This is a genomic window from gamma proteobacterium symbiont of Lampromicra miyakona, assembly GCF_059730895.1.
Genome location: NZ_AP035932.1, coordinates 2,688,984 through 2,745,461 on the forward strand (window position 1 = coordinate 2,688,984; position 56,478 = coordinate 2,745,461).

Below are 56,478 nucleotides of genomic sequence, written 5' to 3' on the forward strand. Positions count from 1 at the left end.
CCGAGCTTAACCAGCAGCAGCGCCAGCAGCGGCGTCAGGTTGCCCTGGCGACGCGCGCCGTTATAGCTGGGGATCACAATGGGCATCGGACGCTGTGCCGGGGCCTGCAGCCGCATCATGCGCTGCTGCATCGCGTGGTAGAAGCCGCGCATCTCTGCTTCCCCTTCGCCTTTGATGCGCAGCGCAATCAGCACGCCACCCAGTTCGAGATCCGGCACCTCGTCCGCCAGCATCGCGCTGTAAAGCGCCACGGCAGTGTCAAAGTCGATATCGCGTGCGTGATTCTTGCCACGGCCAATCTCTTTAATGATCTTATTCAGTTCCATCACACTTTCCCGCTTCCAGGGCGCGCCGTCACCCGGCGGCCAACAATCGTGCATCCGGCTGTTGCCGCATACTCAGGATTTCTTGCTGCGCTTCGCCGGTTTGTCCGCTTCCGGCACCGGCGGTTGTTCAATCGGAAACACCGGCAGCGCGGCCAGCAGGCGGCTGCCGTAGGTTTTGCTCAGCAGCCGGCGATCGTAAATGACGATTTCACCAAAACACTGATGGCTGCGGATCAGACGCCCGACCTGCTGGATCAGCGTAAACGATGCGCTGGGTAAACTTTGTACTTCAAACGGGTAGCGTTTGAGGCTCTTCAGCCACTCCCCTTCGGTCAAAATTACCGGACTGTCCACCGGCGGAAAAGCAATTTTATGGATGTGCACTTGCGACAACAGATCGCCTTTCAAATCGAGCCCTTCGGCAAAAGATTGCAGGCCAACCAGAATGCTGCTTTGTCCGGCGGTCACCCGTTGCCGGTGAAGCTCCACCAGCCGTGAACGCGGCTGATCGCCCTGCACCAGCATCGACAGACGCAGCTCCGGCACCAGGCTGACAAACTGCTGCATCGCCCGTCCGCTGGCAAACAGCACCAGCACGCCTTTATGCTGCTGCGCCTGCATTTGCTGGCGGAAGAAGCGCGCCATCTCAGCGATGTGCTCCGCTTCATTGGCCAGCAGCGGCTCATAGCGCATTTGCGGGATGATCAGCTTGCCCTGATCGACATGATTAAACGGCGAGTCGAGTGCCACAAAGCGGTCGCCGGCCTTTTGGTTCAGGCCGGACATCTCCTGCAGGCGATTAAAGCTGTTCAGCGAACGCAGCGTAGCCGAGGTCACCACCACGTGCGGGATTTTGCGCCACAGCAGCTTTTCCAGCTGGTCGCTGACGCGAATCCCGGCGCAGTGAAACAGCAGATGCGCCTGGCCGTCACGAATTTCACGCGTCACCCATTTCGACACCGGCGCGTTGGACGCTTTTTCCATCGCCGCCAGCCGCCACAGTTTGCTGATGGATTCAAACCAGCCGAAGTGGCGATTGAGCTGCAGGATGGCTTTCTGCAGCCGCATGATATCGGCCTTGCCGGTCTGTTCGCCCAGCTCGTTGAGCAGCCCTTCGCTCAGGCCACGCAGCGCATCACTCAGCTTAAACAGCCGCGCGCACAGGGTCAGCAGTTCTGGCGGCAGCTCACCGAGCACAAAGCGAAACTCGCCAGGCTGATTGTCGCGCGGCAGCAGAGGATTGAGCGCGTTGCACAGCGTCTGCAGCTGTTCGCGCATCTCATCACAGTGTCCTTTCAGGCGCTCGGGATTGCTCAGCGGCGGCGGGGATTTCGGCCGGAACTGCGCCATGATGGTCTCCACCAGCCGCACAAACAGATCGAGCTGCAGGCTGCTCCAGCCCGGCGTAATCTCCGCGCTCATCTCCAGCGCATCCCGCGCCACTTCCGGCAGATGGTGCCCTTCATCCAGCACCAGCATCAGGTGTTTGGCCGGCGGCAGCACTGACTCATTCTCCATCGCCGCCATCACCAGCGCATGGTTCGCCACCACCACATCGGCCTGCTCGATTTCGCGTCGCGCCACAAAGAACGGGCATTCGCGGTACCAGCGGCAGTGGTGTGCCAGGCAGTTCGCTTTATCAGTGGAGAGGCGCTGCCACAGGCTGTCGTCAATCGCCACGTCGCTGTGATCGCGCAGGCCATCCCACTTATAGCTGCTGAGGTCTTTCTCCAGCCGCGCGCAGAATTTCTGCTCCTCTTTCGAACCGGTCACCGCCTGTTCGTCGAGATACAGCAGCAGATCGCCCTGCTGATCGTCCGTGGCTGCCAGCGCGGTCAGGTTGCGCGGACAGACATAGCGTCCGCGACCAAAAGCCGCGGTGAAGGTGAGGTCAGGAATGATTTTCTTTAATAGCGGCAGATCTTTGCTGAAGATCTGATCCTGCAGCGCCACGTTGGCGGTGCTGATGACTAAACGTTTCTCTTCGGCACGGCTGACCGCAATGCCGGGAATCAGGTAGGACAAGGTTTTGCCGACGCCGGTGGGCGCCTCAATGGCCAGATGGCGCCCCTCGTCACCGGCCAGACTCTTCGCCACTTCGGCGATCATCTGGCGCTGCGGCGCGCGCGGGATAAAGTCAGGAACCTGCTGCTGCAGCGCCTTATACCATTGCGCAATCTGGCTTTTTATCGCTGCTGTCAGGGCCATAGTGAATACTGTTTGTTAAACCGGCCTGTATTTTTACACAGTATTGCCGCAGCGTCAGCTTTCGCGCTCAGTTTTTCGCGCTGGATTCAGAATTTCGCGCATCGCGCGGATCAGCGGCTCGCGCGCGCGGCCGCGCCGGAATGCGAACGAAAACGGCGCACGAAAGTGAAAATGGTGGGGCAGCAGGCGCAGCAGCTGGCCCTGCTGCTCGCGACTGCGCGCGTAGTGCTCGGGCAAAAAGCCGATATAGCGCCCGGAGAGAATCAGCGTCAGCTGCGCTTCAATGCTCTCAACCGAGGCGGTGCTGTGGCGGAAACCGCGCTTGTTCAGCTCCTGCTGGTTCCAGTAGCGCCGCGTTACCATGCCGGTCTGCTGCACGCGACGCACATCCGCATCGCCCTGCGCCAGCGCATGTTGCGGACTGCAGTACAGCCACTGCTGCTCCTCGTACAGCGGCAGCGTCACCAGATTGCTGGCGCGCAGCGGAAAGTGCCCGATGGCCAGGTCGAGCCGATCTTCCAGCACCTGCTGCTGCAGTTCGTTGGGCTCGCACACGCTGAGGGTGAGAAACACCGCCGGAAAGCGCTGGTTAAAACGGGCGATAACCGCCGGCAGATCCAGCGTGCTGTCGGTGACGGTGGCGTCGACCACGCCGAGCGCAAACGTGCCGCCCTGCGCGCTTTTCAGCGTCTCCACCTGCGACTGCCAGCCGCTCAGGGTGGCCAGCATTTCCCGGGTATAGGCGTAGAACTGTTCGCCTTTGCTGGTCAGCGCAAAGCCTGCGCGCCCGCGCTGGCACAGGATAAAGCCCAGCTGACTTTCCAGTTCACTCATGTAGGCGCTGATGGCCGGTGTGGTCATGTTCAGCGCCTGCTGCGCACGCGAATAGCCGTGGTTTTCCACCACGCTGGCGAACACCTGCAGCAGTTTCAGATTGGGTAAGGTTGGCACCGCACTTCCTTCAGGGATTGCTGACAATAGTTAACGAATCGCTGAAGTGATTATCGGCTGACAGGGATTTTTTCTGCAAGCCGCTTTGGTGATGATGCAGTCATTCCCTGAAAAAGAGAGCTTTCGCTATGTCGCAACAAAATTTGCTGTTCCCGGCGCGCGTGCTGCGTGGTGCGGGTGTGATTAACCAGCTGGGGGCCATCTGCGCCGGGCTGGGCCAGCGCGCACTGCTGATTGGCGGCCAGCGCGCGATGCAGGCGGTGGCGACGCAGGTGAAGACCCAACTCGACGCCGCTGGCGTCACGCTGCTGGCACCGGTGTGGTTTGGTGGCGAAACCTCGCTTAACCATATCGAACGGCTGGCGGCGTTAGCGATTGAACAACAGGCAGAGGTGCTGATCGGTGCGGGCGGCGGCAAGGCGCTGGACACGGTTAAAGCGGTGGGCGCACAGCTCGGGCTGCCGGTGATAACCGTCCCGACAATTGCCGCCACCTGCGCTGCGGTGACCCCGCTGACCATTCGCTACGACGATAACGGCAACTTCTTTGATATTTTCCCGCTGCCACAGGCGCCGGCGGCGGTGATCATCGACAGTGAACTGCTGGCAGCCGCCCCTGCCCGCTGGCTGGCCGCGGGTCTCGGCGATACGCTGGCTAAATGGTATGAGTTCCGCGCGGTAAGCACGCGCCATCCGGCGCGCACCGGCAATGCGCTGTCATCGCTGGCGCACAGCCAGATCTGCTATGAGGTGATCGCGGAGCACGGTCCGGCGGCTTACGCAGCGGTGCTGCGCGGTGAGAGCGGCACCTCGCTCGATCAGGTGCTGGACGCGATTTTTACCTGGGCCGGTCTGACCTCGCTGATGAGCAATGGCGCCCACGCCGCCGCTGCGCATGCCATTTACGAAGGCTTTACCTTCTGCGACAAAACGCGCGAGTTTGGTCACGGCCTGCTGGTGGGTTACGGCAATTTGTGCCTGCTGGCGCTGGAGGATCGCAGCGACGAAGAGCTGGTGGATGAGATGCGCCTGGCGCGCGACTGCGGCGTACCGTTGACGCTGGCCGAGATTGCCGCGCTGGAGGAGAGCGAGCTGGCGTTGATTATACGTGAGTCTGTCCACGCGCCGGATATGGCGAACATGGCCGAACCGGTCAACGAAGCGCGGTTGCGGGCGGCGATGGCGCGGATTGAAGGGGTGGCGGAACGGGTTTGATTGCGGTCGTAAGGGATGTGATAAATCCCAGGTCACCATGAACGGCAAATCCCAGGTCACCGTAAACGGCGACCCTACGGGCCAGCGCGCGTTTTTGTAGGGTGCGCATTTATGCGCACCGTCATCATCAGGTCGCGCTGGCCTGACCGAGCGGCATTACGCCATGACTGGCGCCCCACTTTTACCGGGTCGCCAGTAACACCGCGACTTGCCGCACATCCGCCACGTTATCCAGCATCAAACACAGCGTTTCCAGCTGCTGCACCTGTGCCGCCGGCAAGACGCGCGCGGCGAGGCTGCGGTATTTGGCGCGCAGCGCCGCGTCGCTCAGCGGATTCGCCGGCGATCCGGACGGCACCGCGACGTGCTGCTGCCACTGCTGGCCCTGCACCGTTTCCAGCCGGACCCACGGCTCATCATCGCGCCCCTGCTGGTGGTCAATCTCCAGCTCAATACGCGCCATCAGCGCGGCAGCTTCCGCACTCAGGCGACGGCTGTCGTCATAACTCGCCAGCTCCGCGGAGCCGAACAGCGCACGCGCCGTCAGCGCATACGGCAGGCTCATTTGCGCGGCGGCGAGGCTGGTGAGCTCACGCGTGCCGCACATCTCCAGCAGGAACGGATTGAGCCCGACCACAATGCGTGCAATATCCCCGGTCGCCACCGCATGCTGCTCAAGCAGCAGACCCAGCGCATCGATCGCCGCATGCGTACCGCGACAGGCGGCGTACGGCTTGATGGAACAGCGCGCCAGTTTCCACACCTCGCCCAGTTGGGCCGTGAGCGCGGCGGGCTGTTGCGTTTCACCGGCCAGCGTTTGCAGAAAGCCGCCCCAGCGCGCCTCAAATACCGCGGCCGGTCCGCTGATGCCGCGCTGTGCCAGCAGCGCCGCCTGTACGCCCCCTTCCGCCGCGCGCGCCGCGTGCAGCTTTTTGGTGTGCGAGCCATCATGAATAAAGCCCCACAGACCGCCACTGAAGCTGGCTGCGATGCCCAGCGCTGAGGCACACTGCGCGGCCGGCAGCCGCAGCAAACAACTGACGGCGGCCGCCGCGCCAAAAACGCCACAGCTGGCAGTTGAGTGCCAGCCCGCACCGTTGTGCGCCGCATACCCCCCGCAGGCTTCCAGCACGCGACGGCCGATGTCATAACCGACGACCATCGCGGTGAGAAATGCCCGTCCGTCGACCGGCTGCGTCGCCAGCGGCAGTGCCGCCAGCAGCGCCGGTAACACCACGGCACCGGAGTGATCGCAGCCGCCGGTGTCGTCCAGTTCATACATGTGCGCCGCCACGCCGTTGAGCCACGCCGCCTGGCGCGGGGAAGCTTGCTGTGCGCACCCCCACAGTTGCGCCACGGCGCTGCCGCCCTCTTCGGCCACCAGCGCCCGGCATTCGCGCCAGATCGGGCTGTCACAGCCCGCCAGCGCCGCGCCGAGCGTATCCAGCAGATGGCGCTTCGCCTGCGCTACCAGCGGTTCCGGCAGCTGGGCAAAGCGGGTGGCCGCGATGAAATCCGCCAGCCGATCAAGCGTGGTGTCCATGTTCGCCTCCGCTGACCCGGGCAAACACCTCTGCCGGATGATCGGCATCGTTATCCGGCTGCGTCTGCCAGTGCGCGGCCACCTGGCCGGCAGTAGCGATCCACACCTCATGCTGCTGCAGCGTCTCCAGCAGCTGACGCAGCAGGCCAATGCGCCCGGCGGTGCCGATAATTTCCGGGTGCAGCCGCAGCAGGTAGCACAGGCCGAAACGGTGAAAACCGTGGAAATCCTGCGTCAGGTTAGCCAGCGTTTCGCCATAGGGCGCGATGCGCGACTGTCCGGGCGGAATCGCCGGGCTGAGGTTGAAGGCAAAATAGGGCGCATCCTCCAGCGTATAGTGCATGGGCAGCTCCACCAGCCGGGTGCCGGGATGAAAATAGGGTAAGTCATCACCGCGCCAGCTGGAGGACCAGCGGATGCCGTGCGTTGCCAGCGCCGCAGCAAGGCCCGGTTTCCACTGGCCGGCCGGCGTGCGAAACCCTGCAATCGGCTGGCCGCTCAGCTGCGCCAGCTGCTCGCAGCCGCGCGTTACGCTGGCAATCTGCTGCGCCAGCGTCAGCGCCGAGAAGTCTTCGTGTCGCTCACCGCTACAGGCGATCTCATGGCCGGCGGCGACAATACGCTGCAGCACCTGCGGCTGCTCTTCGGCGACGATGGCCGGTAAGCACCAGCTGGCCAGCAGCTGTTTTTCCGCCAGCAGATCCAGCAGACGATCAACGCCGCGCAGCGTGCCATAGCGCCACACCGACAGGGTTTTATCGCGCCCGGCGACCGCAGGGGCCTGCGTCAGGATGCCGTGAATATCGTGATAGTCGATGGTAATGATGGCCGCCGATTGTTTGCCCGACGGCCAGCGTGAATGTTCAGTCATGTTGCTGCTCCTGCAAATACCACGCGGCCACCGCATCACAGCGCGCAAACCACACATCGTCGCGCGCCGTCATGTGGGCAAACAGCTGCTCCAGCAACAGCAAACGGCCGGGCTGCCCGGAAATTTTCGGGTGGAACAGCGTGGTCAGGCACAGTCCTTCGGCCATCGCGCCGTCAAATTCGCGCTGCCAGTTGTCACCGGTGTGCGCATAGCTGGCGATGCGGTCGCCGCCCTGTGGAAAATCCGGCTGGCGCGTGTAGGCCAGCGAGGCGTAATCATCCATCTCCCATTTGCCGGGAATCTCCACCAGCGGCGTATGCCCGGCGACGGCAATGCTGTACGGCCGATCGTCACCGCGCATGCTGCTGGAGTAAATCACTCCGGCTTCCCGCAGAATCTGCGGCGTTTCGGCGTGCCAGTCGCCGGAAGGAGTGCGAAAACCACAGGCGCGGATACCAAGATGTTGCTGAAAGATGGCGGCAGAGCGCGCCATCACGGCGCGCTGTTCATCTGGCGTAATCGCCCAGAACGATTCGTGGCGATAACCGTGATAGGCCACTTCGTGGCCCTGTTCGATAATCGCCTGGCACTGCCGCGGCCACTGCTCCACCACCCACGCCGGCACAAAAAACGTGGCCGGCAGTTGGAAGGCGCGCAGCAGATCCAGCAGCCGACCGAGCGCGCGAAACGGCCCGTAGGCGCCAAAGGTGAAATACTCTGGTGTTGACCACAGGCTGCCATTGAGCATGGCATCGCCAGTGGGACCATCAAGATCAAACGCCAGCGCCATACAGCCACGCTTGCCCTGCGGCCAGCGCACTGCGCCCGGTTGTTGCATACGCCCGCTCCTTAGCCCTGATTCACCGTGGCTTCGGCAATGCCGTTGTCGCTCAGGCCCCATTTGCTGAGGATTTTCTGGTAGCTGCCATCGGCAATCATGGCATTGATGGCTGCCTGAATCGCCGTGGTCAGCTCACCGGCATCTTTACCCAGCGCCATGCCGGTGTACTGGAAGGAGAAGGCTTTATCCAGCGGCTTAAAGGTGCCTTTTTCCAGGTTCATGATGTACGGCAGGGTTTCGCTGCCCTGTACCGCGCCATCCAGACGACGCTGACGCAGCTGCGTGCGCGCATCGGCGGTGCCTTCCGCGCCCACCACGATAATCGCGGGTTTACCGGCCGCTTCGCAGTGCGCTTTTGACCAGGTAGCAATCTCCTGCGGGAAAGTGGTGCGGCGGCTGGTACCTACTTTTTTGCCGCACAGATCGGTGGCGCTGTTGATGTCGCTGCGCGCCGCCAGGGTGTAGAACTGCGGACCGGTTTTGAAGTAGTCGATAAAGTTAACCACCTTCTGCCGCTCTTTGGTGTCGGTCATGCCGGACATCACCAGATCGACGCGTTTGGTCACCACCGCGTTGACCATCTGTTCAAAGGCGATCTCCTGCCAGTTAACCTTCACGCCCAGCTTCTCGCCAATTGCCTGGCCCAGCTCATAATCGACGCCGCTCAGCTGATTGGTGGCCGGATCTTTAAAATCCATCGGCGGGTAGTTTGGCATGATGGCGACGGTCAGCCCTTTCTCTTTGATACTGGCCGGTACGGCAATCTCCGCCCAGGCAGAGGATTGCAGCAGCAGCGCGGCACTGATGGCACTCAATAACAATTTTTTCATCTATTCACCCCGGTCACGTTAAAGAAGAATCGCGTTGATAAAGTTTTTCATCCGTGGGTTTTGCGGGCTCAGCAGAATCTCTTCCGGTGCGCCCTGCTCAATAATGCGTCCCTCATCCATAAACACCACCTGGTTGGCGACCTCACGCGCAAAGCCCATTTCGTGAGTCACTACCAGCATGGTGGTGCCTTCTTTTGCCAGCTGGCGCATCACCGCCAGCACTTCACCGACCATCTCCGGATCGAGCGCCGAGGTCGGTTCATCAAACAGCATCAGTTTGGGTTTCATCGCCAGCGCGCGGGCAATCGCCACGCGCTGCTGCTGACCGCCGGAGAGTGACTGCGGATAGTCGTGCGCTTTGTGCGCCAGTCCGACGCGATCCAGCAGCGCCATCGCCTCTTCGCTGGCCTCGCGTTTCGGGCGCAGCAGCACGCGACACGGTCCCTCGATGATGTTCTCCAGCGCGGTCTTGTGCGGAAACAGGTTGAAGCGCTGAAATACCATGCCGGTCTGCAGCCGCTGGCGCGCAATCTGTTTGTCACTCAGCGGATGCAGCTTGTTGCCGGCAATGCGATAGCCCGCCAGTTCGTTGTCGACCCAGATGCCGCCCTGATCCACTTTCTCCAGCTGGTTGATACAGCGCAGAAAGGTGCTCTTACCGGAACCCGACGGGCCGAGAATGCACATCACCTCGCCGTAGTTCACTTCCAGGCTGACGTCCTTCAGCGCGTGGAACTGATCGAAATATTTGTTCACCTTGACGGCGCGCACGATGTTTCTCATCTCTCACTCCCGGTTACTGGCGACGACGATGGCCGCGTGAGAAGTAGCGTTCCAGCTGGCTCTGTCCGAACGACAGCAGCGTCACGATAATCAGGTACCAGATGCCCGCCACAAACAGCAGCTCCATCACGCGCGCGTTGGCGAAGTAGATGGTTTGCGCGTTATACAGCAGCTCGGAGTACTGAATCATGCTGGCCAGACTGGTGGTTTTGATCATGCTGATGAACTCATTGCCGACCGGCGGCAGAATCACCCGCATCGCCTGCGGCAGAATGATGCGCTGCAGCGCCTGCAAACGCGGCATGCCGATGGCTTTGGCGGCTTCATACTGTCCGGTATCTACCGATAACAGCCCGGCGCGCACCACTTCTGAGGTGTACGCGCCCTGATTGATGCTCAGGCCGAGCAGCGCGGCGAGAAACGGCGTCATCACCGTGACGGTTTGTACGCTGAACAGACCGGGAATGCTGATGGTGGGAAACACCAGCGCCAGGTTGAACCACAGCAGCAGTTGCAGAATCAGCGGCGTGCCGCGAAAGATCCACGCATAGCCCACCGCGATATAGTGCAGCACCGGATTAGGCGACATGTACATGATGGCGGTGATGACGCCAAACAGGATGCCCAGCGCCATCGCCAGCACCGACATAATCAGCGTGTTAACCACGCCGTTAAGGATTGCCTGCGCGGTAAAGAACTGGCCGACGAATGACCACTCAATATTGCCGTGCGCAAAGGCGTTAACCAGCAGCGCCAGCAGCACGAGGATCACTGCCGATGCGGTGATGCGGCCATAATAGCGGCGCGGCACCACCTGATAGCGATCGAGATCGTAATGGGGCTGGACGCGGCCATTGTTGACCGACGGTTCAACCGGTGTGGTGTGTGACATAGGCTCTCCTCAGGCGCGCGGTCCGGCGTAATCATCGGCCCAGCGCTGCTGGTCCTGCATCAGGGTTTGCAGACGGGCCAGCTGCTCGCGCACCCGTGCCGGTGCGGTGCCGCCGTAGCCGCTGCGGGCTGCCAGCGCCGCTTCCAGCGTTAATGCCTGACGCACCTCGGGCGTGAGCCGTGTATCGACGCCGTGCAGCTGCGCATCGCTGAGATCGGCCAGGCCGCAGTTTTCGCGTTCACACAGCTGCACCAGCTGGCCGGTAATCTCGTGCGCCTCGCGGAACGGCACGCCGCGCATTGCCAGCCAGTCGGCCACTTCGGTCGCCAGCGTAAAGCCATCCGGCGCCTGCTCGCGCATCACCTCAGTATTGAATTTCAGCGTCGCCATCATGCCGGCCATGGCAGGCAGCACCATCAGCAGCGTGTCGACCGCATCAATCACGTTACGTTTGTCGTCGCTGAGATCGCGGTTGTAAGAGAGCGGCATGGCTTTCATGGTGGTCAGCAGCGCCATCAGGTTACCGACCAGCCGGCCGCTGCGGCCGCGCGTCAGCTCGGCAATGTCCGGATTTTTCTTCTGCGGCATGATCGAACTGCCGGTGGCGTAACTGTCGTGCAGCTCCACCCAGCGGAACTGCCGTGACGCCCACAGGCACACCTCTTCGCACAGCCGGGACAGGTTGATGCCGATCATGCTGGTGACGAACAGGAATTCCGCGGCGTAGTCGCGGCTGGCGACCGCATCGATCGAGTTTTCACACGGCGCCAGATAAGCGAGATCGGCAGCGGCCAGCTGTGGCTGACGCGCAATTGCCGAACCGGCCATCGCCGCCGCGCCCAGCGGACAGCGCGCGCTGCGGCGATCCCAGTCCTGCATACGCTCGATATCACGCGCGAAGGATTGGGCATGCGCCAGCAACTGATGGCCAAACACAATCGGCTGCGCCTGTTGCAGATGGGTGAAGCCGGGCGCGACGCTGTCGGTGTGTTGCGCGGCCTGCGTCACCAGCGCCTGCTGCAGCTGCAACAGCGCGCTCACCAGCTTGCGGCCGTTATCCCGCAGGTAGAGACGCAGATCGTTGACGGTCTGATCGTTGCGTGAACGACCGGCACGCAGCTTGCCGCCCAGCGCGCCGAGGCGTTCTGTCAGCGCGCGTTCGATGAAGGTATGCACGTCTTCATCGGCGGCAATCGGCTGCAGCTGGCCAGCGCGATAATCGGCGTCCAGCGCGTCAATCGCCGCCAGCATGGTATCCAGCTCGTCAGCACTCAATAGCCCGGCACGCGCCAGCTCGCGCGCATGGGCGCGGCAACCGGCGAGGTCGTACGGCGCCAGCGCAAAGTAATAATCCGGGCTACGCGACAGCGCGGTTAAACTGGCTGCCGGAGCCGCTTTAAAACGTGCGCCCCATAACAGTTCGGCATTCTCAGACATGCTATTTCCCTCACAAATCAGCCGCAGCAATATGAAAAAGTTTGGATTCAGCCGGTAGCGATAATAAAAACTTATTTTATTGCCACGCTGGCAAATAGGTGGTATTTCAGATTCACTGTACTTTCACCGCAATTATTCCGGAGTTGAATAGCAAAAATGGAAAGTAAAGTTTCCCAGTCTGGAAACAATGCGAATAATCGCGGCGATAATGCGGTTCTGGCGCTGAGTAATATCGACTTAAAATTGCTGCGGGTATTTAAATGCGTGGTGGAAGCCGGCGGATTAACCGCCGCCAGTCACGAATTAAATATTGGCCTGGCGGCGATCAGTAAACAGGTTTCTGACCTGGAGATTCGGCTGGGCATGACGCTGTGCAGCCGCGGCCGTGAAGGTTTTGAGCTGACGCAGTACGGCATCAATGTTTATCAGGCCACGCTGGAGCTGTTCGTATCGCTCAACCTGTTTCGCGAGCGGCTGCACAATAGTCGCAACGAGCTGCTGGGCGACATCGCGATTTGCGTGGTGGATAACACCATTAGCGATCCGCACTCGCCGGTCACCAGTGCGGTGCAACAGCTGCACCAGAAAGCGCCAAAGGTGCAGATTCGTCTGCAGACCGCACAGCTGGATGATATTGAACGCGGCATAAGCGAAGGGCGTTTTCATTGCGGCATTGCGCCCGTGTATGAAATGAAAAATGAGTTTGATTACTTCGAACTTTATAAAGAATACGCAAAATTATATTGCGCTGCGTCACATCCTCTCTATTGCGGATCTTGCGATAAAAATATTTCGGTGGATGTATTACGTCAGCAGAAAATTATTAATCATTTATATGTTACCCCACGCGATGAACGCCGCCTGATTCCGGTGCAGGAGAGCGGTGTGCAGGCGGTGCAGGTGGAATCGGTGGCCATGCTGATTTTAACCGGTCACTTTATTGGATATTTACCGGAACATTATGCCGCTCCGTTTATTGCCCGCGGACAATTGTGTGAGCTGGGCGATGACACGCTGCGGCGCGAAACGGCATTTTGTCTGGTGATGAAGAAAGGCCGGAAAATAAATCCTATCATCCGGCTGTTTATGCAGGCGCTGGGGTTGAGCGATGCGGCGGCGGCGCACTGATTTGGTGCGTGTGACCGGGTTTCTGCTGGTACCGGACGGGAAAGTGTACGCTGATGCCCTCACCCCGGCCCTCTCCCACCGGGAGAGGGAGAGGCAGCATGTGGACAAGGGAAACGAAACGCGGCGTCCGGTAACAGCAACCAGAACGCTTATGTCAGCCGCTTATACATCACCGTGGTAGCATCCAGCTCGCCGGCTGTGGATTCGGCATAGTACGGAATCGAACCCGCCACCTGCCAGCCGAGCGACAGATAGAGCGCGCTGGCAACATCGCCGCTGCGCGTATCCAGCACCAGCAGCGTTTTCCCCTGCTGCTGCGCCAGCTGTTCGGCACGTAACATCAGACGGCGCGCAATGCCCTGACGTCGCGCACGCGGATGCACCAGCAGCTTGCTGATCTCCGCGCGATGGCGGCCGTTGGGCATACTGCTGAAGCCCAGCATCACCGTGGCCACTATCTCGCCCGCTTGCCAGGCCACCAGCAGCTGGTTATCGCCGCTCGCCAGGCTGTAAATTTTGTCCTGCCAGAAACGCGCCATCACTGCGCGATCGTTCGCGTCAATGAAGCCGACGCTGGCACCGTCTGCCACGCAGCCGTGCAGCACTTCACACAATGACGCCAGCAGCGGCTGCGCCTGGGTGGCGCTGAGAGAGTCGATTTCAATCATGGTTTGCACACCACCAGAATGTAGCGCGCGCCGCCTTCGGCATGCGCCTGAAAAGAGGAACGTCCGCTGAGGTGGAAGCGCAGGCAATCGCCGGCCTGTAGCGTCCAGCTCTGCGTCTCCATGGTGATGGTCAGCTCGCCCGACTGCAGCCAGATGTGCTGTTCCAGCCCCTGTACCGGCGGCGCATCATAATCAATGCGCGCGCCCGGACGCAGCACGCCCTCCACCAGCTCCGCTTTAAACTGACTGGCCGGCGGCGAGACGTTGCGCCGCTGGAAGCCGCTTAGCGTATCCTGCCAGACCGGCTGCTGCTCCGCTTTCAGCAGCAGCGCCGCTTCTTCTTCTACTTCGCTGAGCAGTCGCGACATGGTTAAACCGTAGGCCACGCACAAGCGATTAAGCAAAGCGGCGGTAGGGCTGGTCTCGGCGCGCTCAATGCGCGACAATGATGCCCGGCTAATGCCGGTTGCCAGAGCCAGTTCATCCAGCGACCAGCCGCGCTGCAGGCGTAATTCCGCCAGACGTGCCGCAAGCCGATCTTCCGTATTTAGAGCAGACATCTTTAACCTCTCATTTTCGGGAAATAAATCTCACACAAGAGATAAAGCCCGAAATCGTGCAGTGGGTCAAGTTGTACAATAAAATAATCATTGTACAAGCTCACTCTGGCGGTTAAGGTGTTGTTATGCAGGTCAGAATTTTAGAGGATGCCATGGCCTTATACAGTATCGGTGATGTTGCCGAGCGCTGTGGAATTAACCCGGTAACCCTGCGCGCCTGGCAGCGTCGTTATGGATTGTTAAAGCCGCAGCGCACTGAGGGTGGTCATCGACAATTTGATGATGAAGATGTTCAGCGGATCGAAGAGATCAAACGCTGGATAGAGAGCGGTGTGCCTGTTGGCAAAGTCAAAGCCCTGCTTGAAGGAGAGACCTTCAACGTGCATGACGGCTGGACGGCGCTGCAGGAAGAGCTGATGAGCGTGCTGCGCCACGTGCGCGCCTCCAAGCTGCGCACCAAAATCGCCACCATTGGCCGTGAACACCCGGTCGATGCGCTGATTGACCACGTTTTTGTACCGGTACGCCAGCGTCTCGGGCTGGATCAAAATACCGCCCGCACCATGTGCAGTCTGCTGGACGGCGCGCTGATTGATTATGTCGCGTTCTGTCTGGCAGGCGCGCGTAAAAAAGCCGGCAAAGATGCCTTAATGATTGGCTGGGGCGTAGAAGATCGCACCCGCATCTGGCTGGAAGCCTGGCGCTTAGCGCAGCAGGGCTGGCGCATTGATGTGCTGGCGGAACCGCTGGATATGCCGCGTCCGGAGCTGTTTCCCGGCCAGCATCTGTTTATCTGGACCGGTAAAAAGCCGACGCGCCGCCAGCTGGAGCAGTTCGAACACTGGCAGGCTCAGGGCTTCTCGATTCACGTCCACGAGCCGACCTGAAAAATCGCACATGCGGCCTTTGCCTTACCGCATGTGCGCGTTATCATGCCGCACTTCATGACTTTTCTCAGGTTTACCTATGAACTGGAATAAAATTCTGATTGGCACCCTGTTTGCCATCATGGCGATTGGCGGCATGGGCGGCATGATGCTGGTTGGCTACAGCCTTATTCTGCATACCCACTGAGTGCGTGCTGCAACCGCTCCAGCAGCCGGTCGCAGATCAGCGCCAGCAGCGCCACCAGCAGCGCGCCCTGAATCACATAGGCGGTATTGAAGCCGCTCAGACCGATAATCACCGGCGAACCCAGACTCTCCGCTCCGACGGTTGAGGCGATGGTCGCGGTGCCGATGTTGATCATCACTGAGGTGCGCACGCCCGCCATAATCACCGGTGCCGCCAGCGCCAGCTCTATCTGCCACAGACGCCGCCACGGTCCCATTCCCAGACCGACGGCGATCTCACGGCTGCTGGCCGGAACGCTGTCCAGTCCCGCCAGCGTGCCTTGCAGAATCGGCAACAGCCCATACAGAAACAGCGCCATCACCGCCGGCGCAGCGCCAAAGCCCATGACCGGCACGGCAATCGCCAGCACCGCCACCGGCGGAAAGGTCTGACCGGCAGCCGCCAGCGTCTCCAGCAGCGGGCGGAACGCCCTGCCGCCGTGACGGGTAGCGAAGACCGCACAGCCAACGCCCACCACTATTGCCAGCGCGCTGCCGCTGATCACCAGCAGCAGATGGGCCAGCGCCAGCTGCCAGAAACTCTCCTGCTGGTACAGCGGACGCTCCAGCTGTGGAAACCAGTGCGCAAACAGCGGCGCACTGTGCGGTAACCCCCACAGCAACAGCAGAAATATCCCCAGCAGCCAGTAGAGCGGATCGCGTAGCACTCGCATCAGCCCGCCTCCTGCTGTCGCAGCAAATCGCTAAAGTGCAGCACGCCCAGCGGCTGCTGATGTTGATCGACAACCGGTAATTTGTCGGTGCGGCGCGCAATAAACTGCGACAGCGCCTCGCGCAGCGTCAGCCCGGCGGCGATCGGTTCCGCCTCCAGCCACTCACCGCGTCGTGCCGCACTGCCGGCCCGCCCCAGCGCCAGCAGACGCACGCCCAGCTCGCTGCGGCCAAAGAACTGGCGCGCGAAATCACTGGCAGGCTGCGTCAGCAGGTCAATCGGCCGTCCCTGCTGCACAATCTCTCCGCCGTCCATCAACACCAGCTGATCGGCGAGAGTTAACGCTTCGTCGATATCGTGCGTCACCAGCACCACAGTGCGCCCCGACAGCTGCTGAATGCGCAGCATCTCCTGCTGCAGCGCCTGCCGGTTGACCGGATCGAGCGCGCCGAACGGTTCATCCATCAGCAGCAGTTCCGGGTCGGCCGCCAGCGCGCGCGCCACGCCAACACGCTGCTGCTGACCGCCGGAGAGCTGGTGCGGATAGCGCGACGCCAGCTGACTGTCGAGATTGAGCAGCGCCAGCAGCTCCTCAACCCGTGCGGCAATTTTTTCCCGCGGCCAGCCGAGCAGCGATGGCACGGTGGCGATATTTTTGGCCACATTCCAGTGTGGAAACAGGCCGATGGACTGAATGGCATAGCCAATGCGCCGCCGCAGCGCGCGCGCATCCATCTGCTCGATCGGCTCACCGGCAAAACGGATTTCGCCGCTGTCATGCTCAACCAGCCGGTTAATCATCTTCAGCGTGGTGGATTTACCCGAGCCGGATGTGCCGATCAGCACGGTAAAACTGCCCTTCTCAATCTTCAGCGACAGGTTGCGAATCGCCTCTTTACCGGCGAACGCTTTGCTTACCTGATGAAATTCAATCATGTCCTCTCTCCAGCAGCGCCGACAGCAATCGCAGCAGCGCATCGAATATCACCGCCAGCGCCACCACCGGAATCACGCCCAGCAGCACCAGATCCAGCGCGCTGCTCAGCAGTCCCTGAAACACAATGGCGCCGAAGCCGCCGGCCCCAATCAGTGCGGCGACCACCGCCAGCCCGACGGTTTGCACCACCACCACGCGCAGTCCGGAGAGCCACACCGGCAGCGCCAGCGGCAGCTCAGCGTGCCAGAACTGCTGCCAGCTACTCATGCCCATGCCGCGCGCGGTTTCACGCACCTCCTGCGGCACCTGCTGCAGCCCCGCAACCACGCTGCGCACCAGCGGCAGCAGTGCATACAGCACCAGCGCAATCAGCGCCGGCGCGACGCCAATCCCGCTGATACCGAGGCGCGCCAGCTGCGGAAAATGCGCCGCCAGCCCGGCCAGCGGTGCAATCAGCAGGCCAAACAGCGCCACAGACGGCACGGTCTGGATCAGATTCAGCACGCTGAAGGCGGCATGTTGCCAGCGGGCGCGACGCGCGATGGCGAGTCCCAGCGGCAGACCAATCAGTAAGGTGGGCAGCAGCGTGCCGCCCAGCAGCAGCAGATGCTGGCTGAACGCGGCGTTAAAGACAGCGGTGCGATTGCTGTACTCTTTCAGCAGCGACAGCGCGTCCAGCTGACCATTCAGCAGCAGTATCAGCGGCGGCAGCCACAGTTGCAGATTAAGCAGAATACGCAGCGGCGTCTGCTGGCTAAGCTGGCGAATCGCTTCGGCGGCCAGCAGCAGCGCTAATCCTGCCGCACACCAGAGGCCGCTGCCCAGCGCGGTGCGCGCCAGCGGGCTGCCGCTGCGGGCCAGCTCACTGGCGGCGTGGCCGCCGATGCCAATCAGCAGGGCGAACAGTAGCTCCGCGCCCAGCAGCTGCGCCAGCGCCGCACCGCGTCCCGGCGGCCACCACAATCCCAGCCATAGCCATAACAGCGGCAGCAGCAGCAGCCAGCCCGCCGTTACCTGCCAAAGCATCAAGGGCTGTCCGGAGACCAGCCGGTTGGCCGCATAGCTCAGCAGCGGTAGCGCTCCCAGCGCCAGCGTGATCAGCAGCGTCAGCACCAGCAGCACCGGCTGCTGGCGCGGTCGGTTTATCCGTGACAGCACCGCTTACAGCAACTTATTCTGCTGCAGCCACTGCTGCGCCACCTGGCTGGCGTCCTGACCGTCAACGGCGATTTGCGCGTTGAGCTGCTGCAGGGTTTTCTCATCCAGCTTGCTGAATACCGGCTGCAGCCAGTCGGCAATCTGCGGGTACTGTTTCAGCACGCTGGCGCGGATCACCGGCGCGGGCGCGTAAATCGGCTGTACGCCCTTCGGGTCGCTTAGGGTTTGCAGGCCGAGCGCCGCGACCGGGCCGTCGGTACCGTAAGCCATCGCCGCATTGACGCCGGACGTTTGCTGGGCGGCCGCTTTGATGGTAACAGCGGTGTCCCCGCCGGCCAGCGACAGCAGCTGTGACTGGCTCAGCTTGAAGTTGTAGGCTTTCTCAAACGCCGGCAGCGCATCGCTGCGCTCGATGAACTCCGCCGACGCCGCCAGCTTAAAGGTGCCGCCTTTTTTCAGGTAAGCGCTGAGATCGTCGAGGGATTGCAGGTTATTCTGCTGCGCGACATCGCCGCGCACCGCAATGGTCCAGGTGTTGTTAGCCGGTGCTGGCGTCAGCCACACCAGATGATTTTTCTCTGCATCGAGCTTTTTCACCTTCTCATAGCCCTGCTGCGCGTTTTTCCACGCCGCGTCCTTCTCATCATTGAAGAAGAACGCCCCGTTGCCGGTATATTCCGGATAGATATCCAGCTCACCGGCGGTAATTGCGCCACGCACCACCTGCGTGGTACCGAGCTGGATTTTATTCACGGTTTTTACCCCATGCTGGTTCAGCACCTGCAGAATGATGTTGCCGAGCAGCGAACCTTCAGTATCGATCTTGGAACCTACCTTGACCGGGTCCGCTGCCTGCACGGCCCCGACACTCATCGCGAATGCGATCATCCCCAATAAACCCTGCTTAATCATGGCGCTTTCCTCAGCATTATTTTCTTTCAGTGATTATCAAGCGTAGCCTGGCGAAACGGGATGGGTGCGGTCAAGCGGCGCAATTCGTTCTTTTTCTGCTATCCGTTGCCGGTTTTATAGAACGCTTTGGTTGCACTTATAACCAAATAGAATTTTTCACATCCGTGGCGCGGCTTATGCTCATAGCCCCACTCTTTACAATAAATCACACAACATCATGTCTGACTTAACTTCTTCGGCGCACGTGGCGCTGGCAGGGAATACGCCGCAGGGCGAGACGCAGTGGATTCGCAGTGCAGCCGACGTGACGCGGCTGGTCAATAACAGTAACGCCTCGCGCAGCAATGCACGCATCGTCATCGCCATTGCGCTGGGCGGGGTTTTTCTCGATGCCTACGATCTCGGTGCGCTGGCCTTCGGTATTAAGGATGTCACGCGCGAATTCAATCTGACGCCCGCCGGCACCGGCATGGTGGCGTCGGCTATCACCTTTGGCGCGATTGTTGGTGCGCTGATCGGTGGCTATCTCACCGATAAAATTGGCCGCTATCGGGTCTTTATGGCCGATATGTTCTTCTTCGTGGTGGCGGCACTGGCCTGTGCCTTTGCGCCGAACGAGTACGTGCTGGCGGCGGCGCGCTTTGTGATGGGGCTCGGCGTCGGCATCGATCTGCCGGTGGCGATGGCGTTTCTGGCGGAGTTTTCCCGACTGCGCGGTCAGGGCAATAAGGCCGCCAGCGTCGCGATGTGGTGCCCCACCTGGTACGCGGCGATCAGCATCTCCTATCTGCTGGTGCTGCTGCTGTATGCGGTGCTGCCTGAGAGCCATACTGACTGGCTGTGGCGGCTGATCCTCGGCTTTGGCGCGGTACCGGCGCTGTTGATCATCGCCATCCGCAGCCGTTATATGAGCGAATCACCAATCTGGGCGGCAAATCAGGGCAACCTGCAGGGTGCAGCGGCAATCCTGCGGCGGTCGTATAACATCAACGCGGAGGTCGCGCAGGATGCCGAGCTCACTGCCGCACAGCCAGTACGTAAAGCCAGCTGGCGCAACTACGGCGCGCTGCTGCAGGGCGTTTACCGCCGCCGTACGCTGCTGGCAACGATAACCTCGATTGCCTCGTCGTTCGCCTATAACGCCGTGGCCTTTGGCCTGCCGGTGATCATCTCCAGTTTCCTCGCGCAGTCGATGCTGACCACCATTCTGGTCTCGCTGGCGCTTAACCTGCTATTTGCGTTTGTTGGCGGCCTGCTGGCGGTGCGGCTGGTGCCACGGCTGGGCGCGTGGAAGATGTCGGTGGCCGGTTACGCCTGCCAGTGTGCGGCGCTGCTGGGTCTGGCGCTGATTGGTCGCCCGGCCGGCGGCGAGGAAGCGGCCCTGGCGATTGCCATGCTGGCGCTGTTCCTGTTCGGCCAGGGGTTTGGTCCGGGTTCGCACACCATGACCTTTGCCTCGCTGAGCTATCCGGCTTCGCTGCGCGGCGTGGGCGTCGGCTTTAACCAGACGCTGATGCGCGCCAGTTCGACGGTATCCCTGTTTGTGTTTCCGCTGCTGGTCGCGGCGTTCGGCACCGGCGTGTTCTGGGTGATCCTGCTCGCACCGCTGGCCGGATTACTGGCGCTGCTGGCGATTCGCTGGGAACCGTCAGGCTATGACGTCGATGCGGAAGATTTTCAGTAAGCGGATAACGCCTCAGCGATGAGGCGTTGGCTCAGGCGGTGAGGCGGAAATCGCCCAGCGTGTTGGGGATGCGTGGAAAAGTGTGCAGGAACCACGGCGTGAATTTTGCCGGATTATCGCGCATCTCCTGCTGAATTTGTTCGACAGAGCGGTAACACCAGTCGTCAGCCTCATCAAGGTTGAGCACCGGCACTTCGTCACTGATGGCGAAAAACACGTGACCGTACTCATGTTCGATCAGACCGTTGCTGAGCGGCAGGTTATAGCTCAGTTCAAACACCGGCGTTAACGCCAGATCCAGTCCCATCTCTTCACGCAGGCGGCGCTCAGCCGCATCGCGCGTCGGCTCCTGCGGGTAGGGATGGCTGCAGCAGGTATTGCTCCACAAACCGCCGCAGTGATACTTGCTTTGCGCCCGGCGCTGCAGCAACAGTTCATGGCGCGAATTGAACACGTAAACCGTTACCGCACGATGCAGCAATCCTTTCTCATGCACTTCCAGCTTTTCCATCTTGCCGGTGGGACGATCGAGGTGGTCAACGAGGATAACTTCAATGGCGGGCATGACAACTCCTTCGGAAAAATCCCCACTATTGTACACAATAGCGGAAGCGGCAGCGGAGAAAATCGCGCACATTCCGTGCGCTGGCGCGATAAGCAGTAAGCTTAGCAGCCAGCAGATAATTCAGCAGAAAAAGGCGGGGAAAAGCGTGACAGCGGCGCAAAAAACGCGCCGCTGTGCTCTCTGACGGAATGAATTACAGTTTGAAGCCGTGCACCACCTGCTCAAGCTGCACGCTCTGCTCCTCCATGGCGCGCGCCGCTGCCGAGACCTGCTCCACCAGCGCCGCGTTCTGCTGGGTGCTGCCGTCGAGCTGGGTAATCGCCACGTTCACCTGTTCGATCCCCATGCTCTGCTCACGGCTGGCGGACATGATTTCGCTCATCAGCGTTGTCACGCTGCTGACGCCCTGCATCAGCTCGTCCATGGTTTGTCCGGCCTGCTCCACCAGCTGGCTGCCGGTGTCGATATTGGCCACCGACTCTTCAATCAGCTTTTTGATTTCGCGCGCGGAGTTGGCGGAACGCTGCGCCAGATTGCGTACCTCCGAAGCCACCACGGCAAACCCGCGACCCTGTTCACCGGCGCGTGCCGCTTCTACCGCCGCGTTGAGCGCCAGAATGTTGGTCTGGAAAGCGATGCTGTCGATGACGCTGATGATATCCACCACCTTACGCGAGGAGTGATGGATTTCACCCATGGTGCTGACCACCTGACGCACCACTTCACTGCCGCGCGCCGCGACCTGAGACGCGCCATCTGCCAGCTGGTTGGCGTGCGTGGCGTTGTCGGCGTTCTGACGCACCGTGCCGGTCAGCTCTTCCATCGACGCGGCGGTTTGCACAATGGAACTCGCCTGCGATTCCGTCCGCGCCGAGAGATCAGCGTTGCCGCTGGCGATTTCGCGTGAAGCTGCGGTAATCGCCAGTGCGCTGTCGCCCACCTGGCGCATCAGCCCTTGCAAATGGGCGATGAACTGGTTGAAGCTTTGCGCCACAGCGTTGAATTCCGGGCTATTGCTGGCTGGCAGACGCTGCGTCAGATCCGCACCACCGGTCGACAGCGCTTCGATGTTTTGATGCAGCAGATTCAGGCGTTTCATCATCGCGCGGACAAAGCCAAGCAGCACCAGCAGCAGCAGAATCGCCAGCGGGATCTGGACCAGGCCGAGACGGGTCAGCATGCTGTGCGTCTGCGCATCCAGCAGCGCTGACGGCACGTCGCTGGCCAGATACCACGGGCTGCCGGGAATGGCCTGCAGGAACAGCGTGTGCTCACCATCTTCTCCGCTGAAGGTGGTTTGCGACGGCTGAGAACCGGCCTGTGCCAGCAGCCCTTTCAGCGCCGCCGCCATTGGCAGCTGGGTATCAGCCAGATTTTCCAGCTTCGGCGTCCCCTCCAGCAGCGCGGCATTGCCGACCACTTTGCCGTCCGCTTCGACAATCAGTACGCGGCCATGAATCGCCTCACCCATCTGCTGCGCCAGCTGGTTGAAAAAGCCGAGCGTGACGTCAATGGTTGAGACGCCCCACACAGTGCCGTTACGGTAAATCGCCATGGCGCAGTTGGTGCGCGGCTGCGGGCTGGCGGCATCCTGATAAGCCTTCGCCCACGCGCACTGGCCTTTTTCTGCGGCCATGCCATCTTTGTACCACGGCTGCTCCCAGTATTTGTCGGCAGCATCGGAGTTCCAGTAGGTGTTGACCTGCAGCTGGTTGCTGGCGTTACGCGCAAAGAACGAGCTGTCTTTCTCTTTCGCCGGATCGCGCCGGTTGGGTAACGGCCAGATACCGCCGCCGAACACGTTGCTGTCCTGATACTGGTTAACCAGCGCCGGCAGCAGCGTATCAATGGCGGCGCTGTCCATCACGCCCGCCGCTTCGGTAATGGCACGCTGCTGCGCCTGCACGCGGTTCATCTGCTCGACGATACGTCCGGCGAGACCATCCACCTCATAGCGCACCAGCCGGCTTTCGTTCTGGCTAAGCTGCGGTGCGATGAACTGGTTAATCACCAGGACGGTGACCAGCATAAGAACAACGAAGAATGCGACTAAAGTCGCGGTAAAACGGGATTGTGTGGTTTTTAACATCGGTGTGCCCTTACCCTGGTGTGGCGAGTTGCCTGATCGAGGTTAACGGCTTGTTACAGAGGAACTTGAGGTGCGCCAGATCACAAAATGGTTAACTGATTGAATAGCGTGATCATAAGAGCGCTTATTGTCACTGGCCTTACCCTGCCCCCTTTCTGACCGCTCTGGTGTTAACTTCCGTGCCAGTCGCTACGCCGGGCTTTCGGCCTTCAGTTCGCCGTCCGGAATCGTCCTGAAAGGGAATATGGCGCAAGCGCTGGTTCCTTTGTGTTGTGCTAACAGCGGACGTACTCGCCCCACGTATAGTGCATTTCTAAGCTGCCCACGCACAGAGCCTAAAAATTTGCTGCAAGATGCCGATACCTGAACTTCTTAATCAATATATGAAGGACCATATATGTACTTCGTACGCTCTTTAATTCGTCCGCTTTCTTTGCTGTCTCTCCTGCCGTTTTCTTGCGTCCAGGCTGCAGATATGCCCGAATTAACAGGTGCCATCACGAATCCCTTTTCCGTTACCCGCATCCACGATCGGGTAAATTTCATGGTGTCGTTAAACTTCAATAACGGAAAAACGGCGCAACAATGGCGGTCGATTGATTGCAAACAGGGCAAAGCACAGCTCCTGTATAAGGATCTGTTAAATGATAAGGGCTTAACCATTGCTCGTTATTACGGTAACAGCTATCTCCGGTACGCGCCTGCACAGGATGATCAGCAAATTACCGCAGACGATATCCACAAGGTGTGCAAACTCCCCATAAAAGAGGCTCGGTGGGAAAAGTTATCAGCCACGTCTGAAATCGGCACCACCAAACTGGTCGATGTGAATAGCATTCAACACACTGGCGACATTTTATCGGTTCGTCTGGGATATGATTACGCAGATATCATCTGGGAACCGCCTTACGATGCGCCGCTGGGATTAAAAACAGAACACTACCTGTACAACTGTAAGACCCATCAGGGTGCTGTAATTGCTGCCATGAATTTCGACAGCGAGGGGCGCGTTACAGATTCACTCATCACTGCTGACCTTGTTCGCCGCAAGAGTAGCTTCAAAATTGATACTCAGATGACACAACGTTTCGATCAGCTCTGCCAGTTACCCGCAGGAAAAAAGTTTACCGCTGAAGGGCATTTTGTGTCCGCTGCGAATAAGCCAGCATCCACATTGATGGGGCCATTAATGCCTGACCTGAGTAAAAATAATTCGCAGTGGCTGGATAAGTATTCTCTTTCTGATGAAATTGAACGGCAGGCACAAGCACTGATTAAACCCTGGGCGCTGCCACGCTTCAAACAAGTCCGTTATACCGAAGTAAGCACGCTCGGTAAGGTTGAAGTGCAATTGGATGCCCAGCCAAATGGTTATGTACGTAAGCTGGAAGATTACGGTATCTGGAAGGTGCAACGTTTGACGCTGGCTAATCAGTTGCAGCTTAAGTTCACCATGTCCATCAGCACAGGCGCATCACTCCTTAATAAGTTGCAGACGGATCTGCGTTTTCCGCTAGTAACGGGTCAACAATATCAGGCGCAATGGGAGAGTATTGACTCCGATAAAAAAATTACGTCTTCAGGGTTACGCTGCAAGGTAACCTCGATGGGAGACGCAAAGAGCATTGCGGATGAATTTAGCGGCAAATATCTCTTAGTCGAGTGTCAGCAAACTGATTCAGGACAAGTGGGTAGCCGTGTCAGACTCGCCTGGCTGCAGGATCTCAATGTGTTCGTGACCGTTGCTATGCAGGTAGGTGATAAGCCGGAAAGCCTGGTGAAACTGGAAAATGTAAGTGTAATACGTTAATCAGCAGACAGGCACACAGCATTTATTATTTATGGTATCTGAAATGAGTGAATTTAAAGATTTTGAGCTTGTAAAGGAATCACTGTTAGAGTTTATTAAAAAAAAAGGAAGTAAAAGCCAGATTTGCCCATGTCGTGGCCAATGAGTACAACGACTGGGAAAAATGGTTTCAAATTGAGTTTGAATATTTCCTTTTGAATGAGAAGGGTTTTCACACCAGAAGGGAGTTGAAGGCGAAATCTGATCAAAGAAGCAAACTCAATCGTTTTTACATGTTTGTCGATTTGATTTTCAGAAAACCTAATACTGCCAAGGATCAGTACATCTACCTTGAATTTAAGCGGGCAATAAAAGCGACAACGTTAGTCAAAGGAATGTTGCACGACATATCCAAAGTGAATTCAATCGTTAAATCACACTACATTGAGACTGAAATTAAGCAGCGTTCATTTTGGTGTGTGGGTTTTTATCACTCTTTCCATAAATTGACGGTTGACCGTGCACAGGAAGAGATCAAGCAATACTCCAAAAGCTTTCACGAACCGGTGTATCTATGCTCGTGCCGGGGCGCATCACATTATGATGAATGCCCAAAAATCGGCGTAGTCATCATCTGACAGGTCTGTTTCCGGCGTACCTGAACCTTGCATAACTGACTCATCACAGCATCGCGCGAAAAGTATTCGTTGCCTATTACAACTATGACTTATCGTTGCGATGCCGATGGGGCTGAACCGCTACGCTTAAATCATTTCAAGGGACATGAAGATTGATTTTATGGTGCTCCTGACCAGGCATTAACGATTAATCCTGCGCCGGAAATAAACAGAATGACGTCTATCAGCACGGCAAATTGTGTGACTGACAGTCTCTGGACTATCACCTTCGTGCTCAGGGTGCCCAGCATAATGCCACTGCCCACTAACACACCGGTGAGCACAACCTGCATTGAGAGCGCCTGCTGGAAGGCGAACGTACTGACCTTGCTGAAATATAACAGCAAGGCACTCGATGCTTCCGTGCCAATAAATGCGCCACGACTCAATCCATAGGCGGTAAAAATCAGCACGCTCACCGGTCCGGTGGAAAGAACCAGTCCGGTCAGAAAACCCACCACGCCACCACAAAGCCCTAACTGCTTTATCGAGAGTGTCCAGTGACTGTTTTTCAGGTTGCGTCTGACCAAAATCATCACCCAGAAAAACAGACCCAGCGCACCATCAATGATCCAGGCGGGTAAAGAAAGCAGCACATGTGCGCCTAACGACGCAGCTGGCACGCCAGGCAGGCTATAGGCCAGAGTGGCGCGCCAGTCGATTTCACGCCACCAGACCGCGATGCGCGAGAGATTCCCCAGGATTGCGGCGATAGCCATGACCGGCATCGCCACTCTGGGGCCGAAATTGCTGACCATCAGCGGCAGCAGCAGTAACGAAGAACCGGTGCCGATGATGCCACTCAGCGCTCCGGAGAGGATCGCGATCAGCGTCACAAAGAGATAATCACCCACTGACTTTCCTCATTTTCAACGGCAAAGCACGCATCTTAATGAGGGCGATTCGATCATAATATCAATAAATATTGCCCACCACTGATACTAAAAGTCACAGATGAAAAAACGTAACCTGCCGCCGTTGAATGCATTGCGGCTGTTCGAAACGGCCGCGCACGCCAACAGCCTGAGTGACGCGGCTGAGGAATTAGGGATGACTCACGGTGCCGTTAGCCGCCAGATCAAAGTGCTTGAAGCGTGGCTGGGGCAACCGTTATTTGAACGCCAGGGACAACGCAGCGTGGCGGCGGAACATGCCCGGGCTTTTGCCGCAGAGATCAGCACCGCTTTTGACATCATCAGCGATGCTGCGGTGCGCTTTGGCAAAACACCCAACACCCGCACGATACGCGTCAATGCGCAAACCACCTTTGCGATGCACTGGTTGATCCCGCGCCTGCCGGCATTCCACCGCCAATATCCTGACATTGAAATCTCGGTATCCACCTCAAACAGTTCGGAGGTGAAAGGGCTATCTGGCTTTGACGTATTGATTCGCCGGGATGCGCTGAACAAACCTGAATGGCGTTACTTTGAGAAGAAAGCGTTATTTGAGGAAAAACTCACCCTGATTGCCGCGCCGAAACTGTTAGCCACAAAAGCGCTGAACACCCCTGCAGACCTGGCGACCCACGTTGTCGTGTTATCCAGTACGCGGTCAGGCGAGTGGGAACGGTGGATGAAGCAGGCTGGCGTCGGCGAGGTGCGTCCGGAACGTTTTCAGCGATTCGAACACAATTATATCAGCCTGCAGGCGATTATTGATGGCGTCGGTGTGGGTATCGGTGGAATACAAATGCTGGGACATGATCTGCAGGGCAACCGGCTTGTCACCCCGTTAGCTATTGAGGCGAAGGGGAGCCGCTACGTGGCGTTAATTGCGCCTGACGTGGACAAATCATCTTCGCTAAACCGCTTTGTCGCATGGCTGGAACGGGAAGCATCCGCTTAATACCCGCCTGGTCGCTGCCAGAGGGGTATATCGGGGCTTATTCGGCAGGCACTACGGTGCGGACTCCACCACTTCCTGGCGCGGACGGAAAACATGATCGCTGCCCTGCGCCAGCAAACGCTGCAGCAGCTGCTGGCCGCCGCGATCGTCCGCCTGGGCAAACAGCCGCTCGGCTTCGGTGATCGGCGTCGCCCACAGCAGATTTGGCCGATCGCCGTCGCGCTTCGGCAGCCGCAGTTGCGCGTTTTCGCCCGCCAGCCCGTTGGCCAGCAGGAAGCTTTCAAAGCCGACCGGCGCGACCTCCGACGCCAGCGTGTGCCCTTCGCCAATCCACGTCAGCCGCGCCCACGGCAGATGAGCAAACTCCGCCAGCGCGCTGGCCATCTGTACCGCGTTGGCCTCGGTCATCACTTCGCCGTCCACCGCCATCGCCAGCTCTACACGCCGGTACTGCGGTGCCAGCTCATCAAACAGGTAATCCACCTGCGGCATCGGCCGGATACTCATGCCGAGCGTGAAGAAATACCACACGCCGTTATGCCAGTGCTGCGAAATCGCCATCGGCGGCCAGTTGCCCTGATCGATGGCGTAATATTTTACCGACTCACCAAACTGCGCCTGGTAACGTTGCAGCAGCTCGCTCTGCACGCGATCCCACTGCTGGCCATCGTGCCAGTCACGCCAGAAATGACGCTGCTGTTCGGCGCGCGCGTAGTAATCGTTGGTGGAGGCTGAACCGAGCGGCGCGGTGAGACGGTTCTCTTTGATGCAGCCCGCCGAGAAGCTGACCTGCTTGTCCTGATACAGGCTCCAGCCGGGGATCACCGCCAGCAGCTGGCCGTAATACCACAGCGCGGCACCGTCGTCGCTGGGCTCCCACAGAATCTGCAGGCCGGCCGGATCGAGCATCGGCTCCGCTTCCAGCGTGCGGCAATAGCTGGCGCTGAGCAGCGGCGCAATACCCTGCTCCATCGCTTCGCGATCTTCCTGCGCCGGTGCCGGCAGCAGATTGCGCAACCAGCAGCCGCGCACGGCGTACTGACTGCGGAACAGGTCGTTCGGCCAGATATAAAAATAGGCGGCACGCGCATCCTGTTCGACGATGGCGGTTAAAGTGTGTTGCTGATTCGGCACCTCAGCAATCAGAGGTTGGTGTGTCATAACGCCTCGACAATGCCTGGAGGGATCCATTTTCCCCGAGAATAGAGCAGGATCGGCACTCGCGCCATGTGACACAAGGGTAAAACTCTCAAAGTGCGCCAGGCCATCGTTCAGCCCGGCTTAAGAATGGCGGGGGCAGCGGCGGCGAAGCTTCAGATTTTTTTGCGATTCTTTTACCGCTTCGCATGCTATTGTCAGCGCACTCTTCTGTTGCGGAGCTGTCGTCATGGTGCTGCAAAGCCTCGATCTCAATCTGCGCGAAATCGTGATTCTCGCCCTGCTGCTGTGGCTGTTTGTCCGCTATACGTGGGTGATGGCAGCCCTGACGCTGATCGTCGCTGCCATCGCGCTGCTGGTGCTGCTGCCGCTGGATATCTACTACACGCTGGTGCCGCTGGCGCTACTGGGCGTTGGCCTGGGCATGCTGCTGCATCACTATCAGCAGCGCCAGCTCCTGCTGAAACGCGAGGCGCGCACGCCGCGCAGCTACACCAGCAAGCAGGATGAATTTCACCTGTAACGCGGATCGCGCCCCATGCGCTGCATGGCACGCGCCCAGGCGCCACGCTGGATTGACCAGCGCAACAGGGCGGCAATCAACGCGATCTGCTTATCAATCCGCCATTGCGCCACTGGCCCGATCGGCTGTTGCATCAGCTGTTGCGCCCAGTCGGGCAGCAGACCACAGCCAGCCCGCAGCATGACGCGCATCGCCGGTTTCGCCTGCCAGCTGGGTGCCGGCGCGTTAAGCAGCAGCTGCATCACTTCGTGAGTGCGCGCATCGTAAACCAGCTCTGCACGCATCGTCTGTAAATAGGCCTCAACCGCCTCTACGCTTTTCGGCACCTGCTGCGCACCAAGCGCTTCCGCCACCCGCGCCGCTTCGGCGTAATAACGATCGCGATCGGCGAGGCTGAGCTGTGGATTTTTGTAGCGCAGATGCGCGGCCAGGAAGCGGCTGGTTTCTGCAACGTGCACCCAGGTGAGCAGATGCGGATCGCTGGCGGCATAAGGTTTGCCGGTGTTATCGATGCCGGTGACGCGCAGATGGATGCGTTTAACCCGCTCAATCAGGGTATGCGCATCAGCGGTGTTGCCGAAGGTGGTGACCGCGATGAACTGACTGGTGCGCCGCAGCCGGCCGAGCATATCCTGGCGGAAACTGGAGTGATCCCACACGCCCGCCAGCGCCGCCGGATGCAGCATCTGTAGCATCAGCGCGCTGATGCCGCCGCACAGCATCGCGGGAAAGTCGCCGTGCACCTGCCAGATGATGTGGTCAGGGCCGAACAGGCCGGGATCGCCCGGCGGTTGAGAGATGTCAAATTCGTTGAGCGACAGGCCGTTAAGGCGAAAGACCTGCTGTTCAATGCGGTGGCGGAGATTCATTTGTTCGTTCTTGCGCTAATGACCTTTCCCTCACCCCAGCCCTCTCCCGCGCGCGGGAGAGGGGGCAGTCCGCTGAAGCTGGCAGGTCAGAGGATAATATCCGCTAAAAGTCGGTTTGATCGGTTCCCTCTCCCGCCGGGAGAGGGTTAGGGTGAGGGAAACCAGGATAACAAACCCTCAATTACAAATAATCGAACTGCGCATCCTGGGTTCTGACCGAATCCAGCCCGATCATCACGTTGAATTTGCCCGGCTCGGCGACGTGCTGCATCTTCTGATTCCAGAACTTCAGCGCATCGACATCAATCTTAAAGCGCACGGTCTGTGACTCGCCGGCCTTCAGCATGATGCGCTGGAAGCCGCGCAGCTCCTGCACCGGACGGCTGATACTGGCAACCGGATCGTTCAGGTACAGCTGCACCACCGTGGCACCATCGCGTTTGCCGGTATTCGTCACCGTCACGCTGGCTTCCACTGTGCCGTTACGCGGCATGGTCGGGGCAGACATCTTCACCGGTGACACGCTGAACTGGGTATAGCTCAAACCGTAACCAAACGGATAGAGCGGACCGTTGACCGCGTCGTAGTAGTGCGAGGTGTACTTGTTCGGCTTCTCGAAATTGTACGGACGGCCGGTTGGCAAATGATTGTAATAAATCGGAATCTGCCCGACCGAGCGCGGGAATGACACCGGCAGTTTGCCTGATGGGTTGTAATCACCGAACAGCACATCGGCGATGGCGTTACCGCCCTCGGTACCGCTGAACCAGGTCTCCAGCATCGCATCCGCCATGCGGTCCTCATTCACCAGCGCCAGCGGACGGCCATTCATCAGCACAATCACCAGCGGTTTCCCGGTGGCTTTCAGGGCCGCCAGCAGCTTCTGCTGGCTCGGCGGGATCACCAGGTCGCTGCGGCTCGACGCTTCATGCGCCATGCCCTGCGCCTCGCCCACGGCCGCCACTACCACGTCCGCTTTTTTCGCCTGTGCGACCGCTTCGTCAATCAGCTGCTGTGGCGAACGGGCATCGACGCTGACCGCCTGCTCATACAGGTTGAGGAAGTTCTGGATACCTTTGTTATCGGAAATATTGGCCCCTTTGGCATACAGCACGGTGCCTTTGCCGGCCATGGCGCTGCGCATGCCCTGCAGCAGCGAGACAGATTGCTTCGCCACGCCCGCAGCCGACCAGCTGCCCATGATATCGCGCTGGCTATCGGCCAGCGGTCCCACCAGCGCCACGGTGGCCTCTTTCTTCAGCGGCAGGGTTTCATGCCAGTTTTTCAGCAGCACCATACTGCGGCGCGCCACGTCGCGCGCTTCCGCCCGGTGCAGGCGGCTTTCCGCATTGGTGTCCTGCGGATCGCTGCCTTTCGGACCGAGATGGCTGTACGGGTCGTTGAACAGGCCCATGTCATATTTAACGTTGAGCACGTGACGGGCCGCATCGTCGATTTCCGCCATGCTCACCGCGCCGCTTTTCACCAGTCCCGGCAGGTATTTGCTGTAATACTCGTCGCTCATACTCATATCGATGCCGGATTTCAGCGCAATGCGCACGGCATCCTGCGGATCGCTGGCGACGCCGTGTTTGATTAACTCTTTGATGGCACCGTGATCGCTGATGGTGATGCCTTTGAATTTCCAGTCGTTGCGCAGAATATCTTTCAGCAGCCAGCTGTCGGCGGTGGCCGGGGTGCCGTTCAGCGAGTTGAGCGCCACCATCACGCCGCCGCTGCCGGCATCCAGCGAAGCTTTATACGGCGGCAGATAATCCTGGAACAGGCGCTGCGGGCTCATATCGACGGTGTTGTAATCACGACCGCCCTCTACTGCGCCATAAGCTGCAAAGTGCTTAACGCTGGTCATGATGGCGTAGCGGTCGGCGGCGCTCTTGCCCTGCATGGCTTTGACCATCGCACTGCCCATCTGCGACGTGAGATAGGTATCCTCGCCAAACCCTTCAGAGCCGCGGCCCCAGCGCGGTTCGCGCGAGACATCCACCATCGGCGCCCAGGTCATGTTGAGGCCGTCGTCTGCCGCTTCATAGGCTGAAATGCGTCCCACTTCGCTAACGGCTTGCAGATCCCAGCTGGCGGCGAGGCCAAGCGGAATCGGAAAAATAGTGCGCTGGCCGTGCACCACGTCATAGGCAAAGAACAGCGGCACCTTCAGGCGGCTGAGCTGCATGACCTGATCCTGCATGGCGCGGATATCCGGACGCGTTACCGTATTGAAAATCGCCCCGACCTGGCCGTGCTGAATCATGTCGCGAATCGCCTCTTTCGGCGTATCCGGACCGACGCTGATCAGACGCATCTGCCCGATCTTTTCATCCAGCGTCATTTTGCTCAGCAGCTGATTAACAAAGGCGTCGCGCGCCTGTTCCGTCATTGGATGGGGGCCGAACAGGTCGTCCGCAAACGCGGGTTGCACGGCAAGGGAAACAGCGAGGCTAACAGAGTAAATCCATTTCATCAGGTCGGGTTCTCTTAAGTAACTGCGCAATATCGAAATAACCGGGGCAGTGTGCCACAAGATGAGGATAGCAGGTAGCCGCCATTGTCACACTGCGCCCCCGTGGCCGACGCGTGCTACAGTAGAAACGCCACGTTAACGACAAGGATAGGCTAATGAATAACAACACCTCACACCCTGCCCTGCTGTCCGAGCTGCGCCGTCTGGTCGGCGCATCGCAGCTGCTGACCGACGCGGAGCAGACCGCGCGCTATCGTAAGGGTTTCCGTTCCGGCGAGGGCGATGCGCTGGCGGTGGTTTTCCCCGGCTCGCTGCTGGAGCTATGGCGCGTGCTGCAGGCGCTGGTTCAGGCCGATGCCATCGTGCTGATGCAGGCCGCCAATACCGGTCTGACCGAAGGTTCAACGCCCAACGGCAACGATTACGATCGCCCGGTGGTGATCATCAGTACCCTGCGTCTCGACAAACTGCAGCTGATCGACGGCGGCAGGCAGATTCTCGCCTTCCCCGGCAGCACGCTGTATCAGCTGGAGAAAACCCTTAAACCGCTGGGGCGCGAGCCGCACTCGGTGATTGGCTCCTCGTGCATCGGCGCCTCGGTGCTGGGCGGCATCTGCAATAACTCCGGCGGCTCGCTGATCAAACGCGGCCCGGCCTACAGCGAAATGGCGCTGTTTGCGCAGGTGGACGCCGACGGCAAGCTCCGGCTGGTCAACCATCTGGGCATCGACCTCGGTCATTCGCCGGAAGAGATTCTCGGCCGGCTGGACGATGAGCGCTGGCAGCCGGATGACGTGCGCTGGGATGCGCGTCACGCGTCCGACCACGAATACGCCGAGCGGGTGCGGGACATTCACGCCGATACGCCGGCGCGTTTCAATGCCGACCAGCGGCGCCTGTTTGAAGCGTCAGGCTGCGCCGGCAAACTGGCGGTGTTTGCCGTGCGGCTCGACACCTTCCCCACCGAGCCGAAGCAGCAGGTGTTTTACATTGGCACCAACGACCCGGCGACGCTCGGCGAGCTGCGTCGCCACATGCTGGCGGAATTTACCCATTTACCGGTCGCCGGTGAGTACATGCACCGCGATATTTTCGACATCGCCGAGGTCTACGGCAAAGACACCTTTGTGATGATTGATAAACTCGGCACCGATAAGATGCCGCTGTTTTTCACCCTCAAAGGCCGGATTGATGCCTGGCTTAGCAAGCTGAGCTTCGTTAAGCCGCACCTGACCGATCGCCTGCTGCAACGCATCAGCCGCTGGTTCCCGGCACACCTGCCGAAGCGCCTGAAGCAGTATCGTGACAAATACGAGCATCACCTGATGCTGAAGATGTCCGGCGACGGCGTGGCCGAAGCGCAGGCGTATCTGCAGGAGTATTTCCGCGAAGGCGGCGGTGAGTTCTTTGCCTGCGACGCCAAGGAGGGCGCGCACGCCTTTCTGCATCGTTTTGCCGCAGCCGGTGCCGCCGTGCGCTATCACGCGGTGCACGCTGACGAAGTGGAGGATATTCTGGCGCTGGACATTGCGCTGCGCCGCAACGATCAGGAGTGGTTTGAGCGCCTGCCGCCGGAGTTTGATAACGATCTGATTCATCGCCTTTACTACGGCCACTTCTTCTGCCACGTGTTCCATCAGGATTACATTGTGAAGAAAGGCGTAGATGCCCATGCGCTGAAGGAGAAGATGCTGGCGATCCTCGCGGCGCGCGGCGCGGAGTATCCGGCAGAGCATAACGTTGGCCATCTGTATGCGGCCAAACCGCAGCTGCAGGCGTTTTACCGCCAGCTCGATCCGACCAATACCTTTAACCCGGGCATCGGGAAAACCAGTAAGCAAAAAGGCTGGGCGGTGAAAGCCTGAGTCAGATCTGCCGGACCCGTAGCGGCGCGATTTATCGCGCGGGTTTGCTGCATCAGAGGCAAACCTTAGCGCAATGAATTGCGCCGCTACGGTCTCATGCCATTATGGCAACGCTTCACCTTCATTCTGCGTCGCCGGCAGCGCGCGGCGTTCGATAATCATGGTCTGCGGCGTCGACAGCACGATGCCCTCTTTGCGCAGGCGCGTCAGGATATCGAACAGCAGATCGCTTTTCGCACCGGAAATCTGGCGCTGGCTGGCGACGTTGCCGGTCACGCTCAGCACAATGCCGGCCGGCGTCAAATCTTTAAACGAAACCGACGGCTCCGGCGTTTCGAGAATACGCTCGTTCTCGCGATACACGTCCAGCAACAGTTCGCGCACCTGCACCGGATCGATATCCAGCGGGAAGGTCAGCTGAATCGTCACCACGCCCTGCGCATTGCCCATGGTGGCGTTACGCACGTTCTGCGAAATCAGCTGCGAGTTCGGCACAATCACCGTGGATTTATCGCCCAGCTGAATCTCAGTCGCACGCACGTTAATACGGCGAATATCCCCTTCGATGCCGCTGATGCTCACCAGATCGCCGACCTTCACCGGACGTTCGGTCAGCAGGATCAGACCGGAGATAAAGTTCTTCACGATCTCCTGTAAGCCGAAACCGATACCCACCGACAGGGCGCTGACGATCCACGCCAGCTTGTTCCACTGCAGCCCCATAATCGACAGCGTCAGCAGGATAATCAGCACGTAGCCGATATTGCTGAACAGCGTCACCAGCGATACGCGCATGCCGATATCCATGGTGGTCTTCGGCAGGAACTCTTTGTCCAGCCAGCGCCGCACCGAGCGCAGCACGTAGATACCCACCACCAGACACAGAATGGCGTTCACCATGTGCGCCGGCACAATGTTGAGCGACTCCAGCCCTTTGCCACCCCAGAACTCAATGACTTTCTGGATCAGCTCAATCGGCGTGGACGAGGCAAACGTGCCGTTGAGCAGCGCCAGCGCGACAAACGCCACCAGCAGAGTTTTCCCCACGGCGCTGAGCAGCGTTGCGGCCTGCTGCAGGTAGCGCTCGTCAATATTCAGTGAGGTCTGCAACCGCTTGCCGGTCGCGTTGTTGGTGGAGAACAGGCTTTCACAACCGTCGTTGATCAGATGACTGAGGAAGTAGAACGAGCCAAACAGGATGCCGCACCAGATCACTTCATAGCTAAGGAAGCGCGCCAGCGTGACGTAGCCGACAATCAGCGAAACCAGAATCGCCACGGCGGTGACCGTCAGCGCCAGCTGCACCAGGCCGACGATGGTCGGACGCGCTTCCGGCGGATTGCCGGCCTGCGCCATGCGACGACGCACGCGATTGGTGCGCATGCTGATCGCCAGCCCGGTGCTGCCAATCAGCAGCGCCGTCAGGCCGTTAGCAAAAATGGTGGTGTTCAGGCTGGTGCCGACCGTGTAGTTAAACGACTCGGCGGTCTGGAAGATAAACACCAGCGCGGCGGTAATCGGCGGGAACGGCTTCAGCGCCAGCGCCACTTCACTGGAGATGCTCGGCAGACGCCAGCTCGGGCGGCGCGTTGACAGAAATGCGCGGCCGAGACCGGCGATCAGTCCGCAGTAAACGCTGAGCTGCACCAGACGGCTGATAAAATCCTGCACGTCGCTGGATACTTCATCGCGGCGCACAAACGCCAGCGAGAGAAAGTTAAAGGTCAGCACCACGGCCGCCAGCGTAGTCAGCGCAATCGCCGCGGCGAGGAAGCTGCGTCGCAGCCGCCCTTCCGGCAGTTTGTGAATGCTGACCCACGCCAGAAACTCTTCGCTGTAACGCCGGCCCAGCGTCATCACCAGCAGCGCCGCCAGCAGCCAGCCGACCGTGCCCACGCGCCAGCCTGGCTCCCACGACAGCGCGGCGGTATCCTGCAGCTCGCTGATAAAGTCGCCAATTTTTTCGCCATCCAGGTCCTGACGGCTGAACAGCGGTGACCAGAAGCGCGGTCCTAAAATACTGCCGGAGTTGAGCGCCAGCTGGCTTTTCAGCTGATCGCGCCGCAGGTTGACGATCTGCGAGGACAATACCAGCGCCCCGTTTTTGATGCCGTCGGCCTGCTTGATCTGATCATCCAGCTTGCCCTTCTGATTCTCCAGCGCGGCGCGTTTGCGCGTCACTTCCGGCGTCTCTTTCACGCCGCTGTCTGCCTTCGGCGCCGGGCCAAGCACCGCCAGCTGCGCATCCAGCTGCTGACGCTGCGGAATCAGCGCCTGGCCCAGGGTTTCCGCATTACCTGACAGCTCCAGCGCCATCTCATTGAGCTGGTTGAGCTGGTTTTCATTGGTATCGCCAGACACCTGGCCCTTAATTTTGTCGAGGATCTTCTGCATCTTCGGCAGTTCAACCGCCGGATTGACCTTCGGTGCCGCGTCTTCTTCCTGCTGCGCGGGCGCGGCGTTGTCATCCGCATAGCTGAGCGCCGGCGTGAATAACACCAGTAGCAGCAGGAACGGGGTAAACAGAGAACGAAACTTGAACATATGAGTGAGATTCCAGCGCAATAACAGCCTATAAATGCAAGGTTGACCGTGAATGGTCGCCAGTGTAGGACTTTGCCGTCAGGGAAACTATAGGAATGGTGGCGTAAAACATTGGTGCTAACGATAAGAAATTTTGTTCATTTAAGCGCCGTTGACAGTCAGCCACGCGCCACCACGACACACGGCGCACTCCCTTGCGCCGCTACGCTGAGTAACAGGTTGCGTTACTCCACGTCCGCACTGCTGGCAAGCTGCGACGCTTTCTGCTTTTTGTACGCCAGCGCGGCCGCCGGCACCGGCGCCGCCTTGCCGGTTTCCAGCCAGTCGCGCAGGCGGTTGGCATCGGCAAAGTGGGTATATTTGCCAAACGCATCCAGCACCACCAGCGCCACTGGACGGTTATTAATCATGGTACGCATTATCAGGCAGTGACCGGCCTCGTCGGTGTAACCGGTTTTGGTCAGCTGAATGCGCCAGTCATTTTTGTACACCAGGTGGTTAGTGTTGCGGAACGGCAGCGCGTAGCTGGGGTGTTTAAACACCGCCGTCTCCTCTTTGGTGGTGCTCAGCTGACCAATCAGCGGATACTGGCGCGTGGCCTTGAGCAGCTTCACCAGATCTTCCGCACTGGAGACGTTATGCAGCGACAAACCGGTCGGCTCTACGTAGTGGGTGTGCGTCATGCCGAGCGCGCGCGCTTTGGCGTTCATGGCGCGGATAAAGGCGTCGTAACCGCCGGGATAGTGATGCGCCAGGCTGGCCGCCGCGCGGTTTTCCGAGGACATCAGCGCCAGCAGCAGCATGTTGCGGCGGCTGATTTCACTGTTGAGCTTCACGCGCGAGAATACGCCGCGCATTTCGGGCGTCTGGCTGATATCGACCGACAGCATTTCGTCCATCGGCAGTCGGGCATCCAGCACCACCATCGCGGTCATCACTTTGGTGATCGACGCGATAGGCCGCACCCGGTCCGGATGGCTGGAAAACAGCACTTTGTTATTATCGAGATCGACAATCAGCGCGCTGCCGGAGGCGATTTGCGGCTGGGCAATCGGCGCCAGATCGGACAGTTTTGCTGCGGCGGCCAGCGCCGGAGTCGTTACAGCTGGCGCGGCGACGAACAGCGCCAGCGACAGCAAAGAAATACGCATTTTTACAGACATCGTGTCAAAAAAATCCGGTGAGGAGGTTTGCGCTGTGTTGTAACACAGGCCGCCGGCGTCAGGCCTGATGCGACGCGGGCTGGCTGCGCTATCATACGCGCTCGTCTGCGAAATTTCTTAGGGAGATTGTTTCCGGGCGTTAAAAAAGGCGGGCATGACAAACGCTGCCAGACGCAGCGGGATCAGTCAGGTCGCCATGGCTGACGACCTGACCCTCATCACCGTCAGAACAAACGTGGTCCGTAGCCCCACAGAATCACCGTCAGCGCCAGCAGCACTTCGAACACCAGCACGCCAATCGCCAGCGTCGAGCCGGAGAAGCGCAGGCTCTCTTCACGGTCAATGTTAAGGAATACCGGGATGCCGACGTACAGCAGATAGCCGGTGTACATCAGCGCTAACGCTCCGGCCAGTACGCACAGCCACACCAGCGGATAGAGCGCCACCAGCCCGCTGATAAACAGCGGCGTCGCCACATAGCCGGCAAACACGGTACAACGCTGAATGCTGGGACGCTGCGGATAGTCGCGCGCCATCCAGTGAATGACCCGGCCCATCACCGCCACACCGCCTAAGATGATCAGGTAAAACAGAATGCCGAGACCAATACCGGTCAGCATGTTGAGTTGCACGAACTGCCCTTCGCCCAGATTCCAGCCCAGCTGCGTAGTGCCAATAAAGGCGCAGATCACCGGGATCGCCGCCATCAGCAGAACGTGATGGGTGTAGTGGTGCGAAACGCTCTCGTTTTCCTGCTTGATATCACGCATCTCCTGATTGGGATGCGCCAGAAGACCCCAGACATGATTCATACAATCACTCCTCTGATGCGACGGGCTGCCCCAGCGATCAGGCTGTCCAATGCAGGCAGCTTCAGTTCAAGTATAATCGGCGCGGCTGTTTTTGCGGCCAGCGGCACAAAAAAAGCCGCAGCCAGCTAGACTGTTAGCTGTATCGCTTACCCAGGGAGGAAAAATTGCACATCGATATCAATGGATTAATCACCCAGTACGGTTACCTGGCGCTGCTGATTGGCTGCATTGCCGAAGGCGAAACCTTTACCCTGCTGGGCGGCGTCGCGGCGCACGAGGGCCTGCTGCATTTCAGCGGCGTGGTGCTGGCGGCGATGGGCGGCGGCATTATTGGCGATCAGCTGCTGTTCTGGCTTGGCCGCCGCTATGGCACACGCATTCTGCGGCGCTTCCGCAAACATCAGGACACCATTAAAAAAGCTAACCGGCTGATTCAGAAGCACCCCAGCCTGTTTGTGATTGGCGTGCGCTTCATGTACGGCTTTCGCCTGATTGGACCGATTATTATTGGCACCAGCCGCCTTAAGCCGCTGCGCTTTTTCGTGCTTAACGTCATTGGCGCCGCGCTGTGGGCGCTGATTTTTGTCACCCTCGGCTACTTCGCCGGTGAAATCATCACGCCGTGGCTGCACAAGCTTGATCAGCACCTCAAGCACTTCATCTGGCTGGCGGCGGCAATTGTGTTCGGCATCGTGCTGCGCTTTGTGATTCGCCGCTGGAACCGCCGCCGCGCCGGTTAACTGTGGTAACCCTTGAACTGCGGGTTGGCCAGCATGAAGCCGCCGTCGACCACGAATGACTGCCCGGTGGTGTAAGTGGCCCATTCCGAGCACAGCCACGCCACCAGACTGGCGATTTCGCGCGTATCGCCAGGGCGGCCAATCGGGATTTCCGGCATGCGCCGGCTGTGCGCCTCGCTGTTGCTCATGTCGTTCATCGGCGTAGCGATGGCGCCCGGCGCCACGGCATTCACCAGAATGTGATGCGGCAGCAGGCTCAGCGCCATCGATTTGGTCAGCCCGCCAAGCGCATGCTTGGCCGCGGTATAGGCGGCGGCGTCCGGCAGCGGCGTATGCTCATGCACCGAGGTGATGTTGATGATGCGCCCGCCGTCGCCCTGATCCACCATATGCCGCGCGGCAATCTGGCCGCAGACAAAGGCGCCGTCTACGTCAACAGTGAAGACTTTGCGCCAGTCCTCAAAGGTCACATCAAGAAAATCGGCTTTGGTCATCACGCCGGCATTGTTCACCAGCACATCGATGCGGCCCAGCGAATTGATCAGCTGCGCCAGCTGCTGCCCGCCAGCCTGCGGATCGGACAGATCGAGCTGCCGCACCTGGGCCAGCTGGCCTTTACTCTCCACCAGCCGCGCGGTCTCCTGCGCGCCCTCTTCATCCGAGCGCCAGGTAATGCCGACGGTGTAACCGGCCTCGGCCAGCATCACGGCGCAGCTGCGTCCAATCCCCGAATCTGAAGCGGTCACTACGGCGACTTTCTGTTTGCCCAGTGTCATAACGTTCTCCTGCCTGATGGGTGTCTTCACAGTATAGAAGTTATCGTTCTGTGCCACGTCGCAGCCGATTCTGCCGTTTCGTCTATAGTTAACAATCGGATAGCGTTCAGGAGGCAGGATGAGCAAGATTAAACGCAGAATTGACGACCACGGCGTCATCGGTGATTTACGCACCTGTGCCCTGATCGCGAACGACGGCACCATTGATTATCTTTGCTGGCCTGAACTCGATAGCCCCTCCGTGTTTGCCGCCCTGCTCGACAGCGACGAAGCCGGCCTGTTTTCGCTGGCACCGCAGTGGCAAAACGCGCGCCAGCAGCAGCTCTACCTGCCCGATACCAACATTCTGCAAACCCGCTGGCTTGATGAGGCCGGCGTGGCGGAAATCACCGATTACATGCCGATCTGCGATGAGCGCAGCAAAGTGCCGCGCCTGGTGCGGCGGGTAAAAATGATCCGCGGCACCGCCACCTTTGATCTGCGCTGCGCGCCGCGCCACGACTATGCCCGTGCCGAAACGCGCACGGAGACGCGCCCCGGCGGTATCGCCTTTGTCGCCGAAGGCCAGCCGTCGCTGCGCCTGAGCGCCACGGTGGTGATGACGCGCGAACCGGACAGCGCGGTGGCGCAGTTTACCCTGCAGGCCGGTGAGCACGCCGAATTTGTGTTTGGCAACGATGACGATCCGCAGGTGCAGCATATCGCGACCGAGCGCTGCTTTCGCGATACCGTGGATTACTGGCGGCGCTGGAGCAGCCACAGCTCTTATCGCGGTCGCTGGCGCGAGATGGTGACGCGCTCGGCGCTGGCGCTCAAGCTGCTCACCTCGCACCAGCACGGCTCAATTGCGGCTGCCGCCACCTTTGGCCTGCCGGAAGAGCTGGGCGGCGAGCGTAACTGGGATTACCGCGCCTCTTGGATCCGCGATGCCTCGTTCAGCATGTACGCGTTGATGCGGCTCGGCTATGTGGAAGAAGCGCGTGACTTCACCCATTGGGTCGGCCGCTGCGTTGAGCACAGCCACGACGATACGCCGCATTTGCAGGTGATGTACCGCCTCGACAGCGGCACCGAGTTGCACGAGACCGAACTGCTCAACCTCTCCGGTTACGCCAACTCGCGCCCGGTGCGCATCGGCAATGATGCCTGGCGCCAGACGCAGCTGGATATTTATGGCGAGCTGATGGATGCGGTCTACCTTGCCAATAAATACGGCGAAGCCATCTCGCAGCGCGGCTGGCGCCATGTGTCCAGTATGATTGACTACGTCTGCGTTAATTGGAACCAGCCGGACGCCGGTATCTGGGAGATGCGCGGCGAGCCGGAGCATTTTCTGCATTCGCGCCTGATGTGCTGGGTGGCGCTGGACCGCGCACTGCGGCTGGGCATGAAGCGTTCGCTGCCGATGCCATACGATCGCTGGGACCGGGTGCGCAGCGAGATCCGCGACGACATCTGGCAGAACTTCTGGAACGATGAACTCGGCCACTTCACCGCCACGCGCGGCGGTAAATACCTGGATGCGTCGATGCTGCTGATGCCGCTGGTGCGCTTTGTCAGCTCGACCGATCCGGAGTGGATCGCCACGCTGGATGCCATTAAAACCCATCTGGTGAGCGACGGTTTAGTGCGGCGTTATAACATCAGTGAGACGCCCGCCGATGCGCTGACCGGTGGCGAGGGTGCGTTTGCCGCCTGTTCGTTCTGGTATGTGGAGTGTCTGGCGCGCGCCGGGCGGGTGCACGAGGCGCATTTCGAGTTTGAAAAGCTGCTGAGCTACGCCAATCCGCTGGGATTGTACGCCGAGGAGTTTACCTCGCACGGCAACGCGCTGGGCAACATGCCGCAGGCGCTGACCCATCTGGCGTTGATCAGTGCCGCGTTTTTCCTCAACCGTAAACTGAGCGGCGAAGTGACGCTGTGGCAACCGTAAGAAAATTCACATTTTGGGCGGCGTGGCAAAGAGAATAGTCTGTGAAACGTGGCGTTTTGCGTAAAGTATCTTCAACCAGCGAAAATCCTGATTCCCATCATTGCGCCTATGCACATATAATGCGCAGCGGGTTATTCTGACCCTGATGGGTTCGACACACTGACAAGCCATGAAAATGGCCATAACGACTTGTAAAAACATGAAAAAAAGCATTCGCGCGTTCGCTTCACTCGCCCTCGTACTGGCGGCGTTCAGCCAGTCGGCCTTTGCAGTCGTCTATCCGCTGCCTCCAGCGAATAGCCGCCTGATTGGCGAAAATATTGAAATCACCGTGCCAGACGACAGCAAACTGCCGCTGGAAGCGTTTGCGGCGCAGTACCAGATGGGCCTCAGCAACATGCTGGAAGCCAATCCGGGCGTGGACGTTTACCTGCCGAAAGCAGGCACTAAAATGGTGATCCCGCAGCAGCTGATTCTGCCTGACGCACCGCGTGAAGGCATCGTGATCAACAGCGCCGAGATGCGTCTCTATTACTACCCGAAAGGCACCAAAACTGTCGTGGTGCTGCCGATCGGTATCGGCGAGCTGGGTAAAGATACGCCGGTTAACTGGACCACCGCGGTTGAGCGCAAGAAGAATGGTCCAACCTGGACGCCAACCAAAGCGATGCACGCAGAGTACGCGGCGCGCGGCGAGAGCATCCCGGCCGTGTTCCCGGCAGGTCCGGATAACCCGATGGGCCTGTACGCGCTGTACATTGGCCGTCTGTATGCGATTCACGGCACCAACGCCAACTTTGGTATCGGCCTGCGCGTGAGCCACGGCTGCGTGCGTCTGCGTGCAGACGACATCAAATGGCTGTTCGACAACGTGCCAGTGGGTACGCGCGTCCAGTTCATTGACCAGCCGGTAAAAGCCACCGTTGAGCCAGACGGTTCGCGCTATATCGAGGTTCACAACCCGCTGTCGACCACCGAAGAGCAGTTCAACTCACGTGAACTGGTGCCAATCAGCCTGACGTCCGCCGTGACCAAAGTGGTGGCCGATGCCAGCACCAATCAGGATGCCGTGAACAACGCCATCCAGGCACGTACCGGTATGCCGACCAAAATCAACGGTCAGCCGGGCGAAGCCCAGCCTGCGCCGGTGATGGTACAAGAGTCTTCTGACGCGATGCCGAAAGAAGAGCCGATGACGCCGCAGGGTGCCACCGCCGTCGCGCCGCAGGCGGATGTGCAGCAGCCCGCTGAAGCCGCTCCGGTTGAGCAGGCCGCGCCGGCACAGCCTGCCAGTAACGGCAACAGCCTGTAAGGGTTCGCTGTCGATGATCAAGCCAGCCGCAGGGCTGGCTTTTTTATTGCCCGATCGCCGGGATCATTGTGCGATTGTGTCGCGGTGCAGTTGTGCGCTCAATCGTGTGGTCGGCGTAACGCCAGCCAGCCCGCCACCAGAGTAAACACCAGCACCACCAGCACTAACAGCAGAAAGCCGTGCGGATTGTTCGCCAGCGGAATGCCGCCCACGTTCATGCCAAAAAAACCGGCTACGATATTGATGGGCAGCGCCAGCACGGTGATTGAGGTGAGCAAAAACAGCGTTCGGTTGCTCTGCTCCATCAGGCGGGCAGCGATCTCCTCCTGCAGCAGGCGAATGCGCTCCATTAGACTGGCAAGATCGTTAAGCGCCACGCTGAACTCCTCGGTGAAAATGCGCAGCTCAGTGAGCGGTTCCCGGTTGAGCCAGTTTGGCGGCCGGTTAAGCAGGCGAAACAGCGCGGCCGGCTCCGGCGCCAGCAGCCGCTGGACGCGCAGCAGCATGCGGCGCAGATGGCCCAGCTCGCTGCGGTTGGCTTTGATCGCCGCGCTCAGCAGCCGCTCTTCTATCGCATCCACCGCCTGGCTGGAGCGCCGCACCACCTGCTCCAGCTGCGCTTCCTGTTCGCCGAGCAGCCACAGCAGCATCGCATCCGGCGCGCTGAAGCACAGCCGATCAATCTGCTGATGCATACGTTCAATCATGCCAACCGGGCGATAGCGCGCGCTGACCATCACCTGCGGCCGGCACCAGATCCACAGCGTCGCATTTTGCGTGCTGCGCTCCTCTTTACTGAAGGTGACGTCATTCAGCACCGCCAGCAGCGCATCGTTTTGCTGCGCCAGCCGGGTGCGTGGCGAGGCCGAATGAATCTCATCGAAAAAATCGTCATCTACGCTGAAATGGTCCTGAACCCAGCGCTCGGCGCGGGCATGATTCAGGTTAATGTGCAGCCAGAGAAAGCAGCCGTCGGGTAGGGTGTGCCGCGCCAGCTGCGCGGCCTCGCGGGCGTTGAGCCGCTGTGGCGGCGCATCCGGGTTGAACAGGTAACCGTGAATCAGTCCGGCGACTTCGTTGTTGAAGTCGGGCAGCGAGGCAAGCGGCAGGACAGGCTGGAGCATAGCGGCGTGAAGATCCCAGAGCGGTCAGATCCACAGCCTGCGACAGGTCTGTTACAGCATGATGACAGCCCGCGCTGGCATCATCATTCTGTCATACAAAACCCGTATCACACTGCAGTTAACGGGTGCCATTCGTGCATCGTTAATTCACCCCGGGGGGTGTGTTATGGCTGAAAACAGTTTACCTGCATCATCGTCCGCCAGCGGACGCCCTAATCTGCACCCGCGCAGCGGTCGCGCCTCGCGCGTGCTCTTTCTGCTGCTGCTGGTGGCCGGGCTGGTGTTCACCGGTATCAATCTGTTCAACGACGTGGAAGAGACCGGCGCGGTCGTCACCAGCTATACGCCGTTTCTGCTGCTTGGCGTGGCGCTGCTAATTGCGCTCGGCTTCGAGTTCGTTAACGGCTTCCACGATACCGCCAACGCCGTCGCCACGGTGATCTACACTCACTCGCTGTCGCCGGGCGTGGCGGTGGTGTGGTCCGGCTTGTGTAATTTCCTTGGCGTACTGCTCTCCAGCGGCGTGGTGGCGTTTGGCATTATTTCGCTGCTGCCGGTGGAGCTGATTCTGCAGGCGGGCAGCGGTCACGGTTTCGCCATGGTGTATGCGCTGCTGTGCTCGGCGATTGTCTGGAACCTCGGCACCTGGTATTTCGGCCTGCCCTCTTCCTCTTCGCACACGCTGATCGGCTCGATTATCGGCGTAGGCGTGGCGAATGCGCTGCTGCACGGCCGCAGCGGCACCAGCGGCGTCGACTGGGATCAGGCGGTTAAAGTCGGTTACGCCCTGCTGCTGTCGCCGGTGATTGGCTTCATCTGCGCCGCCGTGCTGCTGCTGGCCATGAAGGCATTGGTGCGCAATCGCCAGCTGTATCAGGCGCCGGAAGGCAATCAGCCGCCGCCAGCGTGGATTCGTGGTCTGCTGATCCTCACCTGTACCGGCGTCTCGTTTGCCCACGGATCGAACGACGGTCAGAAAGGCATGGGGCTGATTATGCTGATCCTGGTTGGCACCATGCCGATCGCCTATGCGCTCAACCGCTCGCTGCCGCCGGAGCAAATTCCGCGCGTGGCGGCGTTAACCCAGGTCACCGAACAGCAGTTGCTGACGCTGCAGCCACCGCCCGCCGCGATGCCGGCAGCGCGTGAGGTGCTGACGGAATATGTGCGCACCAGCCAGAACCGGCCGCAGGTGCTGCCGGCGCTCGGTATGATGCTCGGCGATATCGGCGAACAGATTCGCCAGTACGGTTCGGTAGAAAATATTCCGGCGCAGGCGGTCACCAATACGCGCAACGATATGTATCTCGCTTCGGAAACCATCAAGCATCTGCAATCGGCCAACGTCGCGCTGCCGGAAGAGACGGCGCGCAACCTGACGGCGGTGAAGCACGAGCTGGACGCGGCTACGCGCTTTATCCCGATGTGGGTCAAAGTGGTGGTGGCGATTGCGCTGGGTCTCGGCACCATGGTCGGCTGGCGCCGGATTGTGGTTACGGTGGGTGAGCGCATCGGCAAAACCCATCTAACCTATGCGCAGGGTGCCAGTGCGGAGCTGGTGGCGATGGCTACTATCGGCGCGGCCGATGCCTTTGGTTTACCGGTGTCGACCACCCATGTGCTGTCGTCCGGCGTGGCCGGTACCATGGCGGCCAACCGATCCGGCCTGCAGCTCGCCACCCTGCGTAATCTGGCGCTGGCGTGGGTGCTGACGCTGCCGGTATCGGTGCTGCTGTCAGGGCTGCTGTATGCGCTGTTTATTCATCTGGCCTGATAGGCTCTGAAGACTGCTGGTGCAGGCGCAGCGTAATCAGGAACGCGCCCAGCACCATCACTGCTGCCGCCAGATACACCGACTGCATGCCCCAGTGGCCGATTAACAACCCCGCCACCGGTCCGGTCAATCCCAGTCCCAAATCGAGAAACGCCGAATAGGTACCGAGCGCCGATCCCTGATCCTGCTGCTGTACCCGCTTCACCGCTTCCACGCCCAGCGCCGGGAACACCAGCGAGAAACCGCCGCCGGTGAGGAAGGCGCCAATATCCACCAGCCAGCTGCTGTCCGCCTGCCAGATCAGCAGCAGACCGGCGCCCTCCAGCACGAACGAGATCAGCGAGACCTGCAGCCCGCCGAAGCGCGTGATATAGCGCCCGCACGCCAGCCGCACCAGCACGAAGCCGAGGCTGAACAGCGTCAGCGCGAACGCCGCGCCGCTCCAGTCGCGACTGGCGAAATAAAGGGTAATGAAGGTGGAGATCACGCCAAAGCCGATGGTGCCAAATCCCAGCGCCAGGCCAAACAGCCAGACACGGCTGACCACGCGATGAAACGGAATGCGCACGCCGGCGCTGACGCTGACCGCCGGCTTGCCGGAGGCCATCCAGAAGCCGATCGCCCCCATCAGCGCGACCAGACCGGCAAAGCCGCTGATGCCAAAAATCTGATTCAGCAGCACGCCCAGCGGCGCACCAATCGCCATGGCAAAGTAAGTCGCGACGCCGTTCCACGAAATGACTCGCGCGGTTTGCCGCGGGCCGACAATATTCATGCCCCACAGCGTCGAGCCGGTACTGCTGAAACTTTCCCCGACGCCGAGGAACAGCCGCCCCAGCGCCAGCAACGTCAGGCTCAGCAGCGGCGCACCGCTGCACAGCGCGGCAATGATCGACAGCACGCCGCTCATGCCGCAGCACACCAGCCCCATCATCACCACGCGTTTCGGGCCGTAGCGATCGGCCAGCCGGCCAGAGTGCGGGCGACTGAGCAGCGTGGCGAAATATTGCAGACTGATGATCAGCCCGGCGATAAACGAGCTGAAGCCCAGCTGGTTATGCACAAACCCCGGCAGCACCGCCAGCGGCAACCCGACGGACAGGTAGCAAAAGAAGGTGAAAACGATGACGGAGAGGATGCGTTTATTTAACTGAGCATTACTCAGTACAGCGGCGTCAGACATGGAAGATGGCGTCAGAAACGTGGTGAAAGCGAAGGTTCACTATACCGGTTAGCAGACTAAGGATCGCGGCTTTTTTTGTTATAAGACATGGCGGCAGCGCACACTCTCGCGTGGTGATCGCTGGCTTGCCCGTTAACGCGGCGGACCTGACGGTTCAGGTACCACCGCTCAGGTTCAGATGCAGGACACCTGGGCCATGCGTGCGGCATGGCGTTCGATGGCGCTGGCGATCTCGGCGGAGACACGCAGCGTGCGGATCTCGCTAAACAGGCCGTCGGCCTCTTGGTAGGCTTTGCGCAGATAGCCCAGCCACTGCTTGATGCGCGCAACGTGGTAGTTGCCGGTATCACCCTGCTTTTCCAGCTGGGTGTAGCGCAGCAGCAGCTCAACCACCTGCGACCACGGCATCGGGGCTTCGTTGTACTTCACCACGCGCCCCAGGTTAGGCACATTGAGCGCGCCGCGCCCGAGCATGACCGCGTCGCAGCCGGTAATGCGCAGGCAATCCTGCGCATCCTGCCAGTTCCAGATTTCGCCGTTGGCGATCACCGGAATGGTCAGACGCTGGCGAATCTCACCAATCGCCTGCCAGTTGATGCTCTCTGCGCGATAGCCGTCCTCTTTGGTCCGGCCATGCACCACCAGCTCGCTGGCTCCGGCCTGCTGCACCGCATCGGCGATCTCGAAGCGCCGCGCGCCCGAATCCCAGCCGAGCCGCACTTTCACCGTGACCGGCAGATGAGACGGCACCGCCTCGCGCATCGCTCTGGCACCGCGATAGATCAGCTCCGGATCTTTCAGCAGCGTCGCACCGCCGCCGCTGCCGTTCACCAGCTTCGACGGGCAGCCGCAGTTGAGATCAACGCCCCACGAGCCCAGCTCCACCGCGCGTGCGGCGTTTTCTGCCAGCCACTCAGGATACTGGCCCAGCAGCTGCATGCGCACGCGTGTGCCGGAGGGCGTCCGGCTGTGATGGTGCAGTTCCGGACACAAACGGTAGAAGGATTTTACCGGCAGTAGCTGATCGACCACGCGTAAAAACTCGGTGACACACAGGTCATAGTCATTCACGCCGGAGAGCAGTTCACGTACCAGCGAATCCAGTACGCCTTCCATGGGCGCCAGTAAAACCCGCATACCGTTACGCGTTCCCGTTGCTCTTGGCTGCCGGACGACGTGAGCGCGCCGGTTTACCCGCGTTACCTGCCGCCGGGCCGTTGTTGCCCGAACGACGCGGTGCACGCGCCTCGCCCTGTGGACGCGCGCCGCCGTTACCGGCGTTGGCACGCTGACCATTACCGCCGCTACGGCTGCGCGATGCGTCAGCACCCTGCCCCGGCGCGCGGCCCTGGCCACGTCCGCGCGGCTGCTGCTGACGGCCATTCTGAATCGGCTCCGCCTTGATGCTCGGATCCGGCTCAAAGCCCGGCAGCGCAATGCGCGGAATTTCCCGCTTCAGCAGGCGCTCGATATCACGCAACAGCTTGTGCTCGTCCACGCACACCAGCGACAGCGCAGCACCGGTGGCCGCGGCACGACCGGTACGGCCGATGCGGTGCACGTAATCTTCCGCCACGTTCGGCAGCTCGTAGTTGACCACGTGCGGCAGCTCTTCGATATCCAGACCGCGCGCGGCAATATCCGTCGCCACCAGCACGCGAATGCCGCCGGTTTTGAAGTCGGCCAGCGCACGAGTACGCGCGCCCTGGCTCTTGTTGCCGTGGATCGCGGCGGCAGTGATGCCATCTTTGTTGAGCTGCTCAGCGAGGTGGTTAGCACCGTGCTTGGTGCGGGTGAACACCAGCACCTGCTGCCAGTTGTCGCGACCAATCATCAGCGACAGCAGTTCCCGTTTGCGCTTCTTATCGACAAAATGCACCTGCTGCGACACCTGCTCGGAAGCGGTGTTGCGGCGTGCCACTTCCACCTGTTCCGGGTTGGTGAGCAGTTTTTCCGCCAGCGCTTTGATCTCGTCTGAGAAGGTGGCAGAGAACAGCAGGTTCTGCCGTTTGGCCGGCAGTTTTGCCAGCACGCGGCGAATATCGTGGATGAAGCCCATGTCGAGCATGCGATCCGCTTCGTCCAGCACCAGGATTTCCACCTGCGACAGATCGACCGCATTCTGGTGCGCCAGATCGAGCAAACGCCCCGGCGTGGCGATCAGTACATCGACGCCGCCGCGCAGTTTCATCATCTGCGGATTAATGCTGACGCCGCCGAACACCACCAGCGAACGCATATTGAGGTACTGGCTGTATTCACGTACGTTTTCGCCAACCTGCGCCGCCAGTTCACGGGTTGGAGTGAGGATCAGCGCACGTACCGGACGGCGACCACGCGCCGCTGCCGGTTTTTCTGACAGACGCTGCAGCAGAGGCAGCGTGAAACCGGCGGTTTTACCCGTGCCGGTCTGGGCGCTCGCCAGCAGGTCACGACCGGCCAGCACCACGGGAATCGCCTGACGCTGGATTGGCGTCGGTTCACGGTAGCCCTGTTCTGCTACCGCACGCAAAATATCGGCATTCAAGCCGAGAGAGTCAAAAGACATGCAGGTGTATTACTCCGAACCGCCCTGATCGCGCTGCGCGATGTAGTTTTCAGGGGGGATATGACGCAGCCTCAAGGCCTGCGTGTGAAAAGGGCACAAACTACCATGCGTAAGAGCGGCAGTGTAGCAGCTTTCCGTAAGAACCGCGACCAGCAAAACGTGAGGGTGATGGGCCGCTGCGCGGTAGCGCATAAAAAAAGGAGCCGCAGTGGGCTCCTCTTTTCTTGCTGGCACGTCCGCTTAGCTGCGTTTTTTCTGTACGCGCTGCGGTGGCTCTTTGGCCAGCAGCGACACCAGCGCCGGGCCCACCAGCATTACCACGCCCAGACAACCAATCAGCAGATTGTTGTGGATGAAGCGTGAAATCAGGAACAGCGTCAGCATCGCCGCGCCGAAGTAGTATGTCGTCGTCACTTCTTCCAGAGAGTCACCAAAGCGGCGCAAACGGGCACTACGCTGCAGGGCCAGCATGGTGATGAACACCAGCGCATAAGCTGCCACCAGGGTACTGCTCACTTCGACCAGTGCCTTATGTTTCCAGCCCCACACCAGCGCCGCGATCACCAGCAGGTGGGTCGCAATATGCAGGCAGGTTTGACCGGTAACAATCTGAACACGATTAGACCATTTCATTCTCTTCTCCTGGCAGACCCAACAGGTCGCCCAAGTGTATCTGACCGCAGCCAGACGGATTTCCTCAATGTAAAGCAAATTTCGGATAACACCCTAATTTTCTGTCTCCAGCACCACCCATTTGTGACAAAGACTACACTTTGTTCTGTTGATGATGAAAAGGAGCGCGTCGCAGTATGCCACAAAACACGCAAGGATCTTCATTTAAAGTCCTGACGATCAATACCCATAAGGGGTTCACCAGCTTTAACCGTCGCTTTATCCTGCCGGAACTGCGCGACGCAGTGCGCGCGACCTCGGCGGATATCGTCTTTTTACAGGAGGTGATGGGCACGCACGCCATCCACTCCGCACACATTGAAAACTGGCCGGAAAATTCGCACTACGAATATCTTGCCGACACCATGTGGCACGATTTCGCTTACGGCCGCAACGCGGTCTATCCCGAGGGCCATCACGGCAACGCGATACTGTCACGCTTTCCGATCACCGAATACCAAAACCGCGATATTTCTGTCGCCGGCAGTGAGAAACGCGGCATGTTGCACTGCCAGATCAGCCTGCCGGATCGGCCGGAACCGATTCACACCTTGTGTGTGCACCTCGGCCTGAAAGAGAAGCATCGTCTGGCGCAGATGCGCATGATGTGTGAACTGATTGAGTCGCTGCCACCGGATGCGCCCCTGGTGGTGGCCGGCGATTTTAATGACTGGCAGGTACGCGCTAATCGATTTTTACAGCGCGGAGCCGGTCTGCAGGAGGTGTTTAGCATGAAAAACGGTCGCCCGGCGCGCACCTTCCCGGCGCGCTTTCCGCTGCTGCGTCTCGATCGCATCTATATCCGTAATGCGTCGGTGAGCCAGCCGTGGGCGCTGCCGGTGAAACCCTGGTCACACCTGTCCGATCATGCCCCGCTGGCCGTGGAGATCTTTCTATGAATTTCAGCTGGCGCGAAGGTAACCAGCTGCGACTGCTGGAAAATGGCGATCAATTCTTTCCGCGCGTCTCCGGCGCGATTCAGCGCGCCCAGCGTACGCTGCTGCTGGAGACGTTTATTCTGTTTGAAGATGAGGTCGGTAAGGCGCTGCACCGCGATCTGCTGGCCGCCGCGCAGCGCGGTGTTAAGGTGGAAGTGATGGTGGATGGCTACGGCTCGCCGGATCTTTCCACCCAGTACATCAACAGCCTGACCGAAGCAGGCGTGCGCTTTATCTATTACGATCCGCGCCCGCTGGTGATGGGCATGCGCACCAACGTGTTCCGCCGTCTGCATCGCAAAATTGTGGTGATTGATGAGGAGATTGCGTTTGTTGGCGGTATCAATTTCTCCGCCGAGCACAACACCGATTACGGGCCGGAGGCCAAGCAGGATTACGCCGTGGAGGTGAAAGGACCGGTGGTGCTGGACATCGCACGCTATGTACAGCAGGCGATCGGCAGCGAACAGGTAACGCGCCGCTGGTGGGGCGCGCGCTCCCAGCGCCTGGCGGTGAACGCCCTGCCCGGTGATGCGCAGGTGCTGTTTGTCTACCGCGATAACGATGAGCACCGCGATGACATCGAACAGCACTATCTCGATATGCTGCGCAAGGCGAAGCAGGATGTGATTATCGCCAACGCCTACTTTTTCCCCGGCTATCGCCTGCTGCGGGAAATGCGCAGCGCCGCCCAGCGCGGTGTGCGCGTGCGGCTGATTGTGCAGGGTGAACCGGACATGCCGATTGTCAAAGTCGGCGCCGAGCTGCTGTACAACTATCTGGTGGATGCTGGCGTTGAAGTGTACGAATACTGCCGTCGCCCGCTGCATGGCAAAGTGGCGGTGCAGGATCAGCAGTGGTCAACGGTGGGTTCCAGCAACCTCGACCCGCTCAGCCTGTCGCTGAATCTCGAAGCCAACCTGATCATCCACGACCACGCCTTCAACCAGACGCTGCGTGATAACCTTGAGCAGCTGCTGGCTGCGGACTGCGTGCGCGTCGATGAAGACAAGCTGCCGCCGCGCACCTGGTGGCAGCTGACCAAGAGCGTCATCGTGTTCCATTTCCTGCGCCATTTCCCGGCCATCGCCGGCTGGCTGCCTGCCCATACGCCCCATTTGTCTCAGGTCGATCCGCCGGTGCAGCCGGAAATGGAAACCCAGGACCGGGTTGAAGCCGATAACGAAGGAGCGAAACCCTGATGAGCAAAAAGAACCCGCGCTGGCAGTTAGCGAAAAAAATCCTTACCTGGCTGTTCTTCATTGCGGTGATCGTGCTGCTGGTGGTTTACGCACGCAAGGTGAACTGGGAGGACGTGTACAAGGTCATCGTCGGCTATAACCGCTACGTGGTGCTGAGCGCCGCCGCGTTAGTGGTGGTGAGCTACCTCACCTACGGTCTGTACGATTTGATTGGCCGCGCCTACTGCGGGCATAAGCTGGCGAAACGTCAGGTGATGCTGGTGTCATTCATCTGTTACGCCTTTAACCTGACGCTGAGCACCTGGGTGGGCGGTGTGGCGATGCGCTATCGCCTCTATTCGCGCCTCGGCCTGCCCGGCGGCACCATTACGCGCATCTTTTCACTGAGTATTGCCACCAACTGGCTGGGCTACATTTTGCTTGGCGGCGTAGTGTTTGTCGCCGGCATGGTGCCGATTCCGCCCGGCTGGTTCATCGGCGAAGGCACGCTACGGGTGATTGGTGCGGTCCTGCTGGCGATGGTGGCGGTTTATCTGTGGGCCTGTGCTTTCGCGAAGAAGCGCCGCTGGACGGTGAAGGGCCAGCATCTGCAGTTGCCCTCGCTGCGCATGGCGCTGTTTCAGTTTGCCGTTTCCTGCGCCAACTGGATGGTGATGGGCACCATTATCTGGCTGCTGCTGGCGCGTGAAGTGGATTATCCCATCGTGCTGGGCGTGCTGTTGATCAGCAGTATTGCCGGGGTGATTATTCATATTCCGGCGGGCATTGGCGTGCTGGAAGCGGTGTTCCTCGCGCTGCTCAGCGGCCAGCATGCCTCGCACGGTGAGATTATCGCCGCGCTGCTGGCTTATCGCGTGCTCTATTTTATTCTGCCGCTGCTGCTGGCACTGGTGCTGTATCTGTGGCTGGAGAGCCGCGCGAAGCATTTACGGCAGAAGAATGAGCGCAAGATGGCGGCGCGATAAGGCGTGCCAGGTGGAAGATGAAGAACGCGTAATACATTGCGCCGCTACGGAGAAGGTGAAACGGGCTGATAAGTACAAACCGTTCACCTCGCCGTAGCGGCGCGATTATTTTCACAGCCTTAATGGCTGGTTACTCTTAGCGACGGTTACCGAAAATCCGCAGCAGCATCAGGAACAGGTTGATGAAATCGAGATACAGCGTCAGCGCGCCCATGATGGAGAAGCGGCGCAGATTCTCTTTATCGTTAACATCAATGCCCTCACCGATGGCTTTCAGCTTCTGCGTGTCATAAGCCGTCAGGCCCACAAACACCACCACGCCGATATAGGTAATCGCCCACATCAGCGCCGGGCTTTTCAGCCAGAAGTTCACCAGCGACGCCAGCAGAATGCCGATCAGCGCCATAAACAGCAGGCTGCCGAAGCGGCTCAGGTCGCGTTTGGTGGTGTAGCCGTAAAAGCTCATGGCACCAAACATACCCGCGGTAACGAAGAAGGTACTGGCGATCGACGAGTAGGTATAAACAAGGAAAATACTCGCCATTGTCAGCCCGGTCAGCGCGGAATAGAGCATAAACAGCCCGGTCGCCACCGCACCGCTCATGCGCTGCACCATGCCGGAAAGCACAAACACCAGCGCCAGCTGCGCGATAATCAGGCCGAAGAAGGTGATGCGATTGGCAAACACCAGCTCCATGACGGCAGGCGTGCGCGCGGCAAACCACGACACAAACGCCGTCAGCAGTAAGCCACAGGTCATCCAGCCATACACCTGCGCCATATAGGTTTGCAGCCCGGTCGACGCCTGCTGCACGATTGAACCATTACGTGGATATCGATCCATGATGCACCTCTTTAAAAGTTACTGATAACGTCAGTGTGAAGTGTCCACCACCGATCGTCAACGGCGCGTCATACACTGCTGATATCGCCCGTCAACTCGCTGGGCAAACCACGCGGTGGTGAGATTACGGGTAATTTTCGGGCTCTCCAGCTTAATGCCCGGCAGCACTTCGCGCGGCAGACGTTTTCCCGCCATCTTATCGGCGAGGATAAAGGTCTGTTTCCACAGCGTGCTGTCGCTGAAGCTTTCGCTGTCGCCCTTCTCCAGATCGCGGCGAATTTCCCGCGGGCTCATGTCCAGCTGCTTCGCCAGCGTGCGCACCGCCAGTTCGGTGGCGCTCGCCTGTTCGCTGCCGTAGCGGATCAGGTCGCCGTCCAGCGCCAGTTTGATGCCGCTGGCACGCGCCACCGCAGCCTGGAACGCGGCGTTGCGGCTGGCGTACCAGCCGGCGTTGAAGTCAGCGAAGCGATACAGCGGCTGGCTGTACTCCACCGGATAGCCCAGCAGGTGCAGCGTGCCGAAGTAGATACCGCCGCGCCGGCTGAACACTTCACGCCGGATCGAACCGTCAATCGGGTACGGATAGCCCTGCGCATGCGCTTCGGCAAAGGCAATGCTGACCTGCATCGGCCCGCCGGTGTGGATTGGGTTGAGATTACCGAACAGCTTCTGCCCCATCGGCACCATATCGATAAAGTCATCGAAAATGGCGCTCAGCTCTTTCTCGCTGTGCACCTTATCGAGACGTGCCGCGTAGCTCTCGCCGTTGGAGGACTTGATCAGTAACGCGGTGCGCACCAGAAACGCCGGCACGTGCACGCTGGCGGCGCGGCGGTCAATCTCCGCCCAGGCGATTTTTGGCAGACCCGGCACGGTAGCATCGGCGCTGAAGTTAGATTCCTGATCGGTCACGGCGATCACCGCGCAAATGTTGCTGGCACTGGCGTCGATGTGCTGCACGCGCAGCGCGGTATAGATGTCGTCGGCCCAGGCCGATTTTTGCGTCACATGGGCGGGCAGCAATTGCTGAATTTGCGCTTTCACGTCAGCGGGCTGGCGGGCCGGCAGCTGCGGCTCCTTTTTGGTGCTGCATCCGGCCAGCACCAGCGCAGCCAGCAGCGCTGCGCCGCGTAATATCGTGTTGGTGTTCATCCTGCTCCCTGATAAGCCAGCAAAAACCGTACCTTACCGTTTTCGTGGTCTGGCGGCTATCAGCGCGGGCGGATTTTGCGCGCTAGTTCCAGCGTTCGGCGGCCTGATGGTCGCTGTCGCGGGCATCGACCCAGCGATCGCCCTGCGCAGTGGCTTCGCGCTTCCAGAACGGCGCGCGGGTTTTCAGGTAATCCATGATGAATTCA

At 59.8% G+C, this 56,478-nt stretch carries 51 protein-coding genes (2 of these 51 running past the window's edge); 17 read left to right on the plus strand and 34 right to left on the minus strand.

Going from position 1 to position 56,478, the window contains the following annotated elements:
* The 3 genes from ybiB to AC6I8P_RS12555 all read right to left on the minus strand — a co-directional run.
* On the minus strand, positions 1–326 hold the 5' portion of the coding sequence (gene ybiB / locus AC6I8P_RS12545) for a DNA-binding protein YbiB (RefSeq protein ID WP_021508440.1). It extends 643 nt beyond the left edge of the window; 326 of the gene's 969 nt are visible here — the first part of the coding sequence; it begins with the start codon at positions 324–326; its stop codon lies off the left edge, out of view.
* A gap of 72 nt (positions 327–398) precedes the next feature.
* Positions 399–2,534, minus strand: coding sequence for an ATP-dependent DNA helicase DinG (gene dinG / locus AC6I8P_RS12550; RefSeq protein WP_498030645.1), 2,136 nt, complete (start codon positions 2,532–2,534; stop codon positions 399–401).
* Between the two features lie 54 nt (positions 2,535–2,588).
* Positions 2,589–3,485, minus strand: a complete 897-nt coding sequence (locus AC6I8P_RS12555) for a LysR family transcriptional regulator (RefSeq protein ID WP_498030646.1) — start codon at positions 3,483–3,485, stop codon at positions 2,589–2,591.
* A 128-nt stretch (positions 3,486–3,613) separates the two neighbouring features.
* On the opposite strand from AC6I8P_RS12555, the gene AC6I8P_RS12560 reads away from it, so the two are divergent.
* Positions 3,614–4,699 (plus strand): iron-containing alcohol dehydrogenase family protein, encoded by a 1,086-nt coding sequence (locus tag AC6I8P_RS12560; RefSeq protein ID WP_498030647.1) that lies wholly within the window; start codon positions 3,614–3,616, stop codon positions 4,697–4,699.
* 181 nt (positions 4,700–4,880) lie between these two features.
* On the opposite strand, the gene AC6I8P_RS12565 is transcribed toward AC6I8P_RS12560, so the two are convergent.
* The 7 genes from AC6I8P_RS12565 to argH are packed head-to-tail and all read right to left on the minus strand — an operon-like array spanning position 4,881 to position 11,896.
* Positions 4,881–6,242, minus strand: coding sequence for an MmgE/PrpD family protein (locus AC6I8P_RS12565; RefSeq protein WP_498030648.1), 1,362 nt, complete (start codon positions 6,240–6,242; stop codon positions 4,881–4,883).
* Complete coding sequence (locus AC6I8P_RS12570) at positions 6,226–7,113, minus strand: polysaccharide deacetylase family protein (RefSeq protein ID WP_498030649.1); 888 nt, start codon at positions 7,111–7,113, stop codon at positions 6,226–6,228. Before AC6I8P_RS12570 ends, AC6I8P_RS12565 begins: the two co-directional genes overlap by 17 nt.
* Positions 7,106–7,951 carry a polysaccharide deacetylase family protein gene (locus AC6I8P_RS12575; RefSeq protein ID WP_021508446.1) on the minus strand — a complete coding sequence of 282 codons (846 nt, stop codon included), beginning with the start codon at positions 7,949–7,951 and terminating at the stop codon, positions 7,106–7,108. The genes AC6I8P_RS12570 and AC6I8P_RS12575 overlap by 8 nt, the downstream gene beginning before the upstream one ends.
* Before the next feature lie 11 nt (positions 7,952–7,962).
* Complete coding sequence (locus AC6I8P_RS12580) at positions 7,963–8,784, minus strand: ABC transporter substrate-binding protein (RefSeq protein WP_021508447.1); 822 nt, start codon at positions 8,782–8,784, stop codon at positions 7,963–7,965.
* A gap of 18 nt (positions 8,785–8,802) precedes the next feature.
* On the minus strand, positions 8,803–9,567 hold the full coding sequence (locus AC6I8P_RS12585) for an amino acid ABC transporter ATP-binding protein (RefSeq protein ID WP_058757819.1): 765 nt from the start codon (positions 9,565–9,567) through the stop codon (positions 8,803–8,805).
* 13 nt (positions 9,568–9,580) lie between these two features.
* Entirely contained in the window at positions 9,581–10,459 is an 879-nt protein-coding gene (locus tag AC6I8P_RS12590; protein ID WP_021508449.1) for an amino acid ABC transporter permease, read from the minus strand.
* A 9-nt stretch (positions 10,460–10,468) separates the two neighbouring features.
* Positions 10,469–11,896, minus strand: a complete 1,428-nt coding sequence (gene argH / locus AC6I8P_RS12595) for an argininosuccinate lyase (RefSeq protein WP_058769494.1) — start codon at positions 11,894–11,896, stop codon at positions 10,469–10,471.
* Between the two features lie 156 nt (positions 11,897–12,052).
* Here argH and AC6I8P_RS12600 point away from each other — a divergent pair, with 156 nt between their 5' ends.
* Positions 12,053–13,024: a LysR family transcriptional regulator gene (locus tag AC6I8P_RS12600; RefSeq protein ID WP_021508451.1), complete on the plus strand. Its 972-nt coding sequence runs from the start codon at positions 12,053–12,055 to the stop codon at positions 13,022–13,024.
* Between the two features lie 149 nt (positions 13,025–13,173).
* Here the strand turns inward: AC6I8P_RS12600 and AC6I8P_RS12605 are convergent, their stop codons facing one another.
* Both AC6I8P_RS12605 and AC6I8P_RS12610 read right to left on the minus strand, forming a co-directional pair.
* The gene (locus AC6I8P_RS12605) at positions 13,174–13,692 is read right to left on the minus strand and encodes a GNAT family N-acetyltransferase (RefSeq protein ID WP_394516744.1); all 519 of its coding nucleotides are present in this window, start codon (positions 13,690–13,692) and stop codon (positions 13,174–13,176) included.
* Positions 13,689–14,252: a helix-turn-helix domain-containing protein gene (locus AC6I8P_RS12610; RefSeq protein ID WP_058775322.1), complete on the minus strand. Its 564-nt coding sequence runs from the start codon at positions 14,250–14,252 to the stop codon at positions 13,689–13,691. The genes AC6I8P_RS12605 and AC6I8P_RS12610 overlap by 4 nt, the downstream gene beginning before the upstream one ends.
* A gap of 152 nt (positions 14,253–14,404) precedes the next feature.
* On the opposite strand from AC6I8P_RS12610, the gene AC6I8P_RS12615 reads away from it, so the two are divergent.
* Both AC6I8P_RS12615 and AC6I8P_RS12620 read left to right on the plus strand, forming a co-directional pair.
* Positions 14,405–15,139 carry a MerR family transcriptional regulator gene (locus AC6I8P_RS12615; RefSeq protein WP_031279872.1) on the plus strand — a complete coding sequence of 245 codons (735 nt, stop codon included), beginning with the start codon at positions 14,405–14,407 and terminating at the stop codon, positions 15,137–15,139.
* 79 nt (positions 15,140–15,218) lie between these two features.
* Positions 15,219–15,326, plus strand: a complete 108-nt coding sequence (locus AC6I8P_RS12620; RefSeq protein ID WP_021508455.1) for a YohO family small membrane protein — start codon at positions 15,219–15,221, stop codon at positions 15,324–15,326.
* On the opposite strand, the gene AC6I8P_RS12625 is transcribed toward AC6I8P_RS12620, so the two are convergent.
* The 4 genes from AC6I8P_RS12625 to osmF are packed head-to-tail and all read right to left on the minus strand — an operon-like array spanning position 15,307 to position 19,044.
* Positions 15,307–16,038 (minus strand): ABC transporter permease, encoded by a 732-nt coding sequence (locus AC6I8P_RS12625; RefSeq protein WP_021508456.1) that lies wholly within the window; start codon positions 16,036–16,038, stop codon positions 15,307–15,309. The genes AC6I8P_RS12620 and AC6I8P_RS12625 overlap by 20 nt on opposite strands.
* On the minus strand, positions 16,038–16,973 hold the full coding sequence (locus tag AC6I8P_RS12630; RefSeq protein WP_021508457.1) for an ABC transporter ATP-binding protein: 936 nt from the start codon (positions 16,971–16,973) through the stop codon (positions 16,038–16,040). The genes AC6I8P_RS12625 and AC6I8P_RS12630 overlap by 1 nt, the downstream gene beginning before the upstream one ends.
* Positions 16,966–18,132: an ABC transporter permease gene (locus AC6I8P_RS12635; RefSeq protein WP_498030650.1), complete on the minus strand. Its 1,167-nt coding sequence runs from the start codon at positions 18,130–18,132 to the stop codon at positions 16,966–16,968. Before AC6I8P_RS12635 ends, AC6I8P_RS12630 begins: the two co-directional genes overlap by 8 nt.
* A gap of 3 nt (positions 18,133–18,135) precedes the next feature.
* A complete protein-coding gene (osmF, locus tag AC6I8P_RS12640; RefSeq protein WP_141496524.1) occupies positions 18,136–19,044 on the minus strand; it encodes a glycine betaine ABC transporter substrate-binding protein OsmF in 909 nt (302 codons plus the stop codon).
* Between the two features lie 217 nt (positions 19,045–19,261).
* Between osmF and AC6I8P_RS12645 the strand changes: the two genes are divergently transcribed.
* Positions 19,262–20,728 carry an MFS transporter gene (locus tag AC6I8P_RS12645; protein ID WP_021508460.1) on the plus strand — a complete coding sequence of 489 codons (1,467 nt, stop codon included), beginning with the start codon at positions 19,262–19,264 and terminating at the stop codon, positions 20,726–20,728.
* 31 nt (positions 20,729–20,759) lie between these two features.
* Here AC6I8P_RS12645 and idi read toward each other — a convergent pair whose 3' ends face one another.
* Together idi and AC6I8P_RS12655 are read right to left on the minus strand one after the other, a co-directional pair.
* Positions 20,760–21,293, minus strand: coding sequence for an isopentenyl-diphosphate Delta-isomerase (gene idi, locus AC6I8P_RS12650; protein WP_058757829.1), 534 nt, complete (start codon positions 21,291–21,293; stop codon positions 20,760–20,762).
* Between the two features lie 193 nt (positions 21,294–21,486).
* A complete protein-coding gene (locus AC6I8P_RS12655; RefSeq protein ID WP_058769488.1) occupies positions 21,487–23,382 on the minus strand; it encodes a methyl-accepting chemotaxis protein in 1,896 nt (631 codons plus the stop codon).
* A gap of 397 nt (positions 23,383–23,779) precedes the next feature.
* Here AC6I8P_RS12655 and AC6I8P_RS12660 point away from each other — a divergent pair, with 397 nt between their 5' ends.
* Both AC6I8P_RS12660 and AC6I8P_RS12665 read left to right on the plus strand, forming a co-directional pair.
* Positions 23,780–25,192 (plus strand): hypothetical protein, encoded by a 1,413-nt coding sequence (locus AC6I8P_RS12660; protein ID WP_125308396.1) that lies wholly within the window; start codon positions 23,780–23,782, stop codon positions 25,190–25,192.
* A 134-nt stretch (positions 25,193–25,326) separates the two neighbouring features.
* Positions 25,327–25,809: a hypothetical protein gene (locus AC6I8P_RS12665; protein WP_125308394.1), complete on the plus strand. Its 483-nt coding sequence runs from the start codon at positions 25,327–25,329 to the stop codon at positions 25,807–25,809.
* 158 nt (positions 25,810–25,967) lie between these two features.
* Here the strand turns inward: AC6I8P_RS12665 and AC6I8P_RS12670 are convergent, their stop codons facing one another.
* Positions 25,968–26,702: a sulfite exporter TauE/SafE family protein gene (locus AC6I8P_RS12670; protein ID WP_211726277.1), complete on the minus strand. Its 735-nt coding sequence runs from the start codon at positions 26,700–26,702 to the stop codon at positions 25,968–25,970.
* Positions 26,703–26,802: 100 nt separating this feature from the next.
* Here AC6I8P_RS12670 and AC6I8P_RS12675 point away from each other — a divergent pair, with 100 nt between their 5' ends.
* Positions 26,803–27,696 (plus strand): LysR substrate-binding domain-containing protein, encoded by an 894-nt coding sequence (locus AC6I8P_RS12675; RefSeq protein WP_498030651.1) that lies wholly within the window; start codon positions 26,803–26,805, stop codon positions 27,694–27,696.
* Positions 27,697–27,747: 51 nt separating this feature from the next.
* Here AC6I8P_RS12675 and AC6I8P_RS12680 read toward each other — a convergent pair whose 3' ends face one another.
* Positions 27,748–28,857 (minus strand): suppressor of fused domain protein, encoded by a 1,110-nt coding sequence (locus AC6I8P_RS12680; RefSeq protein WP_494260291.1) that lies wholly within the window; start codon positions 28,855–28,857, stop codon positions 27,748–27,750.
* Positions 28,858–29,083: 226 nt separating this feature from the next.
* Between AC6I8P_RS12680 and AC6I8P_RS12685 the strand changes: the two genes are divergently transcribed.
* Positions 29,084–29,377 (plus strand): DUF983 domain-containing protein, encoded by a 294-nt coding sequence (locus AC6I8P_RS12685; protein WP_150361787.1) that lies wholly within the window; start codon positions 29,084–29,086, stop codon positions 29,375–29,377.
* Here AC6I8P_RS12685 and AC6I8P_RS12690 read toward each other — a convergent pair.
* Both AC6I8P_RS12690 and bglX read right to left on the minus strand, forming a co-directional pair.
* Positions 29,368–30,246: an oxygenase MpaB family protein gene (locus tag AC6I8P_RS12690; protein WP_211725767.1), complete on the minus strand. Its 879-nt coding sequence runs from the start codon at positions 30,244–30,246 to the stop codon at positions 29,368–29,370. The genes AC6I8P_RS12685 and AC6I8P_RS12690 overlap by 10 nt on opposite strands.
* 181 nt (positions 30,247–30,427) lie before the next feature.
* Entirely contained in the window at positions 30,428–32,725 is a 2,298-nt protein-coding gene (gene bglX / locus AC6I8P_RS12695) for a beta-glucosidase BglX (protein ID WP_031279874.1), read from the minus strand.
* Between the two features lie 155 nt (positions 32,726–32,880).
* Here bglX and dld point away from each other — a divergent pair, with 155 nt between their 5' ends.
* Positions 32,881–34,590 carry a D-lactate dehydrogenase gene (gene dld, locus AC6I8P_RS12700; RefSeq protein ID WP_125308390.1) on the plus strand — a complete coding sequence of 570 codons (1,710 nt, stop codon included), beginning with the start codon at positions 32,881–32,883 and terminating at the stop codon, positions 34,588–34,590.
* A gap of 102 nt (positions 34,591–34,692) precedes the next feature.
* On the opposite strand, the gene AC6I8P_RS12705 is transcribed toward dld, so the two are convergent.
* From AC6I8P_RS12705 to AC6I8P_RS12715, 3 genes are all read right to left on the minus strand, one after another.
* A complete protein-coding gene (locus AC6I8P_RS12705) occupies positions 34,693–37,134 on the minus strand; it encodes a DUF3772 domain-containing protein (protein ID WP_058775310.1) in 2,442 nt (813 codons plus the stop codon).
* Positions 37,135–37,358: 224 nt separating this feature from the next.
* Positions 37,359–38,297 (minus strand): D-alanyl-D-alanine endopeptidase, encoded by a 939-nt coding sequence (gene pbpG, locus AC6I8P_RS12710; RefSeq protein ID WP_136547062.1) that lies wholly within the window; start codon positions 38,295–38,297, stop codon positions 37,359–37,361.
* A gap of 224 nt (positions 38,298–38,521) precedes the next feature.
* A complete protein-coding gene (locus AC6I8P_RS12715; RefSeq protein WP_021508475.1) occupies positions 38,522–39,109 on the minus strand; it encodes a Yip1 family protein in 588 nt (195 codons plus the stop codon).
* A gap of 164 nt (positions 39,110–39,273) precedes the next feature.
* Between AC6I8P_RS12715 and AC6I8P_RS12720 the strand changes: the two genes are divergently transcribed.
* On the plus strand, positions 39,274–39,849 hold the full coding sequence (locus tag AC6I8P_RS12720) for a DedA family protein (RefSeq protein ID WP_021508476.1): 576 nt from the start codon (positions 39,274–39,276) through the stop codon (positions 39,847–39,849).
* On the opposite strand, the gene AC6I8P_RS12725 is transcribed toward AC6I8P_RS12720, so the two are convergent.
* Positions 39,846–40,625: an SDR family oxidoreductase gene (locus AC6I8P_RS12725; RefSeq protein WP_058757839.1), complete on the minus strand. Its 780-nt coding sequence runs from the start codon at positions 40,623–40,625 to the stop codon at positions 39,846–39,848. The two genes, AC6I8P_RS12720 and AC6I8P_RS12725, sit on opposite strands and share 4 nt — an antisense overlap.
* Before the next feature lie 118 nt (positions 40,626–40,743).
* Between AC6I8P_RS12725 and AC6I8P_RS12730 the strand changes: the two genes are divergently transcribed.
* Together AC6I8P_RS12730 and AC6I8P_RS12735 are read left to right on the plus strand one after the other, a co-directional pair.
* On the plus strand, positions 40,744–42,558 hold the full coding sequence (locus tag AC6I8P_RS12730) for a glycoside hydrolase family 15 protein (RefSeq protein ID WP_021508478.1): 1,815 nt from the start codon (positions 40,744–40,746) through the stop codon (positions 42,556–42,558).
* A gap of 199 nt (positions 42,559–42,757) precedes the next feature.
* Positions 42,758–43,870 carry a L,D-transpeptidase family protein gene (locus AC6I8P_RS12735; protein WP_058757840.1) on the plus strand — a complete coding sequence of 371 codons (1,113 nt, stop codon included), beginning with the start codon at positions 42,758–42,760 and terminating at the stop codon, positions 43,868–43,870.
* Between the two features lie 98 nt (positions 43,871–43,968).
* Here the strand turns inward: AC6I8P_RS12735 and AC6I8P_RS12740 are convergent, their stop codons facing one another.
* Positions 43,969–44,994, minus strand: a complete 1,026-nt coding sequence (locus AC6I8P_RS12740) for a transporter (RefSeq protein ID WP_498030652.1) — start codon at positions 44,992–44,994, stop codon at positions 43,969–43,971.
* A gap of 166 nt (positions 44,995–45,160) precedes the next feature.
* Between AC6I8P_RS12740 and AC6I8P_RS12745 the strand changes: the two genes are divergently transcribed.
* A complete protein-coding gene (locus AC6I8P_RS12745; RefSeq protein WP_132465473.1) occupies positions 45,161–46,768 on the plus strand; it encodes an inorganic phosphate transporter in 1,608 nt (535 codons plus the stop codon).
* Here the strand turns inward: AC6I8P_RS12745 and AC6I8P_RS12750 are convergent.
* From AC6I8P_RS12750 to AC6I8P_RS12765, 4 genes are all read right to left on the minus strand, one after another.
* A complete protein-coding gene (locus AC6I8P_RS12750) occupies positions 46,752–47,951 on the minus strand; it encodes an MFS transporter (RefSeq protein WP_498030653.1) in 1,200 nt (399 codons plus the stop codon). The two genes, AC6I8P_RS12745 and AC6I8P_RS12750, sit on opposite strands and share 17 nt — an antisense overlap.
* A gap of 174 nt (positions 47,952–48,125) precedes the next feature.
* Positions 48,126–49,088 (minus strand): tRNA dihydrouridine(16) synthase DusC, encoded by a 963-nt coding sequence (gene dusC, locus AC6I8P_RS12755; RefSeq protein ID WP_498030654.1) that lies wholly within the window; start codon positions 49,086–49,088, stop codon positions 48,126–48,128.
* Between the two features lie 4 nt (positions 49,089–49,092).
* Positions 49,093–50,499: an ATP-dependent RNA helicase RhlE gene (rhlE, locus tag AC6I8P_RS12760; RefSeq protein ID WP_059011182.1), complete on the minus strand. Its 1,407-nt coding sequence runs from the start codon at positions 50,497–50,499 to the stop codon at positions 49,093–49,095.
* Between the two features lie 240 nt (positions 50,500–50,739).
* Positions 50,740–51,132, minus strand: a complete 393-nt coding sequence (locus tag AC6I8P_RS12765; protein ID WP_021508485.1) for a YbhQ family protein — start codon at positions 51,130–51,132, stop codon at positions 50,740–50,742.
* Positions 51,133–51,308: 176 nt separating this feature from the next.
* Here AC6I8P_RS12765 and AC6I8P_RS12770 point away from each other — a divergent pair, with 176 nt between their 5' ends.
* The 3 genes from AC6I8P_RS12770 to AC6I8P_RS12780 are packed head-to-tail and all read left to right on the plus strand — an operon-like array spanning position 51,309 to position 54,276.
* Entirely contained in the window at positions 51,309–52,070 is a 762-nt protein-coding gene (locus AC6I8P_RS12770; RefSeq protein WP_021508486.1) for an endonuclease/exonuclease/phosphatase family protein, read from the plus strand.
* Positions 52,067–53,311, plus strand: a complete 1,245-nt coding sequence (gene clsB / locus AC6I8P_RS12775; protein ID WP_058757843.1) for a cardiolipin synthase ClsB — start codon at positions 52,067–52,069, stop codon at positions 53,309–53,311. Before AC6I8P_RS12770 ends, clsB begins: the two co-directional genes overlap by 4 nt.
* Positions 53,311–54,276: a lysylphosphatidylglycerol synthase domain-containing protein gene (locus AC6I8P_RS12780; RefSeq protein ID WP_021508488.1), complete on the plus strand. Its 966-nt coding sequence runs from the start codon at positions 53,311–53,313 to the stop codon at positions 54,274–54,276. Before clsB ends, AC6I8P_RS12780 begins: the two co-directional genes overlap by 1 nt.
* Before the next feature lie 136 nt (positions 54,277–54,412).
* On the opposite strand, the gene AC6I8P_RS12785 is transcribed toward AC6I8P_RS12780, so the two are convergent.
* From AC6I8P_RS12785 to moaE, 3 genes are all read right to left on the minus strand, one after another.
* Positions 54,413–55,120 (minus strand): Bax inhibitor-1/YccA family protein, encoded by a 708-nt coding sequence (locus AC6I8P_RS12785; protein WP_021508489.1) that lies wholly within the window; start codon positions 55,118–55,120, stop codon positions 54,413–54,415.
* Between the two features lie 57 nt (positions 55,121–55,177).
* Positions 55,178–56,272 (minus strand): DUF1615 domain-containing protein, encoded by a 1,095-nt coding sequence (locus AC6I8P_RS12790; protein ID WP_481657751.1) that lies wholly within the window; start codon positions 56,270–56,272, stop codon positions 55,178–55,180.
* Between the two features lie 82 nt (positions 56,273–56,354).
* Positions 56,355–56,478, minus strand: partial view of a molybdopterin synthase catalytic subunit MoaE gene (gene moaE / locus AC6I8P_RS12795; protein ID WP_010616036.1) — the end only. Its footprint extends 329 nt past the window's final position; 124 of the gene's 453 nt are visible here — the last part of the coding sequence; its start codon lies off the right edge, out of view — the gene reads right to left on this strand; the stop codon is at positions 56,355–56,357.

Excerpts from the sequence above, each read along its gene's own strand:
- AC6I8P_RS12585 (WP_058757819.1), bottom strand. The coding sequence starts at position 9,567 with ATGAGAAACATCGTGCGCGCCGTCAAGGTGAACAAATATTTCGATCAG.
- AC6I8P_RS12715 (WP_021508475.1), bottom strand. The coding sequence starts at position 39,109 with ATGAATCATGTCTGGGGTCTTCTGGCGCATCCCAATCAGGAGATGCGT.
- argH (WP_058769494.1), bottom strand. The coding sequence starts at position 11,896 with ATGTCTGAGAATGCCGAACTGTTATGGGGCGCACGTTTTAAAGCGGCT.
- AC6I8P_RS12605 (WP_394516744.1), bottom strand. The coding sequence starts at position 13,692 with ATGATTGAAATCGACTCTCTCAGCGCCACCCAGGCGCAGCCGCTGCTG.
- AC6I8P_RS12610 (WP_058775322.1), bottom strand. The coding sequence starts at position 14,252 with ATGTCTGCTCTAAATACGGAAGATCGGCTTGCGGCACGTCTGGCGGAA.
- AC6I8P_RS12645 (WP_021508460.1), top strand. The coding sequence starts at position 19,262 with ATGTCTGACTTAACTTCTTCGGCGCACGTGGCGCTGGCAGGGAATACG.
- AC6I8P_RS12565 (WP_498030648.1), bottom strand. The coding sequence starts at position 6,242 with ATGGACACCACGCTTGATCGGCTGGCGGATTTCATCGCGGCCACCCGC.
- AC6I8P_RS12680 (WP_494260291.1), bottom strand. The coding sequence starts at position 28,857 with ATGACACACCAACCTCTGATTGCTGAGGTGCCGAATCAGCAACACACT.
- idi (WP_058757829.1), bottom strand. The coding sequence starts at position 21,293 with ATGCCCGCCATTGAAGTTATCCTCGTTGACCACCTCGATCGTCCCACC.
- bglX (WP_031279874.1), bottom strand. The coding sequence starts at position 32,725 with ATGAAATGGATTTACTCTGTTAGCCTCGCTGTTTCCCTTGCCGTGCAA.
- AC6I8P_RS12730 (WP_021508478.1), top strand. The coding sequence starts at position 40,744 with ATGAGCAAGATTAAACGCAGAATTGACGACCACGGCGTCATCGGTGAT.
- AC6I8P_RS12690 (WP_211725767.1), bottom strand. The coding sequence starts at position 30,246 with ATGAATCTCCGCCACCGCATTGAACAGCAGGTCTTTCGCCTTAACGGC.
- dinG (WP_498030645.1), bottom strand. The coding sequence starts at position 2,534 with ATGGCCCTGACAGCAGCGATAAAAAGCCAGATTGCGCAATGGTATAAG.
- AC6I8P_RS12600 (WP_021508451.1), top strand. The coding sequence starts at position 12,053 with ATGGAAAGTAAAGTTTCCCAGTCTGGAAACAATGCGAATAATCGCGGC.
- rhlE (WP_059011182.1), bottom strand. The coding sequence starts at position 50,499 with ATGTCTTTTGACTCTCTCGGCTTGAATGCCGATATTTTGCGTGCGGTA.
- AC6I8P_RS12675 (WP_498030651.1), top strand. The coding sequence starts at position 26,803 with ATGAAAAAACGTAACCTGCCGCCGTTGAATGCATTGCGGCTGTTCGAA.
- AC6I8P_RS12740 (WP_498030652.1), bottom strand. The coding sequence starts at position 44,994 with ATGCTCCAGCCTGTCCTGCCGCTTGCCTCGCTGCCCGACTTCAACAAC.
- AC6I8P_RS12725 (WP_058757839.1), bottom strand. The coding sequence starts at position 40,625 with ATGACACTGGGCAAACAGAAAGTCGCCGTAGTGACCGCTTCAGATTCG.
- AC6I8P_RS12655 (WP_058769488.1), bottom strand. The coding sequence starts at position 23,382 with ATGTTAAAAACCACACAATCCCGTTTTACCGCGACTTTAGTCGCATTC.
- pbpG (WP_136547062.1), bottom strand. The coding sequence starts at position 38,297 with ATGTCTGTAAAAATGCGTATTTCTTTGCTGTCGCTGGCGCTGTTCGTC.
- AC6I8P_RS12765 (WP_021508485.1), bottom strand. The coding sequence starts at position 51,132 with ATGAAATGGTCTAATCGTGTTCAGATTGTTACCGGTCAAACCTGCCTG.
- AC6I8P_RS12625 (WP_021508456.1), bottom strand. The coding sequence starts at position 16,038 with ATGCGAGTGCTACGCGATCCGCTCTACTGGCTGCTGGGGATATTTCTG.
- AC6I8P_RS12630 (WP_021508457.1), bottom strand. The coding sequence starts at position 16,973 with ATGATTGAATTTCATCAGGTAAGCAAAGCGTTCGCCGGTAAAGAGGCG.
- AC6I8P_RS12620 (WP_021508455.1), top strand. The coding sequence starts at position 15,219 with ATGAACTGGAATAAAATTCTGATTGGCACCCTGTTTGCCATCATGGCG.
- AC6I8P_RS12735 (WP_058757840.1), top strand. The coding sequence starts at position 42,758 with ATGAAAAAAAGCATTCGCGCGTTCGCTTCACTCGCCCTCGTACTGGCG.
- AC6I8P_RS12745 (WP_132465473.1), top strand. The coding sequence starts at position 45,161 with ATGGCTGAAAACAGTTTACCTGCATCATCGTCCGCCAGCGGACGCCCT.
- AC6I8P_RS12570 (WP_498030649.1), bottom strand. The coding sequence starts at position 7,113 with ATGACTGAACATTCACGCTGGCCGTCGGGCAAACAATCGGCGGCCATC.
- AC6I8P_RS12780 (WP_021508488.1), top strand. The coding sequence starts at position 53,311 with ATGAGCAAAAAGAACCCGCGCTGGCAGTTAGCGAAAAAAATCCTTACC.
- AC6I8P_RS12750 (WP_498030653.1), bottom strand. The coding sequence starts at position 47,951 with ATGTCTGACGCCGCTGTACTGAGTAATGCTCAGTTAAATAAACGCATC.
- AC6I8P_RS12660 (WP_125308396.1), top strand. The coding sequence starts at position 23,780 with ATGTACTTCGTACGCTCTTTAATTCGTCCGCTTTCTTTGCTGTCTCTC.
- AC6I8P_RS12575 (WP_021508446.1), bottom strand. The coding sequence starts at position 7,951 with ATGCAACAACCGGGCGCAGTGCGCTGGCCGCAGGGCAAGCGTGGCTGT.
- dld (WP_125308390.1), top strand. The coding sequence starts at position 32,881 with ATGAATAACAACACCTCACACCCTGCCCTGCTGTCCGAGCTGCGCCGT.
- AC6I8P_RS12790 (WP_481657751.1), bottom strand. The coding sequence starts at position 56,272 with ATGAACACCAACACGATATTACGCGGCGCAGCGCTGCTGGCTGCGCTG.
- AC6I8P_RS12785 (WP_021508489.1), bottom strand. The coding sequence starts at position 55,120 with ATGGATCGATATCCACGTAATGGTTCAATCGTGCAGCAGGCGTCGACC.
- clsB (WP_058757843.1), top strand. The coding sequence starts at position 52,067 with ATGAATTTCAGCTGGCGCGAAGGTAACCAGCTGCGACTGCTGGAAAAT.
- AC6I8P_RS12770 (WP_021508486.1), top strand. The coding sequence starts at position 51,309 with ATGCCACAAAACACGCAAGGATCTTCATTTAAAGTCCTGACGATCAAT.
- AC6I8P_RS12615 (WP_031279872.1), top strand. The coding sequence starts at position 14,405 with ATGGCCTTATACAGTATCGGTGATGTTGCCGAGCGCTGTGGAATTAAC.
- AC6I8P_RS12685 (WP_150361787.1), top strand. The coding sequence starts at position 29,084 with ATGGTGCTGCAAAGCCTCGATCTCAATCTGCGCGAAATCGTGATTCTC.
- dusC (WP_498030654.1), bottom strand. The coding sequence starts at position 49,088 with ATGCGGGTTTTACTGGCGCCCATGGAAGGCGTACTGGATTCGCTGGTA.
- AC6I8P_RS12580 (WP_021508447.1), bottom strand. The coding sequence starts at position 8,784 with ATGAAAAAATTGTTATTGAGTGCCATCAGTGCCGCGCTGCTGCTGCAA.
- AC6I8P_RS12705 (WP_058775310.1), bottom strand. The coding sequence starts at position 37,134 with ATGTTCAAGTTTCGTTCTCTGTTTACCCCGTTCCTGCTGCTACTGGTG.
- AC6I8P_RS12560 (WP_498030647.1), top strand. The coding sequence starts at position 3,614 with ATGTCGCAACAAAATTTGCTGTTCCCGGCGCGCGTGCTGCGTGGTGCG.
- osmF (WP_141496524.1), bottom strand. The coding sequence starts at position 19,044 with ATGATTAAGCAGGGTTTATTGGGGATGATCGCATTCGCGATGAGTGTC.
- AC6I8P_RS12590 (WP_021508449.1), bottom strand. The coding sequence starts at position 10,459 with ATGTCACACACCACACCGGTTGAACCGTCGGTCAACAATGGCCGCGTC.